49 protein-coding genes and 1 pseudogene (2 of these 50 running past the window's edge) are annotated in these 57671 nt (G+C 61.4%); 33 read left to right on the top strand and 17 right to left on the bottom strand.

Features of this window, described 5'->3' with window-relative positions; all coding sequences use genetic code 11:
- A protein-coding gene (glnE, locus tag ACXX83_RS26895; protein WP_458550051.1) for a bifunctional [glutamate--ammonia ligase]-adenylyl-L-tyrosine phosphorylase/[glutamate--ammonia-ligase] adenylyltransferase crosses the window boundary here: on the bottom strand, positions 1-721 show its start. The gene continues 2219 nt to the left of window position 1, outside the view; only the first 721 of its 2940 coding nucleotides appear in the window; the start codon lies at positions 719-721; its stop codon lies off the left edge, out of view.
- 383 nt (positions 722-1104) lie between these two features.
- Here glnE and aceE point away from each other — a divergent pair, with 383 nt between their 5' ends.
- The 5 genes from aceE (at position 1105) to msrA (ending at position 11148) form a co-directional block, all read left to right on the top strand.
- Positions 1105-3750, top strand: coding sequence for a pyruvate dehydrogenase (acetyl-transferring), homodimeric type (gene aceE, locus ACXX83_RS26890; protein ID WP_015093183.1), 2646 nt, complete (start codon positions 1105-1107; stop codon positions 3748-3750).
- An 11-nt stretch (positions 3751-3761) separates the two neighbouring features.
- Positions 3762-5723, top strand: a complete 1962-nt coding sequence (gene aceF, locus ACXX83_RS26885; RefSeq protein WP_458550050.1) for a dihydrolipoyllysine-residue acetyltransferase — start codon at positions 3762-3764, stop codon at positions 5721-5723.
- A gap of 269 nt (positions 5724-5992) precedes the next feature.
- Positions 5993-7387 (top strand): alkaline phosphatase D family protein, encoded by a 1395-nt coding sequence (locus tag ACXX83_RS26880; protein ID WP_458550234.1) that lies wholly within the window; start codon positions 5993-5995, stop codon positions 7385-7387.
- A gap of 233 nt (positions 7388-7620) precedes the next feature.
- The gene (locus tag ACXX83_RS26875) at positions 7621-10314 is read left to right on the top strand and encodes a putative bifunctional diguanylate cyclase/phosphodiesterase (RefSeq protein WP_095964659.1); all 2694 of its coding nucleotides are present in this window, start codon (positions 7621-7623) and stop codon (positions 10312-10314) included.
- A 183-nt stretch (positions 10315-10497) separates the two neighbouring features.
- The gene (gene msrA / locus ACXX83_RS26870; protein WP_015093179.1) at positions 10498-11148 is read left to right on the top strand and encodes a peptide-methionine (S)-S-oxide reductase MsrA; all 651 of its coding nucleotides are present in this window, start codon (positions 10498-10500) and stop codon (positions 11146-11148) included.
- Between the two features lie 120 nt (positions 11149-11268).
- On the opposite strand, the gene ACXX83_RS26865 is transcribed toward msrA, so the two are convergent.
- Positions 11269-12108: a 23S rRNA (adenine(2030)-N(6))-methyltransferase RlmJ gene (locus ACXX83_RS26865; protein ID WP_217836998.1), complete on the bottom strand. Its 840-nt coding sequence runs from the start codon at positions 12106-12108 to the stop codon at positions 11269-11271.
- Between the two features lie 207 nt (positions 12109-12315).
- Here ACXX83_RS26865 and ACXX83_RS26860 point away from each other — a divergent pair, with 207 nt between their 5' ends.
- Complete coding sequence (locus ACXX83_RS26860; protein WP_007971825.1) at positions 12316-12810, top strand: DUF2165 family protein; 495 nt, start codon at positions 12316-12318, stop codon at positions 12808-12810.
- An 81-nt stretch (positions 12811-12891) separates the two neighbouring features.
- Here the strand turns inward: ACXX83_RS26860 and putP are convergent, their stop codons facing one another.
- The gene (gene putP, locus ACXX83_RS26855; protein WP_458550049.1) at positions 12892-14376 is read right to left on the bottom strand and encodes a sodium/proline symporter PutP; all 1485 of its coding nucleotides are present in this window, start codon (positions 14374-14376) and stop codon (positions 12892-12894) included.
- A gap of 461 nt (positions 14377-14837) precedes the next feature.
- Here putP and putA point away from each other — a divergent pair, with 461 nt between their 5' ends.
- Positions 14838-18788 carry a trifunctional transcriptional regulator/proline dehydrogenase/L-glutamate gamma-semialdehyde dehydrogenase gene (gene putA / locus ACXX83_RS26850; RefSeq protein ID WP_458550048.1) on the top strand — a complete coding sequence of 1317 codons (3951 nt, stop codon included), beginning with the start codon at positions 14838-14840 and terminating at the stop codon, positions 18786-18788.
- A 255-nt stretch (positions 18789-19043) separates the two neighbouring features.
- On the top strand, positions 19044-20846 hold the full coding sequence (locus ACXX83_RS26845; RefSeq protein ID WP_458550047.1) for an acyl-CoA dehydrogenase: 1803 nt from the start codon (positions 19044-19046) through the stop codon (positions 20844-20846).
- Positions 20847-20963: 117 nt separating this feature from the next.
- Here ACXX83_RS26845 and ACXX83_RS26840 read toward each other — a convergent pair whose 3' ends face one another.
- The 4 genes and pseudogenes from ACXX83_RS26840 to ACXX83_RS26825 all read right to left on the bottom strand — a co-directional run bounded on the left by ACXX83_RS26840 (position 20964) and on the right by ACXX83_RS26825 (position 23531).
- Positions 20964-21695 carry a methyl-accepting chemotaxis protein gene (locus ACXX83_RS26840; RefSeq protein ID WP_458550233.1) on the bottom strand — a complete coding sequence of 244 codons (732 nt, stop codon included), beginning with the start codon at positions 21693-21695 and terminating at the stop codon, positions 20964-20966.
- Positions 21696-21827: 132 nt separating this feature from the next.
- Positions 21828-22856: pseudogene (locus ACXX83_RS26835) on the bottom strand (HAMP domain-containing protein); the annotation flags it as partial.
- Between the two features lie 145 nt (positions 22857-23001).
- Positions 23002-23304: a cell division protein ZapA gene (locus tag ACXX83_RS26830; RefSeq protein ID WP_007981180.1), complete on the bottom strand. Its 303-nt coding sequence runs from the start codon at positions 23302-23304 to the stop codon at positions 23002-23004.
- A complete protein-coding gene (locus ACXX83_RS26825; protein ID WP_007971835.1) occupies positions 23301-23531 on the bottom strand; it encodes a hypothetical protein in 231 nt (76 codons plus the stop codon). Before ACXX83_RS26825 ends, ACXX83_RS26830 begins: the two co-directional genes overlap by 4 nt.
- 383 nt (positions 23532-23914) lie before the next feature.
- Between ACXX83_RS26825 and ACXX83_RS26820 the strand changes: the two genes are divergently transcribed.
- The 4 genes from ACXX83_RS26820 (at position 23915) to trxC (ending at position 31080) form a co-directional block, all read left to right on the top strand.
- Positions 23915-25657: a potassium/proton antiporter gene (locus ACXX83_RS26820; protein WP_126048831.1), complete on the top strand. Its 1743-nt coding sequence runs from the start codon at positions 23915-23917 to the stop codon at positions 25655-25657.
- Positions 25658-25691: 34 nt separating this feature from the next.
- The gene (mscK, locus tag ACXX83_RS26815; RefSeq protein WP_458550046.1) at positions 25692-29060 is read left to right on the top strand and encodes a mechanosensitive channel MscK; all 3369 of its coding nucleotides are present in this window, start codon (positions 25692-25694) and stop codon (positions 29058-29060) included.
- A 48-nt stretch (positions 29061-29108) separates the two neighbouring features.
- Positions 29109-30572, top strand: a complete 1464-nt coding sequence (gene selO / locus ACXX83_RS26810; RefSeq protein ID WP_458550045.1) for a protein adenylyltransferase SelO — start codon at positions 29109-29111, stop codon at positions 30570-30572.
- A 73-nt stretch (positions 30573-30645) separates the two neighbouring features.
- Positions 30646-31080 (top strand): thioredoxin TrxC, encoded by a 435-nt coding sequence (trxC, locus tag ACXX83_RS26805; protein WP_217836989.1) that lies wholly within the window; start codon positions 30646-30648, stop codon positions 31078-31080.
- 126 nt (positions 31081-31206) lie between these two features.
- Here the strand turns inward: trxC and ACXX83_RS26800 are convergent, their stop codons facing one another.
- Complete coding sequence (locus ACXX83_RS26800) at positions 31207-31977, bottom strand: ParA family protein (protein ID WP_015093167.1); 771 nt, start codon at positions 31975-31977, stop codon at positions 31207-31209.
- Positions 31978-32332: 355 nt separating this feature from the next.
- Here ACXX83_RS26800 and ACXX83_RS26795 point away from each other — a divergent pair, with 355 nt between their 5' ends.
- From ACXX83_RS26795 to ACXX83_RS26700, 20 genes are all read left to right on the top strand, one after another.
- Entirely contained in the window at positions 32333-33058 is a 726-nt protein-coding gene (locus ACXX83_RS26795) for a beta-ketoacyl synthase chain length factor (RefSeq protein WP_126048825.1), read from the top strand.
- Entirely contained in the window at positions 33034-33846 is an 813-nt protein-coding gene (locus ACXX83_RS26790; protein ID WP_458550044.1) for a lysophospholipid acyltransferase family protein, read from the top strand. Before ACXX83_RS26795 ends, ACXX83_RS26790 begins: the two co-directional genes overlap by 25 nt.
- A complete protein-coding gene (locus ACXX83_RS26785; RefSeq protein ID WP_007972202.1) occupies positions 33824-34099 on the top strand; it encodes a phosphopantetheine-binding protein in 276 nt (91 codons plus the stop codon). Before ACXX83_RS26790 ends, ACXX83_RS26785 begins: the two co-directional genes overlap by 23 nt.
- Before the next feature lie 9 nt (positions 34100-34108).
- On the top strand, positions 34109-34363 hold the full coding sequence (locus tag ACXX83_RS26780) for an acyl carrier protein (RefSeq protein WP_007992314.1): 255 nt from the start codon (positions 34109-34111) through the stop codon (positions 34361-34363).
- The gene (locus ACXX83_RS26775) at positions 34360-34905 is read left to right on the top strand and encodes a COG4648 family protein (protein ID WP_015093164.1); all 546 of its coding nucleotides are present in this window, start codon (positions 34360-34362) and stop codon (positions 34903-34905) included. The genes ACXX83_RS26780 and ACXX83_RS26775 overlap by 4 nt, the downstream gene beginning before the upstream one ends.
- Positions 34902-36581 (top strand): ApeI family dehydratase, encoded by a 1680-nt coding sequence (locus ACXX83_RS26770; RefSeq protein WP_458550043.1) that lies wholly within the window; start codon positions 34902-34904, stop codon positions 36579-36581. The genes ACXX83_RS26775 and ACXX83_RS26770 overlap by 4 nt, the downstream gene beginning before the upstream one ends.
- Positions 36582-36730: 149 nt before the next feature.
- Positions 36731-37465 carry a glycosyltransferase family 2 protein gene (locus ACXX83_RS26765; RefSeq protein WP_217836986.1) on the top strand — a complete coding sequence of 245 codons (735 nt, stop codon included), beginning with the start codon at positions 36731-36733 and terminating at the stop codon, positions 37463-37465.
- The gene (locus tag ACXX83_RS26760) at positions 37462-38403 is read left to right on the top strand and encodes a lysophospholipid acyltransferase family protein (protein ID WP_217836985.1); all 942 of its coding nucleotides are present in this window, start codon (positions 37462-37464) and stop codon (positions 38401-38403) included. Before ACXX83_RS26765 ends, ACXX83_RS26760 begins: the two co-directional genes overlap by 4 nt.
- A complete protein-coding gene (locus tag ACXX83_RS26755; RefSeq protein ID WP_458550042.1) occupies positions 38384-39928 on the top strand; it encodes an HAL/PAL/TAL family ammonia-lyase in 1545 nt (514 codons plus the stop codon). Before ACXX83_RS26760 ends, ACXX83_RS26755 begins: the two co-directional genes overlap by 20 nt.
- A complete protein-coding gene (locus ACXX83_RS26750) occupies positions 39921-40346 on the top strand; it encodes an acyl-CoA thioesterase (protein ID WP_007974600.1) in 426 nt (141 codons plus the stop codon). Before ACXX83_RS26755 ends, ACXX83_RS26750 begins: the two co-directional genes overlap by 8 nt.
- Positions 40343-41047 (top strand): outer membrane lipoprotein carrier protein LolA, encoded by a 705-nt coding sequence (locus ACXX83_RS26745; RefSeq protein ID WP_458550041.1) that lies wholly within the window; start codon positions 40343-40345, stop codon positions 41045-41047. Before ACXX83_RS26750 ends, ACXX83_RS26745 begins: the two co-directional genes overlap by 4 nt.
- On the top strand, positions 41031-43370 hold the full coding sequence (locus tag ACXX83_RS26740; RefSeq protein ID WP_458550040.1) for an MMPL family transporter: 2340 nt from the start codon (positions 41031-41033) through the stop codon (positions 43368-43370). Before ACXX83_RS26745 ends, ACXX83_RS26740 begins: the two co-directional genes overlap by 17 nt.
- Positions 43370-44527 (top strand): sodium:proton antiporter, encoded by a 1158-nt coding sequence (locus ACXX83_RS26735; protein WP_458550232.1) that lies wholly within the window; start codon positions 43370-43372, stop codon positions 44525-44527. Before ACXX83_RS26740 ends, ACXX83_RS26735 begins: the two co-directional genes overlap by 1 nt.
- A complete protein-coding gene (locus ACXX83_RS26730; RefSeq protein ID WP_407799767.1) occupies positions 44514-45761 on the top strand; it encodes an NAD(P)/FAD-dependent oxidoreductase in 1248 nt (415 codons plus the stop codon). Before ACXX83_RS26735 ends, ACXX83_RS26730 begins: the two co-directional genes overlap by 14 nt.
- Positions 45758-46483 (top strand): class I SAM-dependent methyltransferase, encoded by a 726-nt coding sequence (locus ACXX83_RS26725; RefSeq protein ID WP_458550039.1) that lies wholly within the window; start codon positions 45758-45760, stop codon positions 46481-46483. Before ACXX83_RS26730 ends, ACXX83_RS26725 begins: the two co-directional genes overlap by 4 nt.
- Complete coding sequence (locus ACXX83_RS26720; RefSeq protein WP_458550038.1) at positions 46483-47100, top strand: hypothetical protein; 618 nt, start codon at positions 46483-46485, stop codon at positions 47098-47100. The genes ACXX83_RS26725 and ACXX83_RS26720 overlap by 1 nt, the downstream gene beginning before the upstream one ends.
- Positions 47097-48293 carry a beta-ketoacyl-[acyl-carrier-protein] synthase family protein gene (locus tag ACXX83_RS26715; protein ID WP_458550037.1) on the top strand — a complete coding sequence of 399 codons (1197 nt, stop codon included), beginning with the start codon at positions 47097-47099 and terminating at the stop codon, positions 48291-48293. Before ACXX83_RS26720 ends, ACXX83_RS26715 begins: the two co-directional genes overlap by 4 nt.
- Entirely contained in the window at positions 48290-48751 is a 462-nt protein-coding gene (locus ACXX83_RS26710) for a hotdog family protein (RefSeq protein ID WP_015093151.1), read from the top strand. The genes ACXX83_RS26715 and ACXX83_RS26710 overlap by 4 nt, the downstream gene beginning before the upstream one ends.
- Entirely contained in the window at positions 48748-49476 is a 729-nt protein-coding gene (gene fabG / locus ACXX83_RS26705) for a 3-oxoacyl-ACP reductase FabG (protein ID WP_458550036.1), read from the top strand. The genes ACXX83_RS26710 and fabG overlap by 4 nt, the downstream gene beginning before the upstream one ends.
- Positions 49476-50702, top strand: coding sequence for a beta-ketoacyl-ACP synthase (locus tag ACXX83_RS26700; protein ID WP_015093149.1), 1227 nt, complete (start codon positions 49476-49478; stop codon positions 50700-50702). Before fabG ends, ACXX83_RS26700 begins: the two co-directional genes overlap by 1 nt.
- Positions 50703-50841: 139 nt before the next feature.
- Here ACXX83_RS26700 and ACXX83_RS26695 read toward each other — a convergent pair whose 3' ends face one another.
- Both ACXX83_RS26695 and ACXX83_RS26690 read right to left on the bottom strand, forming a co-directional pair.
- Positions 50842-51057 (bottom strand): DUF6124 family protein, encoded by a 216-nt coding sequence (locus ACXX83_RS26695; protein WP_458550035.1) that lies wholly within the window; start codon positions 51055-51057, stop codon positions 50842-50844.
- A gap of 500 nt (positions 51058-51557) precedes the next feature.
- Positions 51558-52460, bottom strand: coding sequence for a LysR family transcriptional regulator (locus ACXX83_RS26690; RefSeq protein WP_458550034.1), 903 nt, complete (start codon positions 52458-52460; stop codon positions 51558-51560).
- A gap of 119 nt (positions 52461-52579) precedes the next feature.
- Between ACXX83_RS26690 and ACXX83_RS26685 the strand changes: the two genes are divergently transcribed.
- On the top strand, positions 52580-53860 hold the full coding sequence (locus ACXX83_RS26685) for an MFS transporter (RefSeq protein WP_458550033.1): 1281 nt from the start codon (positions 52580-52582) through the stop codon (positions 53858-53860).
- Here the strand turns inward: ACXX83_RS26685 and ACXX83_RS26680 are convergent.
- The 7 genes in view from ACXX83_RS26680 to gspG are tightly spaced (at most 3 nt apart) and all read right to left on the bottom strand, a layout consistent with a single transcriptional unit that may run on beyond the window.
- The gene (locus tag ACXX83_RS26680) at positions 53853-54284 is read right to left on the bottom strand and encodes a type II secretion system protein M (RefSeq protein ID WP_458550032.1); all 432 of its coding nucleotides are present in this window, start codon (positions 54282-54284) and stop codon (positions 53853-53855) included. The genes ACXX83_RS26685 and ACXX83_RS26680 overlap by 8 nt on opposite strands.
- Positions 54281-55387, bottom strand: coding sequence for a type II secretion system protein GspL (gspL, locus tag ACXX83_RS26675; protein ID WP_458550031.1), 1107 nt, complete (start codon positions 55385-55387; stop codon positions 54281-54283). The genes ACXX83_RS26680 and gspL overlap by 4 nt, the downstream gene beginning before the upstream one ends.
- Positions 55384-56235 carry a type II secretion system protein GspK gene (locus ACXX83_RS26670; RefSeq protein WP_458550030.1) on the bottom strand — a complete coding sequence of 284 codons (852 nt, stop codon included), beginning with the start codon at positions 56233-56235 and terminating at the stop codon, positions 55384-55386. The genes gspL and ACXX83_RS26670 overlap by 4 nt, the downstream gene beginning before the upstream one ends.
- Entirely contained in the window at positions 56232-56774 is a 543-nt protein-coding gene (locus ACXX83_RS26665; RefSeq protein WP_458550029.1) for a type II secretion system protein GspJ, read from the bottom strand. The genes ACXX83_RS26670 and ACXX83_RS26665 overlap by 4 nt, the downstream gene beginning before the upstream one ends.
- Positions 56767-57150 (bottom strand): type II secretion system minor pseudopilin GspI, encoded by a 384-nt coding sequence (gene gspI / locus ACXX83_RS26660; protein WP_217836968.1) that lies wholly within the window; start codon positions 57148-57150, stop codon positions 56767-56769. Before gspI ends, ACXX83_RS26665 begins: the two co-directional genes overlap by 8 nt.
- Complete coding sequence (gene gspH / locus ACXX83_RS26655; protein WP_458550028.1) at positions 57143-57610, bottom strand: type II secretion system minor pseudopilin GspH; 468 nt, start codon at positions 57608-57610, stop codon at positions 57143-57145. The genes gspI and gspH overlap by 8 nt, the downstream gene beginning before the upstream one ends.
- A 3-nt stretch (positions 57611-57613) precedes the next feature.
- Positions 57614-57671, bottom strand: partial view of a type II secretion system major pseudopilin GspG gene (gene gspG / locus ACXX83_RS26650; RefSeq protein ID WP_458550027.1) — the final stretch only. The gene runs 398 nt beyond the window's last position; 58 of the gene's 456 nt are visible here — the last part of the coding sequence; the start codon falls outside the window, past its right edge; its stop codon occupies positions 57614-57616.

Here is a 57671-nt window from a genome sequence, read left to right as displayed (position 1 = left end):
CGCGGAATACAAAGCCGTCGACGGTCATCGGGTCCAGGGCCTTGATCAGCCGCTGGCCCAGACGAATGAAGAACTCCTGGTTATCCAGCGCGCGCTTCACACCGACGGTTTCGCCGCCCTCGGGATAGGCGAAAATCAGGTCGATGTCCGAAGACAGGTTCAACTCCACGGCACCGAGCTTGCCCATGCCGAGGATGACCATCTGCTGCGGCTCGCCGCTGCGCCGCCCGGTCGGCACGCCGAACTGCTGGCAATGCCGCACGTACAACCACTGATAGGCCTGATCGATGCTGGCATCGGCCATGTCCGAGAGGTCGCGGCAGGTCTGGACCAAATCGGCCTGGCGGGTCAGGTCGCGCCAGATGATCCGCACCTGATGGCGCGCGCGCTGGCGGCGCAGGGCACGGCCAAGCAGATCGTCGGTCTCGGCCGTGCTCACGGCGGCCGCGATCTGCGCGCACAATTCACCGGGCGCGTAGCTGCGGTCCAGCTCACCGGACTGCACCAACTGCAGCAACATCAAAGGGTCACGTACAGACTGTTCAATCACGAAATCGCTGGCGGCGGTGACGCGGGCAAATTGTGCCCAGCGCTCTGGCGACCAGGCAGACAGCCCGTGATCATCGTCCAGCGTGGCGACGGCAGCTCGGAACGACTGCTCGGCGCGGGTGACAAACGGCAGGAGAATGGCCGGCAGTTCGGCAAGCGAAGGGAGGCTCATGGTCTATCCTTGATCGGCGTACAACGGACTGCATGTAGTGGTTTGCGAAAACCCACTACCTGAAGGAGTGTCGAACAAAAGTTAGAAATAGCTGAAATTTCTTTTATTTTGGCAGCCAGCATCAAGCTTTTACCTTTTGTAGTTGGAAAAAGACCAACCTTAACGATTATTCTCACAACGCAGCCGGGGGCCACAAGCCGCTCATCTGTAGTTTTACTACTCGTATATACATTAGACGGGCTGAAATGCCGGATGATTTGTAGTAAAACTACACGCCGCCGGAACAACCTGTCGGCAATCCAAGAATTCATAACGTCTGCCCACAAGGCCAGTCGCTAACTCAGGCAACCGATTCTGGTAGCCTTTCCGCCCTGGAGCAAGCCATGCAAGACCTCGATCCCGTCGAAACCCAGGAATGGCTGGACGCCCTGGAATCGGTTCTCGACAAAGAAGGCGAAGACCGTGCTCACTATCTGATGACCCGTATGGGTGAACTGGCGACCCGCAGCGGTTCGCAGTTGCCTTACGCCATCACCACGCCTTACCGCAACACTATCCCCGTTACCCACGAAGCACGCATGCCTGGCGACCTGTTCATGGAACGCCGCATTCGCTCGCTGGTACGCTGGAACGCGATGGCCATGGTGATGCGTACGAACCTGAAAGATTCTGACCTCGGCGGTCACATCTCCAGCTTCGCTTCCAGTGCGACCCTTTATGACATCGGCTTCAACTACTTCTTCCAGGCCCCGACCGACGAACACGGCGGCGACCTGATCTACTTCCAGGGCCACACCTCGCCAGGCGTTTACGCCCGCGCATTCATGGAAGGCCGCATCACCGAAGACCAGATGAACAACTTCCGCCAGGAAGTCGACGGTCAGGGCCTGTCGTCCTACCCGCACCCTTGGCTGATGCCTGACTTCTGGCAGTTCCCGACCGTATCCATGGGTCTGGGCCCGATCCAGGCGATCTACCAGGCACGCTTCATGAAGTACCTGGAACACCGCGGCTTCATCCAGCCAGGCAAACAAAAAGTCTGGTGCTTCCTGGGCGACGGCGAGTGCGACGAGCCGGAGTCCCTTGGCGCGATCTCCCTGGCCGGCCGCGAGAAGCTGGACAACCTGATCTTCGTCATCAACTGCAACCTGCAGCGCCTCGACGGCCCGGTTCGCGGCAACGGCAAGATCATCCAGGAACTCGAAGGCGTGTTCCGCGGTGCTCAGTGGAACGTGACCAAAGTCATCTGGGGCCGTTTCTGGGACCCACTGCTGGCCAAGGACGTCGACGGCATCCTGCAACGCCGCATGGACGAAGTCATCGACGGCGAGTACCAGAACTACAAAGCCAAAGACGGCGCGTTCGTGCGTGAACACTTCTTCAACACGCCGGAACTCAAGGCGATGGTTGAAGACCTGTCCGACGACGAGATCTGGAAGCTCAACCGTGGCGGCCACGACCCGTACAAGGTCTACGCGGCGTACCATGAAGCGGTCAACCACAAGGAACAACCGACCGTCATCCTGGCCAAGACCATCAAGGGTTATGGCACCGGTGCCGGCGAAGCGAAAAACACTGCGCACAACACCAAGAAAGTCGATGTCGACAGCCTGAAGTTGTTCCGCGATCGTTTCGACATCCCGGTCAAGGACGACGAGCTGGAAAACCTGCCGTTCTTCAAACCGGAAGAAGGCAGCGCCGAAGCCCGTTACCTGAGCGAGCGCCGTACCGCACTGGGCGGTTTCGTGCCTCAGCGTCGCGCCAAGAGCTTCAACATCCCGACTCCGCCACTGGACACCCTCAAGGCGATCCTGGACGGCTCGGGCGACCGTGAAATCTCCACCACCATGGCCTTCGTGCGGATCCTCGCGCAACTGGTCAAGGACAAGGAAATCGGCCCGCGCATCGTGCCGATCATCCCGGACGAAGCCCGTACCTTCGGTATGGAAGGCATGTTCCGTCAGTTGGGCATCTACTCCTCCGTCGGCCAGCTCTACGAGCCAGTCGATAAAGACCAGGTGATGTTCTACAAGGAAGACCAGAAGGGCCAGATCCTCGAAGAAGGCATCAACGAAGCGGGCGCCATGAGCTCCTTCATCGCTGCCGGTACTTCGTACTCCAGCCACAACCAGCCGATGCTGCCGTTCTACATCTTCTACTCGATGTTCGGCTTCCAGCGTATTGGCGACCTGGCCTGGGCCGCTGGCGACAGCCGCACCCGTGGCTTCCTGATCGGCGGCACCGCCGGCCGTACCACCCTGAACGGTGAAGGCCTGCAACACGAAGACGGTCACAGCCACCTGCTGGCTGCCACCATCCCGAACTGCCGCACCTACGATCCAACCTACGGCTACGAGCTGGCGGTGATCATTCAGGACGGCATGAAGAAGATGACCGAAGAGCAACAGGACGTCTTCTACTACATCACCGTGATGAACGAGTCGTACCAGCAGCCAGCCATGCCGGCCGGTGCCGAAGAAGGCATCAAGAAAGGCATGTACCTGCTCGAGGAAGACAACCGCGAAGCAGCGCACCACGTTCAGCTGATGGGCTCCGGCACCATCCTGCGTGAAGTCCGTGAAGCCGCGAAGATCCTGCGTGAAGAGTTCAACGTCGGCGCCGACGTGTGGAGCGTTACCAGCTTCAACGAACTGCGTCGCGACGGCCTGGCCGTTGAGCGCAGCAACCGTCTGCACCCTGGCCAGAAGCCTAAGCTGAGCTACGTCGAAGAGTGCCTGAACGGCCGTAAGGGTCCGGTCATCGCCTCGACCGACTACATGAAACTGTTCGCCGAGCAGATCCGTCAGTGGGTACCGTCCAAGGAATTCAAAGTCCTGGGCACCGACGGTTTCGGCCGCAGCGACAGCCGCAAGAAACTGCGTCATTTCTTCGAAGTCGACCGTCATTTCGTGGTGTTGGCAGCCCTGGAAGCACTGGCTGACCGTGGTGACATCGAACCCAAGGTTGTGGCCGAGGCCATCGCCAAGTTCGGTATCAACCCGGAAAAACGCAACCCACTGGACTGCTGAGGAGAGATTCTGTGAGCGAACTCATTCGCGTACCTGACATCGGCAGCGGTGAAGGTGAAGTAATTGAACTGTTTGTGAAGGTCGGCGACCGTATCGAAGCCGACCAGAGCATCCTGACACTTGAGTCGGACAAGGCGAGCATGGAAGTGCCTGCGCCGAAGGCCGGTATCATCAAGAGCCTGAAAGTGAAGCTGGGCGACCGCCTGAAAGAAGGCGACGAACTGCTGGAGCTGGAAGTCGAAGGTGCCGCTGCTGCAGCTCCTGCGGCTGCGGCTGCCGCTGCGCCGGCTGCCAAGGCTGAAGCCAAGCCGGCTGCTGCTCCTGCAGCTGCCGCCCCTGCTGCTGCGCCGGCTGCCGCCAGCGTTCAGCAAGTGCACGTGCCGGACATCGGTTCGTCGGGCAAGGCCCAGATCATCGAGATCCAGGTCAAGGTCGGCGACACCGTCGCGGCTGATCAGTCGCTGATCACCCTGGAATCCGACAAGGCGAGCATGGAAATCCCGTCGCCTGCCGCTGGCGTGGTCAAGGCCATCAGCGTCAAGCTCAACGACGAAGTCGGCACCGGCGACCTGATCCTGGATCTGGAAGTGGCAGGTGCTGCGGCACCGGCTGCTGCTCCGGCCCAGGCAGCCGCTCCAGCTGCTGCCGCTACGCCTGCACCTGCAGCAGCTCCGGCTGCACCGGTTGCCGACAGCGTCCAGGACATCCACGTTCCGGACATCGGTTCGGCGGGCAAGGCCAAGATCATCGAAGTCCTGGTCAAGGCCGGCGACACCGTCGTGGCCGACCAGTCGCTGATCACCCTGGAATCCGACAAGGCCAGCATGGAGATTCCATCGCCAGCCGCTGGCGTGGTGGAAAGCGTTTCCATCAAGCTCGATGACGAAGTCGGTACCGGCGACCTGATCCTCAAACTGAAAGTCAAAGGCGCTGCCCCGGCTGCTGCACCGGCACCTGCCGCTGCTGCTCCGAGCGCTCCTGCTCCAGCCGCTACTGCTCCTGCCGCGGCCGCACCAGTTGCTGCCCCGGTCGCTGCTCCAGCCAAGCCTGGCGCAAAAGTTCACGCCGGCCCTGCCGTGCGTCAACTGGCCCGTGAGTTCGGCGTCGAGCTGAGCGCCGTGGGCGCCAGCGGTCCGCACGGTCGCATCCTGAAAGAAGACGTGCAGGTTTACGTCAAGGCCATGATGCAGAAGGCCAAGGAAGCACCGGCCGCTGCTGGCGGCGCAACCGGTGGCGCGGGCATCCCGCCGATTCCGGTCGTGGACTTCAGCCGCTTCGGTGAAATCGAAGAAGTGCCGATGACCCGCCTGATGCAGGTCGGTGCTGCCAACCTGCACCGCAGCTGGCTGAACGTGCCGCACGTGACGCAATTCGATTCGGCGGATATCACCGAACTCGAAGCGTTCCGTGTTGCCCAGAAAGCCGTTGCAGAGAAGGCCGGCGTCAAGCTGACCGTCCTGCCGTTGCTGCTCAAGTCCTGCGCACACCTGCTCAAGGAACTGCCGGACTTCAACAGCTCGCTGGCACCAAGCGGCAAAGCGATCATCCGCAAGAAGTACGTGAACATCGGCTTCGCCGTCGACACCCCGGATGGCCTGCTGGTACCGGTCATCAAGAACGTCGACCAGAAGAGCCTGCTGCAACTGGCTGCCGAAGCCGCTTCCCTGGCTGAAAAAGCCCGGACCAAGAAGCTTTCGTCGGACGAGATGCAAGGCGCCTGCTTCACCATTTCCAGCCTCGGCCACATTGGCGGCACCGGCTTCACGCCGATCGTCAACGCGCCGGAAGTGGCAATCCTCGGTGTTTCCAAGGCCACCATCCAGCCAGTCTGGGACGGCAAAGCCTTCCAGCCGAAACTGATGCTGCCACTGTCGCTGTCCTACGATCACCGCGTGATCAACGGCGCCGCTGCTGCACGCTTCACCAAGCGTCTGAGCGACCTGCTGGGCGACATCCGCACCATGCTCCTGTAATACCGACCGGCCCTCCTTCACCGGAGGGCCGATCGCGTTCCACGTTTCCGAGCGCCACGCTCGTACCTCAACCCCGCCAATTTGGCGGGGCTTTTTTTGCCTGAAGTTATTGTTTCAACACCTTCCTACATTTGTGGCTGATATCGCCCACAACTTGAATCCATTTCTGCCGAGTATTTATTCAGGCCAAATAATTAGTCTTGGCTGAACACCCAATTACATCCGAAATAACCAACTTCCTGATTAACTGGCAGCGAATGGACTCAAGTATGCTAAAACCAACTGTCGGCCCGATTATTGGCCACACAACAACTAATCACGCGCGTATTCTTGTACGCGGCCAAGCGCAAAACAGTGCACCCGTATTTGCCGGAATTCGTTACCGGCAGTCCGGGCATGAACAATGGCTTAATAGTGTCTTTGCAAGGCTGACATACCTGCAGGACATGTCCGATGTCATTGTTCTCAATAACCTGGCAGCCGATACCGAGTACGAATACCAGGCCGGCTGGTTCAGCACCCAGAGTACCGAACACACCGCGGATTTGCTGCAGGAACTGCCGCTGCAATGGCCACCAGAGCTCTATCGCTTGCGCACCCGGTCTGGCGCCGCCGGTACACCACAAGCCTATTTCGTCGGCTCATGTCGTTACCTGCGGATGACAGCTGGCATCCCGTCGGCACCACAACAGGGTGACCGGATATTTGCCTCGATGGGACAACTGGCAGAGCAAGCCGACCCACCGGTCAGCGCAGTACTGATGACTGGCGACCAGATCTATGCCGATGACTTGAATTTTTTTGCGCCTGACCGCGAATATCAGCAAATACTCGCAAAATACCATGCGGCTTTCTCCCAGCCGCATATTTCCAGGTTAATGGCCAATGTATCGACTTACATGATCCTCGACGACCATGAAATTAAAGACAACTGGCCGGACAAGAAAAGTTCGACCGATGAGGACTTATACAAAAACGCCATCACTGCATATGAGCTATATCAAGCCAGCCACAGCCCGGCATTTGAATTACTTGACGATGGCCGGATCAGCCGGATTCCGAATCACTACTGGTATCAGTTCGCCGATGGCGATATCGAATGGTTCGTCACCGATAGTCGCACCCGGCGCAACTTGTCCGCCGATGATCGACGCATGCTTGATGTCGAACAGGAACATGCCTTGTGCCAATGGCTGATCAACAGCCCTGCCCGGGTCAAGCTGGTGGTTACCAGCGTGATGTTCTTTCCCGACGCCAAACAGGATGGGAATGACGCCTGGGCCGGATTTTCCGGGCAACGGCTGCGGTTGCTCGAGTTCATTCGTTCACACCGGCTGAAGAATGTCATTTTCGTTTCCGGTGACATCCACGCCTCCTTGACCAGTCGACTGACCCACAGCGAAGACCCGGACTTCGAAGTGCACACCATCGTGTCGTCGCCATTGTGCAACACCAAACTGCTGCCCTATGCCAGTCAATCCAGCTTTATCCTCGACCGGCCACTGGCACGGAACGCTGCTGGCGAATATCGGCAGGAATTGAACGGCAAAGTCATCAGCCAGGATAACTTCGCGCACCTGGTCATCGATGCAGAGCGCATTCAGGTGAATTACCACGATCGAGATGGCAAGTTGCTGCAATCGACAGGCATTAATTTGCGCTGATGGCAAAAAAATCACAGCCTTCGAGACGCCCCCCCCTCAAGGCTGTGGCCTGATCAATAGCCATACTTTTTTGGGAAACTGCAGAAATCTTCGAGCCTGCCGACATACTCTTATAGCACTTAGCCTTCATCTCTCTTGTCAGTCGGTGTCGCAATGATGCAACCTTGCCGCAGGCAACAGTAAAGAGGGCGTGAGCCCAGCGCGTTCAGCATATTCGAAGCGAGTTTCCCTCCATGAAAAGCCAACCCGATGCCGCCAGCCGTATGGTGGCCGAGGTAGTGACGCAGTTGCCTGTGCCCTCGCGGCTCGGCATGCTGCGTTTCGAACGGCTTAATGAACCCAGCTGGGCGCTCCTGTTTCTCGACCCCAATTGCGAGCGCCAGTTCGGCCTGCCGGCCGTGGAGCTGTGCGCACTGGTGGGTTCGCCATACGCCAGCCTGATGGAGCCGGAAGCGCGCTATCAACTTCATGATGCGGTCCAGCACCAGCTGACTCAAAGCACGCATTACCTGATCCGCTACACCCTGCACACGGCCTCCGGCTCCCTGAATCTGCTGGAACTGGGCGAAGCCTACAAACAACACAATCGCCACCTGTTGCGCGGCTACTTGCTGGTCATTGACGGCCTGTACGAGGATGACCCGCTGCAACCGGCCCTGGATCTGGAAACCCGGAACTCGCGCCTGCAAATCGCCCTGGAGCTCAATCAGCGCGCCCAGCAGGAGCAGCTGCTGCATCTGGACCGGGTGCGCGCCCAGCAGGACCTGATCCTGCTGCTTACCCGTCAGCGCTACAGCAGCAACAACTCCTTGCGCGAAGCCGCCGAGCTGATCACCCGCAGTGCCTGCGACATTTACCAAATCGACTGCGCCAGCCTGTGGAGCCTCGAAGGTTCGATGCTGGTGCCGATCTCGGCCTATCACCGCACGAATCAGGAATACCTGCTGCCGCAGCCGATCGACGTCAGCGTGTTCCCCGATTACCTCGACGCCCTGCACACCGGTCGCGCCATCGACGCCCATAACGCCATGCACGACCCGCGCACCCGGGAGATGGCCGAAAGCCTGCGCCCGCGCGACGTCAACGCAATGCTCGACGCCAGCATCCGTGTCGATGGCCAGGTGGTTGGCGTTTTGTGCCTGGAGCAAATCGGTGCCACCCGTGCCTGGCAGTCGGATGAAATCGCCTTCGCCGGCGAACTGGCCGACCAGTTCGCCCAGGTCATCAGCAACCACAACCGGCGAACCGCTACCAGCGCCCTGCACCTGTTCCAACGTGCGGTCGAGCAAAGTGCCAACGCCTTTCTGCTGGTCAACTGCGACGGCGTGGTGGAGTACGTCAATCCGAGCTTCACCGCAATCACCCAGTACTCCACCGAAGAAGTGCACGGTCAGCGCCTGTCGGAACTGCCAGCCCTGGAAAACCTCAGCGAACTGCTGTTCGACGCGCCTTCGGCACTGGCCAAGAGCAACAGCTGGCAGGGCGAATTCAAGAGCCGCCGGAAAAACCTCGAACCCTACTGGGGCCAGTTGTCGATCTCCAAGGTTTATGGTGACAACCGCGAGCTGACCCACTACATCGGCATCTACGAAGACATCACCCAGACCAAGCTCGCTCAGCAGCGTATCGAGCGCCTTGCCTACACCGACAACCTGACCAATCTCGGCAACCGCCCGGCGTTCATCCGCAACCTCGATGAACGCTTCGCCCGCGACAGCGACGCGCCGATCAGCCTGTTGCTGGTGGACATCGACAACTTCAAGCGGATCAACGACAGCCTCGGCCACCAGACTGGCGACAAATTGCTGATCAGCCTGGCCCGACGCCTGCGCAACAGCCTGATCCCGAGCGGCAGCCTGGCGCGATTCGCCAGTAACGAATTCGCCGTGTTGCTGGACAACAGCGACCTCACGATGGGTCAGCAGGTGGCCAATCAGTTGCTGGCGACCCTCGACAAACCGATGTTCGTCGACAACCAGTTGATCAGCGTCACGGGCTCCGTGGGCCTGGCCTGCGCGCCGCTGCACGGGCGCGACCCGCAAACCCTGATGCGCAACGCCGGGCTGGCGCTGCACAAGGCCAAGGCCAACGGCAAACATCAGGTGCAAGTGTTCACCGAAGCGCTGAACGCCGAGGCCAGCTACAAGCTGTTCGTCGAAAACAACCTGCGCCGCGCCCTGACACAGAACGAACTCGACGTGTTCTACCAGCCCAAGCTATGCCTGCGCAGCGGCCGCTTGCTGGGCATGGAAGCATTGCTGCGCTGGGATCATCCGGAAAAGGGCATGATCCGCCCGGATCAGTTCATCAGCGTCGCCGAAGAAACCGGGCTGATCATTCCGATCGGCAAATGGATCGCCCGCCAGGCCTGCCGCATGAGCAAAGCGCTGACCGCCGCCGGCCTGGGCAACCTGCAAGTGGCGATCAACCTGTCGCCCAAGCAATTCTCCGATCCGGACCTGGTGGCTTCCATTGCCGCCATCCTCAAGGAAGAAGCCCTGCCGGCTCATTTGCTGGAGCTGGAGCTAACGGAAGGCCTGCTGCTGGAGGCCACCGAAGACACCCACTTGCAGCTCGACCAGCTCAAGCGCCTGGGCCTGACCCTGGCCATGGACGACTTCGGCACCGGTTACTCGTCGCTCAGTTACTTGAAAAAATTCCCCATCGACATCATCAAGATCGATCGAAGCTTCATCCACGAAATCCCGGACAACCAGGACGACATGGAAATCACCTCCGCGGTGATCGCCATGGCCCACAACCTGAAAATCAAGGTCGTGGCTGAAGGCATCGAAACCGCCGAGCAGTTGTCGTTCCTGCGCCGTCACCGCTGCGACGTCGGCCAGGGCTACCTGTTCGACCGTCCGATCCCGGGCAATGAGCTGATCGAAAAGCTCAAACGCTACCCGCGTGGCCCAATCGCCTGACAGACACAGAACCTGTGGGAGCGAGCTTGCTCGCGATAGCGGTGGATCAGTCGACATTGATGCTGAAAGTTATGCCCTCATCGCGAGCAAGCTCGCTCCCACAAGAGTAGTGCGTATCTGGCCGGCATTGGGCACACTGGCAGTCTGTTTATTTACAACCCAACCTGACTGAGAGGACTGATCATGGTTCTGCGCTCGGAAATTCTGGTGAACAAAAACGTGCTCCCTACTAAAGAACAAGCTCTGCCTGGCCGCGAAACCGCGATGACCCTGCCTGAAAAGCACTTTGTGTTTAAAGACACCCCCTTGCTCGGCCCGTTCTTCGAAGATGTCGACTTCGCGATCTTTGGCCTGGGCTGTTTCTGGGGTGCGGAACGCCGCTTCTGGCAGCGTGAAGGCGTGGTCAGCACCGTGGTGGGTTACGCCGGCGGCTTCACGCCAAACCCGACCTACGAAGAAGTCTGCTCGGGCCTGACCGGCCACGCCGAAGTGGTGCTGGTGGTGTATGACAAGGCCAAGGTCAGCTACCAGGAGCTGCTGGCGATGTTCTGGGAACTGCACAACCCGACTCAGGGCATGCGTCAGGGCAACGACATCGGCACCCAGTACCGCTCGGTGATCTACGCCACCTCGCCTGAACAACTGGAAGCCGCGCTCAAGAGCAAAGAAGCGTACCAGGCTGAGCTGTCCAAGGCCGGCCTCGGTGAAATCAGCACCGAAATCGACCAAGCCCCGACCGTCTACTTTGCAGAGACGTATCACCAGCAGTACCTGGCCAAGAATCCGGAAGGCTACTGCGGGATCGGCGGTACAGGCGTGACCTGCCCGATTTGATTACTGTAGGAGCGAGCTCGCTCGCGAAAAACCAAAGGGCGCCGCTGGGCACCTGGTTTTACGCGTTAACGTTCACGAACATCGTCGGAACGCCGCCCGGAGCTAGTTCGCTCCTACAAATCAACTCTCAGCGATCAACCAATCCATCCGCCACCCACCCTGGGTCTGTCCAAGCTTCTCGGACAACCACGGCAGCAGCTCACGCAACTCCTCCTCCAGCCCCCACGGCGGATTGGCAATCGCCAACCCGGAGCCATTCAGGCTGTTCGGCGTATCCAGCGGATGCACCAGCAACTCCACCCGCAACAACTTCGGCGCACCTGTACCGGCCAGGTCCTGGTAGAAACGACGCAGCGCACGCTGATCCTTCACCGGGTACCAGATCGCCGCCACGGTCTGGCGCATCCGGCCAATCGCTTCCTTGAGCGACGCGGCACAACGCTGCATCTCGTCGAGCTTCTCGAACGGCGGATCGATCAACATCACCGCACGCTTCTCCGGCACCGGCAGCAAGGCCCGCGACACATGCCAGCCTTCGCCCAGGTGCACCTTGACCCGACGATCGCCGGCCATGTTGTCCTTGAGCAGCACGCCGTCTTCCGGGTGCTTCTCGTTGAGCAACACACGGTCCTGCGGGCGAGTCAAACGTCGCGCCAGCTCTGGCGACCCCGGGTAATAGCGCAACTGGCCATCCGGGTTCATCTCGTGCAGCACCTGCATGTAATCAGCGGTCAGGATCGGCAGATCCGGCTGCCCCCACAAACGCGCAATGCCTTCCAGGTACTCACCGGTACGGCTGGCCTGGTCACCCTGAAGGTCATACAGACCGATGCCGGCGTGGGTGTCGAGATAGGCAAACGGCTGCTCCTTGCGCGACATCAGGGCGATGAGGCGGGTCAAGGTCAGGTGTTTGAACACATCGGCGTGATTGCCGGCATGGAAGGCGTGACGATAATTCATGGTTGCTCCTGCGAAGGCCGGGAAGTTTACCTTTTACCGGCCGGCAAGTCAGGGGTTGGCGACTGAGCGGACACTTCAAGCATTCATAGCGGCAACAAGCACACACCATCACTCGACAAATTCAGAAGCGCCTCACAACAGGAAGACTCCCGAACCAGCAAACCGGTGTGATAGCGTTCTTTGTCGAAAAGAGCAAAGGACGCACAAATGACCATTCGCTACGCAAAGATTGCAATGACCCTGGCGCTCGCCGCATTCGCCTTCATGACCGTGTTCAACAACATCACCGACTACGGTTCCAACTTCAACTTCGTCCGGCATGTGCTGAGCATGGATACCACCTTCCCTGACAACGCCGCCCGGTATCGCGCAATTGATCTGCCTTGGGTGTGGCATGGGGCTTACTGGCTGATCATCCTTGGCGAAGCCATTACCTGCGGACTTCTTGGCTACGGCGCACTGCAGCTCTGGCGCTCGCGGTCAGCCGGTGGGCATGAGTTCAGACAGGCCAGGAAGTGGGCCGTAGCGGGTTTGACGACCGGGTTTTTCGTGTGGTTTTTCGGCTTCATGGTTGTTGGAGGTGAGTGGTTTCTGATGTGGCAATCCGATATCTGGAATGGTCAGGACGCAGCCTTCAGGTTCTACATGGCAATACTGGGCGTGCTGATCTTTCTGAATCAGCCCGATACCGATCTTGACTGATCCCCAATAAAAAACGGCCCGCACCATAAAGCTGCGAGCCGTTCTTTTATCAGGGATGGGAAGCACTCCCCCCATCACTCATCACTTGTTCAGACGATAATCACGCTCTGCAGCCTCAAAGCGCTGGAACATGCCGGCAGTCGGCGTGCCCATCTTGCTGACGAAGTAGATCGCCAGGCTGGCGAAGATGAAGCCCGGGATGATTTCGTACAGGCCCAGCAGTTCGAAGTGCTTCCAGACGATCACGGTGATCGCGCCGACCAGGATACCGGCCAGTGCGCCGTTGCGGGTCATGTCTTTCCAGATCACGGAAATCAGTACGACCGGACCGAATGCGGCACCGAAGCCGGCCCAGGCGTAGCTCACCAGGCCCAATACACGGTTTTCCGGGTTGGATGCCAGGGCGATCGCCACCAGGGCAACCAACAACACCATCGCACGACCGACCCAGACCAGTTCCAGCTGCGAAGCGGATTTACGCAGGAAGGTCTTGTAGAAGTCTTCGGTCAGGGCGCTCGAGCACACCAGCAACTGGCAGCTCAGGGTGCTCATCACCGCCGCCAGAATGGCCGACAGCAGGATACCCGCGATCCATGGGTTGAACAGGATCTTGGCCAGTTCAATGAACACACGCTCGTGGTTCTCGGAAACCGCGCCAGCCACTTCCGGGTGTGCCGAGAAGTAGGCGATACCGAAGAAGCCCACAGCCACGGTGCCGCCCAGGCACAGGATCATCCAGGTCATGGAGATGCGACGGGCGTTGGCAATCGATTTCACCGAATCAGCCGCCATGAAACGCGCGAGGATGTGCGGCTGACCGAAGTAGCCCAGACCCCAGCCCATCAGCGAGATGATGCCGATGAAAGTGGTGCCCTTGAGCATGTCGAAGTTGCTTGGATCTTGCGCTTCGATGGCCAGGAAGGTGGTGTCGACACCACCGGTTGCCAGCAGCACGATGATTGGCGTCAGGATCAACGCGAAGATCATCAGGGTGGCTTGTACGGTATCGGTCCAGCTTACGGCCAGGAATCCGCCGATAAAGGTGTAGGCAATCGTCGCCGCAGCACCGGCCCACAGCGCCGTCTCGTAGGACATGCCGAAGGTGCTTTCGAACAGACGGGCACCGGCCACGATGCCGGAAGCGCAGTAGATGGTGAAGAACACCAGGATCACGACCGCGGAGATGATCCGCAGCAGGCCGCTCTTGTCTTCGAAACGGCTGGCGAAGTAGTCCGGCAGGGTCAGTGCATCACCGTTGTGCTCGGTTTGCACACGCAGACGGCCGGCGACGAACAGCCAGTTCAGGTAGGCGCCGACGATCAGGCCGATGGCGATCCAGCTTTCGGAAAGACCGGACATGTAGATCGCGCCAGGCAAGCCCATCAACAACCAGCCGCTCATGTCGGAGGCACCGGCGGACAGTGCAGTCACGACGCTGCCCAGGCTGCGACCACCCAGAATGTAGTCGGAAAGGTTGTTGGTGGAGCGATAGGCCATCAAGCCGATCAGCACCATTGCTGCGATGTAGATCACGAACGTGATCAGGGTTGGATTGCTTACGCTCATTAAGTTACGCCCTGGCTTTGTTTTTATGTAGCGGCGGCTGGTGAACCGCTCGCAAACGCATACGTTTGACAGACGATTCGGATTCCCGCGCATTTATGACTGATGTTTCCCCAGGAAAGCCATCAGCCGGAGCACCCGGTTTCTGTCCGGGTTGCACCTTGGGCGCGAATGCTATTCAACAAAGTAAATATGGTGCAACCTGTTTCTTGAGATTAAGTTGCACCCTTTTCAATTTGCGACAAATCCTACGGTTTTTGCTCCCTTTTAGCGCAGTCCAGCCGCTTTGCTAGAAGAAAAAGCACCAAGCAAGCGCGGTACAGGCGTACCAGAATTTATTTCCTGACGAGCCGCGTAATATTCCGACAAAAAAAGGGTTGCACCCGGTTGCACCTCAACAGTTGCACGGCTAATCTTGGCGCCAGCTGATGCCACGCAGTCGTGGCAAACATGAGGATAAAAACATGGCTACCACCACCCTTGGGGTCAAACTTGACGACCCGACCCGCGAACGCCTCAAGGCCGCCGCGACCTCGATTGATCGCACGCCGCACTGGTTGATCAAGCAGGCAATCTTCAATTACCTGGAAAAACTCGAGGGTGGTGCAACCCTGACCGAGCTGAGCGGTTTGACCAAGGATTCCGACGACAGCGTCGACGCGCCTCTGGATCACGCCCACCAGTGCTTCCTCGAATTCGCCGAAAGCATCCTCCCGCAGTCGGTTCTGCGCGCCTCGATCACCGCCGCCTATCGCCGCCCTGAGCCGGAAGTCGTGCCGATGCTGATCGAGCAGGCTCGCCTGCCGGCACCGATGTGCGACGCCACCAACAAACTCGCCGCCTCGATTGCTGAAAAACTGCGCAATCAGAAGAGCGCCGGCGGTCGTGCCGGCATCGTTCAGGGCCTGCTGCAGGAATTTTCCCTGTCGTCCCAGGAAGGCGTGGCGCTGATGTGCCTGGCCGAAGCGCTGCTGCGTATCCCGGACAAAGGCACCCGTGACGCCCTGATCCGCGACAAGATCAGCACCGGCAACTGGCAGCCGCACCTGGGCAACAGCCCTTCGCTGTTCGTCAACGCTGCCACCTGGGGCCTGCTGCTGACCGGCAAGCTTGTATCCACGCACAACGAGGCCGGCCTGACTTCGTCCCTGAGCCGCATCATCGGCAAGAGCGGCGAACCGATGATCCGCAAGGGCGTCGACATGGCCATGCGCCTGATGGGCGAGCAGTTCGTGACCGGCGAAACCATCGCCGAAGCCCTGGCCAACGCCAGCAAGTTCGAAGCCAAGGGCTTCCGTTATTCCTACGACATGCTGGGTGAAGCTGCACTCACCGAGCACGACGCACAGAAGTACCTGGCCTCGTACGAACAAGCCATCCACTCGATCGGCAAAGCGTCCCACGGTCGCGGGATTTATGAAGGCCCGGGCATTTCCATCAAGCTGTCGGCCCTGCACCCTCGCTACAGCCGCGCCCAGTACGAGCGCGTGATGGATGAGCTGTACCCGCGCCTGCTGTCGCTGACCCTGCTGGCCAAGCAGTACGACATCGGCCTGAACATCGACGCCGAAGAAGCAGATCGCCTCGAACTGTCGCTGGATCTGCTCGAACGCCTGTGCTTCGAGCCGCAACTGACCGGCTGGAACGGCATCGGTTTCGTGATCCAGGCTTATCAGAAGCGTTGCCCGTATGTAATCGACTACGTGATCGACCTGGCTCGTCGCAGCCGTCATCGCCTGATGATCCGCCTGGTAAAAGGCGCGTACTGGGACAGCGAAATCAAGCGCGCCCAGGTCGAAGGCCTGGAAGGCTACCCGGTCTATACCCGCAAGGTGTACACCGACGTGTCCTACATCGCTTGCGCACGCAAGCTGCTGTCGGTGCCTGAAGTCATCTACCCGCAGTTCGCCACGCACAACGCCCACACCCTGTCGGCCATTTATCACATCGCCGGTCAGAACTATTACCCGGGCCAGTACGAGTTCCAGTGCCTGCATGGCATGGGTGAACCGCTGTACGAACAGGTTGTAGGTAAAGTCTCCGAAGGCAAGCTGAACCGTCCGTGCCGCGTGTACGCACCGGTCGGTACCCACGAAACCCTGCTGGCTTATCTGGTGCGTCGCCTGCTGGAAAACGGCGCGAACACCTCGTTCGTCAACCGTATCGCCGACCAGTCGATTTCGATCCAGGAACTGGTGGCCGATCCGGTGGCGAGCATCGAACAGATGGCGACCGTGGAAGGTGGTTTCGGCCTGCCGCACCCGCGCATTCCGTTGCCGCGTGACCTGTATGGCTCCGAACGCGCCAACTCCAGCGGCATCGACATGGCCAACGAACATCGCCTGGCGTCCCTGTCCTGCGCGCTTCTTGCTACCGCACACAACCACTGGAAAGCCGCACCGATACTCGGCTGCGCATCCAGCAACGAAGCCCCGGCTCCCGTGCTGAACCCGTCCGATCTGCGTGACGTGGTCGGCCATGTGCAGGAAGCCACCGTCGAAGACGTCGACAACGCGATCCAGTGCGCCCTCAACGCTGCACCGATCTGGCAGGCCACCCCGCCCGCCGAACGCGCCGCGATCCTGGAACGTGCCGCCGACCTGATGGAAGCCGAGATCCAGCCGCTGATGGGCCTGCTGGCCCGCGAAGCCGGCAAGACCTTCGCCAACGCCATCGCTGAGGTCCGCGAGGCCGTGGACTTCCTGCGTTATTACGCGGTGCAGGCACGCAACGATTTCACCAACGACGCTCACCGCCCGCTGGGTCCAGTGGTGTGCATCAGCCCGTGGAACTTCCCACTGGCAATCTTCAGTGGTCAAGTGGCTGCTGCGCTGGCCGCCGGTAACCCGGTATTGGCCAAGCCTGCGGAACAGACTCCGCTGGTCGCCGCTCAAGCCGTGCGCCTGCTGCTCGAAGCCGGCATTCCCGAGGGCGTGCTGCAACTGCTGCCGGGTCGCGGTGAAACCGTGGGTGCCGGCCTGGTCGGCGACGATCGCGTCAAAGGCGTGATGTTCACCGGCTCCACCGAAGTCGCGCGCTTGCTGCAACGCAACATTGCCGGCCGCTTGGACAGCCAAGGTCGCCCGATCCCGCTGATCGCCGAAACCGGTGGCCAGAACGCGATGATCGTCGACTCTTCGGCACTGACCGAACAGGTGGTGATCGACGTGGTTTCGTCGGCCTTCGACAGCGCCGGCCAGCGTTGCTCGGCCCTGCGCGTCCTGTGCCTGCAGGAAGATTCCGCCGACCGCGTCATCGAAATGCTCAAGGGCGCGATGGCTGAAAGCCGTCTTGGCAACCCTGAGCGTCTGTCCGTGGACATCGGCCCGGTCATCGACGCCGAAGCCAAGGCTGGCATCGAGAAGCACATCCAGACCATGCGCGACAAAGGTCGCAGCGTGTACCAGGTGGCCATCGCCGATGCTGAAGAAGTCAAACGCGGCACCTTCGTGATGCCGACCCTGATCGAGCTGGAAAGCTTCGACGAGTTGCAGCGGGAGATCTTCGGCCCGGTGCTGCACGTGGTTCGCTACAAACGCAAGGACATCGATCAACTGATCGGTCAGATCAACGCTTCCGGCTACGGCCTGACCCTGGGTGTGCACACCCGCATCGACGAGACCATCGCCAAGGTGATCGACAACGTCAATGCCGGTAACGTCTACGTCAACCGCAACATCGTCGGTGCCGTGGTCGGCGTGCAGCCGTTCGGCGGCGAAGGCCTGTCGGGTACCGGCCCGAAAGCCGGTGGCCCGCTGTACCTGTACCGCCTGCTGTCGACCCGCCCTGCGGATGCGATCGAACAATCCTTCGCTCGTGGCGATGCCGCCGCAGCACCGGACGTTCGTCTGCGCGACGCCATGAGCAAGCCGCTGACCGCCCTGAAAGCCTGGGCCGACAGCCACAAGTTCGCCGACCTGAGCACCCTGTGCGTGCAGTTCGCCGCGCAATCGCAAAGCGGCATCACCCGCGTTCTGGCCGGCCCGACCGGCGAGCGCAACAACTATGCGATCCTGCCACGGGAACACGTGCTGTGCCTGGCGGAAGTCGAAGGCGACCTGCTGACTCAACTGGCGGCGGTACTGGCTGTCGGCGGTTCGGCGGTTTGGCCGGAAGGTGAACTGAGCAAGGCACTGTTCGCACGTCTGCCGAAGGATATTCAGGCGCGCATCAAGCTGGTTTCCGACTGGAACAAGGACGAAGTGGTGTTTGACGCGGTTGTGCATCACGGCCATTCCGACCAGTTGCGTGCGGTTTGCCAGCAGGTTGCCAAGCGTGCTGGTGCGATTGTCGGGGTTCAGGGCCTGTCGCAGGGCGAGACCAGTATTGCGCTGGAGCGTTTGGTGATCGAGCGGGCGTTGAGCGTCAACACGGCGGCGGCGGGTGGTAACGCGAGCTTGATGACCATCGGCTAAACCCGATAAGCCAGGCAGCCACGATAGCTGCCTGGCAATCAAATCCCTGTGGGAGCGGGCTTGCTCGCGAAAGCGGACTGTCAGTCAACTTAAATGTTGAATGTGACGACCTCTTCGCGAGCAAGCCCGCTCCCACAATTGTTTATGGCGCCTGTTAAGTTGGCGCTCTGGCCTACCATCACGCTCATCAATCATCCTGTTCAGCCTTTATTCCCAACCTTAGACTCGGCCCATCCCAACAAAAGGTAGGCCGCCATGTCCGAGACATTGCTCAGTTCCCGCAATCTGGCTTTCGAGCTGTATGAAGTCCTCGATGCCGAGGGCCTGACCCAGCGTGAACGTTTCGCCGAGCACAATCGCGAAACCTTCGATGCGGCCATTGGCACTGCCCGCAGCATCGCCGAGAGGTTCTTCGCCCCGCACAACCGCAAGGGCGACGAGCATGAGCCGCGCTATGAGAACGGTCAGGCGATTCTGATTCCGGAAGTGAAACCGGCGGTGGATGCTTTCCTCGAAGCCGGCTTCCTCAACGCCGCGCGCAGCTTCGACGCCGGCGGCATGCAACTTCCTACGCTGCTGTCCCAAGCCTGCTTCGCACACTTCCAGTCGGCCAACGCCGCGTCGACCTCTTATCCGTTCCTGACCATGGGCGCGGCCAACCTGATCGAAAGCTTCGGCACCGATGAGCAGAAACGCCGCTTCCTGCAACCGATGATCGACGGCCGTTTCTTCGGCACCATGGCCCTGACCGAACCCCACGCGGGCTCATCGCTGTCGGATATTCGTACCCGCGCCGAGCCTGCGTCCGACGGCACTTATCGCCTCAAGGGCAACAAGATCTTCATTTCCGGTGGCGATCATCCGCTGTCGGAAAACATCGTGCACATGGTCCTGGCCAAGCTGCCGGACGCGCCCGCCGGGGTGAAGGGCATTTCGCTGTTCATCGTGCCCAAGTTCCTGGTCAACGATGACGGCAGCCTCGGCCAGCGCAACGACGTGTTGCTGGCCGGGCTGTTCCACAAGATGGGCTGGCGCGGCACCACGTCCACCGCACTGAATTTCGGCGATAACGGCGAGTGTGTCGGCTATCTGGTGGGCAAGCCGCACCAGGGCTTGAGCTACATGTTCCAGATGATGAACGAGGCGCGGATTGGCGTCGGCATGGGCGCGGTGATGCTCGGCTACGCCGGCTACCTGTACTCGCTGGAATATGCCCGCGAACGTCCGCAAGGTCGCGTGCCGGACAGCAAGGACCCGAACACTGCGCCGGTAGCGATCATCCAGCACGCCGACGTCAAACGCATGCTGCTGACACAAAAGGCCTACGTTGAAGGCTCGTTCGACCTCGGCCTGTACGCGGCGCGACTGTTCGACGACACCACTACCCTTGCAACCGAAGCCGAGCGCAAGCAGGCCCATGAACTGCTGGACCTGCTGACGCCGATCGTCAAATCCTGGCCGTCGGAGTTCTGCCTGAAGGCCAACGAACTGGCGATCCAGATCCTCGGCGGCCATGGCTACACCCGTGAATACCCAGTGGAGCAGTACTATCGCGACAACCGCCTGAACCCGATCCACGAAGGCACCCACGGCATTCAGTCGCTGGACCTGCTGGGGCGCAAACTGGCGCAGAACGGTGGCGCGGGGCTCAAGCAACTGATCCGCCTGATCGCCGACACCGCCGAGCGTGCCCAGGCGTTCGAGTCGCTGACGCCGCTGCGCGAGCCGCTAGAGAAACTGGTGGCGCGTCTGCAGGCCGTGACCATTGGCCTACTGACCGACCTGGCTCAGGGCAAGGTCAACAGCAGCCTGGCGAACTCGGCGCTGTACCTGAAAGTGTTCGGGCACACGGTGATCGGCTGGCGTTGGCTGGAACAGGCCATTCGTGCCGAGGAAGGGCTGGCCAAGGGCAGTGCGGCGGATGTGAGTTTCTATAAAGGCAAGTTGCAGGCGGCGCGCTACTTCCTGACGTGGGAAGTACCGGGGTGCCACCATGAACTGGCGATTCTTGAGGCGCGGGATGATGTTTGCCTGGGCATGCAGGATGAGTGGTTCTAGCTCCAAATACTTGTAGTGCTGCTTAGATCCATTCGCGAGCAAGCCCGCTCCCACAGGTGAATGTATTTCAAATGTGGGAGCGGGCTTGCTCGCGAAGACGTCAGCACAGACAACACATCACCCCAGCTTGAACCCACCCATCTGCCGCGCCAGATCATCAGCCAACCGCTGCAACGTCTGGCAATCCTCACGACAAGCCCTGACCTCCCCCGCCGTCGCCCGCGCCAGATCGGAAATGCCCTGCACGTTGCGATTGATTTCCTCGGTCACTGCCGATTGCTCTTCCGTCGCCGTCGCCACCTGATGGTTCATGTCGCTGATGCGCTCCACCTGTCCGGTAATCGCGGTCAACGAGGTACCGGTACGCTGGCTCGACTCGACACCCGTGCCCGTCGCGGCTTGCCCGGAATGCATCGACGACACCGCGTTCTCCGCACCTTGCTTGAGGCTGCCGATCATCTGCTGGATTTCATCGGTAGACGATTGCGTACGCCGCGCCAGGGTACGCACTTCGTCGGCCACCACGGCGAATCCACGTCCCATGTCACCCGCACGCGCCGCCTCGATAGCAGCGTTGAGCGCCAGCAGGTTGGTCTGTTCGGAAATCCCGCGAATCACCGCCAGCACTTGATCGATGGATGCCACTTGATGAGCCAGCTCGGCCACCGCCGTGGCCGCTACACCGATTTCCCGGGACATGCTTTCAATGTGGCGGATAGAACCACCCACCACCTCCCGCGCCTGCAGCGCTTCATCACGGGCAGTTTGTGACGCGAACGCCGCGTTGCCGGCGTTCTGCGCGATGTCCTGCACAGTCAGGCCCATTTCGTGAACAGCGGTAGCGACCATGTCGGTCATTTCCTGCTGACGACCAGAGCGTTCAGCCGTGTTGTCCACCACCCGCGCCACCTGGCCGACAGCGGTGCGCAGGCGCTCGCTGGTTGTCAGCACCTCGCCGATCATGTCGCGCTGGCTATCCAGGAATCGATTGAAGCCACGAGCCAGATCGCCCAGCTCATCGGCGCGACTGGAATCTAACCTGTGGGTCAAATCTCCACCACCGCTACCGATGGCAACCAGCGCCGCTGTTACCTGACGAATCGGTCGCACCAGCCCTCGGGCCAGCAACACCACCAGCAACAGGCACACCAGCGCCACCGCCAGGCCGATTCCGCTGCTCATCCACATGGCACGGCGGGCTTCGGCGTAGATCTGCGATTGCGGCACTTCGGCCACCAGGGTCCAGCCGAGATCACGCAGCGGCAAGCTCAAGGCGAGGAAGTCTTCGTCGTCGCGCTGGAAGCCGCTGCTGGTGGCGGCTTTTTGACTCATCACCGCTTGCGCCGCTGTAGCACCTATCTGCTCGGCCAAGGTGCGTTTACCGCTGAACTGCGCCTCGGGATGCACCTGGATCAAACCGTCGGAACGCACGAGATAGACCTTGCCGCGCTCACCGAAGCTGAAATTGTGAATCAGCTCCGACAGCTCTTTCATGCTCAGGCCAAGCCCCGCAACGCCCACGACTTTACCGGCCTGTTCGACCTTGAGGTCGATGAACAGCGCCAATTCTCCGGTGGCTGTGTCGTTATCGATATTGAGGGTGCGCGACTGGTTGCTGTCGAGGAACGCGTAGAACCAGGCGTCTTTGGGATTGGAGCGGCTAAGGGTCCGGTCCAGGCCTTTTTCGGTGAAGTAGTGGTTGGACGCGGTGCCGACAATCAGCGCGGTAAAGGCTTTGTGCTCGGCGCGAATGCCTTCGAGATAGGTAGTAAACGTGCCGGCCTGGGCACTGTCTTCACCCCCGGCCAACCAGTCGCGCACCATGCTGTTGCTGGCGATGTCCTTCGCGGCGGTGAGGGGCTGGACGAGGATGCGCTCGATGTCGTTGCGCATCGCTTCGATGCTCGACGGTAATGCCTGCTCGACCAGATAGCTCTGGGCGAGACGGTTGACCACGAGGGTATAAATGCCAACCACGATCAGGATACTGACCAGAAGGGCGGTGCCCATGCTCAGGATCAACTGCCATTGAATACTGCGTCGCCAGAACTGCATGGAGCACCCCCAAAGAATAAGAGGCTGAAACACTGCAACAGCCGTGCCGATTGTATACAAACCAATCGACAATCTATTCTTTGGTTGTGCGCAAAGGCGATCAGGCCTGATTGATCGTCTTGGAGATCACTTCAACCGTGGCGCTGACTTGCTCTTGGTAACGGTCGAGTTCGAGCTTGTGCTGTTTCTGCATTTCAATCTGCTGGGAGCACAGATTCATCGCCGCCAGCACCAGCAGTCGGTCTCCGATCAGTGTCGGGTACTTCCTCTTGGTTTCGGCCAGGGCTGCCTTCAACATCATCGCGGCGTCCAGCAGGGTTTGTTCTTCCCCGGCCGGTGCCTTGATCGAATAGTCCTCCCCCAGGATCGAGACGACTTTTACCCCTGCGGCGTTGTAACTCATGCGCTGACAGGACCTGCGCTGACGCGCTCAACCAGGGCCTGGATGCGAGCCGCCGTGGCGCCTTGTTTCTCTTCCTGCTCCATCAGGCTCAGTTGCAGGCTTTCGTTTTCATCCTTGGCCTGGGCCAGTTCTGCAGTCAGGGTCTGGTTGGTGCCGAGCAACGTCTGGTTCTGTTGCACCAGGTCGCTGACCAGTTGTTCCAATTGGCTTAGGGATGCTTCCAACATTTTGATATTCCGGGCTTTTTCAAAGGGCGCGTACGATAAAGAAAAGTCACCGTGGATGCCAGGGTTATACAGGCGCAAAGCCTTGATTTTGCTGACGGGCGACCTTTCTCGCGAGTTTTAAAGACTGCGGCAGGCCAATCTGGTTCCTGCACTTCGTCGCCGAGGTCTTTGCTCTGTAACAGAGTGATGCCGCAAAGATCGCAGCCTGCGGCAGCTCCTACACGCAGATCGCGCATTTCCCTAACGTAGGAGCTGCAGCAGGCTGCGATCTTTTGATCTGCAAAAGCTTTTTGACAGCATCACATTTCAACAGGTTAGAATCGCTGGCACGCAGACTGCATGGTCAGTTTGTGCCCGCCTTTCAGCTTTCTGGAGTACTGCCTTTGAATGCGACGACCATCAACAGCCTGTTCTTGATCGGCGCGTTGCTGGTAGGTGCGAGCATTCTGGTGAGCTCCCTTTCGTCGCGCCTCGGCATCCCGATTCTGGTGATCATCCTGGCTGTCGGCATGGCGGCCGGCGTCGATGGCGGCGGCATTATCTTCGACAACTACCCCACGGCCTACCTGGTCGGCAACCTCGCACTGGCGGTGATCCTGCTCGACGGTGGCTTGCGTACCCGGGTCTCGAGTTTCCGCGTGGCGTTATGGCCGGCGCTCTCATTGGCCACGGTCGGGGTGCTGATTACCACCGGGCTGACCGGCATGGCGGCCGCCTGGCTGTTCGACCTGAACCTGATCCAGGGCCTGTTGATCGGGGCCATTGTCGGCTCCACCGACGCCGCGGCGGTGTTCTCGCTGTTGGGTGGCAAAGGCCTGAACGAACGGGTAACCGCCAGCCTTGAAATCGAATCCGGCAGCAACGACCCGATGGCGGTGTTCCTCACCGTCACCCTGATCGACATGCTCGCCAGCGGCCAGACCGGCCTGCACTGGAGCCTGCTGACCCACCTGATCCGCGAGTTCGGCATCGGTGGCGTCATTGGCCTGGGCGGTGGCTGGCTCATGCTGCAACTGGTCAACCGCATCAACCTGGCCACCGGTCTTTATCCGATTCTGGTCATCGCCGGTGGTCTGTTGGTGTTTGCCCTGACAAACGCCCTGCACGGCAGCGGCTTCCTTGCCGTATACCTGTGCGGTCTGGTGATCGGCAACCGTCCGGTGCGCAGCCGCCACGGCATTTTGCACATGCTCGACGGCATGGCCTGGCTGGCGCAGATCGGCATGTTCCTGGTGCTCGGGCTGTTGGTGACACCTCACGACCTGCTGCCAATCGCCTTGCCGGCACTGGCACTGGCGCTGTGGATGATTCTGTTTGCCCGGCCACTGTCGGTGGTGGTCGGCCTGCTGCCGTTCAAGGCATTCCATGGTCGTGAGAAAGTGTTCATTTCCTGGGTCGGCCTGCGCGGCGCGGTCCCGATCATTCTGGCGGTGTTCCCGCTGATGGCCGGCCTGCCCAACGCCCAGCTGTACTTCAACCTCGCCTTCTTTATCGTGTTGGTGTCGCTGCTGGTTCAGGGCACGAGCCTGCCGTGGGTCGCCAAGCTGCTCAAGGTGACGGTGCCTCCGGAGCCTGCCCCCATCTCGCGCTCGGCCCTGGAAGTGCACGTTACCAGCGAGTGGGAGCTATTCATTTATCGCCTCGGCGCGGAAAAATGGTGCATCGGTTCGCCCCTGCGTGAGCTGAAAATGCCCGAAGGCACCCGTATCGCGGCCCTGTTTCGTGGTCAACAATTGCTCCATCCGTCGGGTAGTACGGTGCTGGAAGTCGATGATTTGCTGTGTGTTATCGGCCATGAACACAACCTGCCGGCCCTCGGAAAACTCTTCAGCCAGGCACCCCAACGGGGCCTCGATCTGCGCTTCTTCGGCGACTTCGTACTCGAAGGAGACGCCCAGCTGGCCGCGGTTGCAGCCCTGTATGGGCTGAAGGTCGAAGGCATCGATCCGGACATGTCCCTGGGCCACTTCATTGCCCAGAAAGTCGGCGGCGCGCCGGTGGTGGGCGACCAGGTGGAATGGAACAACACCATCTGGACCGTGGCGGTCATGGACGGGAACAAGATCGGCAAAGTGGGCGTCAGATTCCCCGAAGGAAGTCGCCCGGGTCCCGGACTCTTCCTCTAAACTGCTTCCACTCTCACTTGCTTGACCGGTCTTTATGCCTAACCTGCGCTCCTTTTTCGCCATTGCCCTTCTGGGCTTGAGTCTCTCTGTCGGCCCCCTTGGTTTTTCACAAGCGGCACAAGCGGCCGAACCGCCCTCCAGCGAAGCTGTGCAAGCGAGCCTGGACAAGATAGCCGACCGCAAACTGCCTGAAGCCGATCAGAAGGCTTTGCAATCCGTCCTGCAAGGCACGCTGAACCAGCTCAACAACAAGCGTGATTACGAGCAGAAGCTGATCGATCTCAAGCAAACGTTGAGTTCTGCCCCCAAGCAGACGATCGAGAACCAGCGCGAACTGACTCGCCTCAAGGCCAGCACTGTGGTGCCGGTGGCGCAGCGCTTCGCCAAAGAGTCGATCCAGCAGCTGGAGCAAATGCTCACTGAGCGCTCCACCCAGCAAAGCGACCTGCAGAAAGCCCTGGGCGATGCCAACAGCCTGATCATCACTGCCCAGACCCGCCCCGAGCGTGCCCAGGCGGAGATATCCGCCAGTCAGACGCGCATCCAGCAGATCAACAATATCCTCAAGAACGGCAAGGACGCCGGCAAGACCCTGAGCGCCGAGCAGCGCGACCAGCTCAATGCCGAACTGGCGGCACTGAACGCCCTGATCCCGCTGCGCCGCCAGGAACTGGCCGGCAATACCCAATTGCAAGACCTCGGCAACAGCCAGCATGACCTGTTGTCGGAGCGATCCGACCGCCTGGACAAGGAAATCCAGGAACTGCAAACCCTGATCAACCAGAAGCGTCTGGCGCTGTCCCAGGAAACGGTCACCCAGCAATCCATCGAAGCGCAGAAAGCAGGCGGCAGCAGCCTGCTGGCCACCGAAAGCGCGGCCAACCTGAAGCTCTCGGACTATCTGCTCAAAAGCACCGACCGTCTCAACGAAGTCACCCAGCAGAACCTGCAGACCAAGCAACAACTGGACAGCCTGACCCAGAGCGATTCGGCGCTGGACGAGCAAATCAACGTGCTCAAAGGCAGCCTGCTGCTCTCGAAGATTCTCTACAAACAGAAACAGGCGTTGCCGCGCCTGCGGCTCGACCGCAACCTGGCTGACCAGATCGCTGACATTCGCCTGTATCAGTTCGAAGTCAGCCAGCAACGGGAACTGCTGAGCAATCCGACTACCTACGTGGAAAACCTGCTGTCGACCCAGCCTCCCGAGCAAGTCACGCCGCAGTTGCGCAAAAGCCTGATGGAACTGGCCACCACCCGCGCCGACCTGCTGGAGCGGCTCAATCGCGAACTGAGCGCAGTGCTCAATGAATCCATCACCCTGCAACTGAACCAGAAGCAACTGCTCAGCACCGCGCAAAGCCTGAGGGCGACGCTCGATGAACAGATGTTCTGGATTCCCAGCAACAAGCCGCTGGACCTGGAGTGGATTCACAGCGTGCCGGATCGCCTCCAGCGTCAACTCGATTCACTGCCGGTACTTTCAAGCCTGAGCGAACTGACCGACGGCTTGACCCAACGCCCGCTGCTATTCCTGCCATTGGCGCTACTGATCGGTGCGCTGCTGTGGCGACGCAAGAGTCTGTACGCACGGCTGAACAAGGTTCACCAGGACATCGGTCACTTCAAACGCGATAGCCAGTGGCACACCCCGCAGGCGATTCTGATCAACATCCTGCTGGCGATGCCGGTTTCCCTGGGCCTCGCCTTGTGCGGGCTGGCCCTGCAAATCGACGCCCGTGGGCAGAACGCCAATATGGGCGCGGCGCTGCTGCAAATGGCCGGGGCCTGGCTGGTGTTCTACACCGCCTACCGGATCCTCGCGCCGGGTGGCGTGGCAGAACTGCATTTCCGCTGGGAAAAGCCCCAGGTGGAATTCCTGCGCAGATGGATCCGCCGCCTCGGCATCGTGGTGATGGCGCTGGTGACCGTAGTGGCCGTTGCCGAACAGCAACCGGCGGCGCTGGCCGATGACGTGCTCGGCATGCCGGTGGTGCTCACCTGCTACGCCTTGATGACCTTGCTGCTCAGCCGCTTGCTCATCAGCAGCCCGACCCACGAGAACGCCTCGCTGTTCCGCAAACTGGTGGGGATCCTGTTCACCGCCCTGCCTGTCGCGCTGTTCGTGGCGGTGTGCTTCGGCTACTACTACACCGCGCTGAAGCTCAGCGACCGCTTGATCAATACCCTGTACCTGCTGATGTTCTGGCTGGTGATCGAAGCCACCTTCGTGCGCGGCCTCAGCGTGGCGGCCCGGCGGCTGGCCTACCAGCGCGCCCTGACCAAGCGCCTGGCCGCCAAAGAGGCCGGCGATGGCGAAACGGTGATCGAAGAGCCGACCATGGACATCGAGAAGGTCAACGAACAGTCCCTGCGCCTGATCCGCCTGGCACTGCTCGGCGGTTTCATGGCGGCGCTGTATTGGGTCTGGGCCGACCTGATCACCGTGTTCTCGTACCTGGACAACATCACCCTCTACGAATACACCAGCGGTACCGGCGCCAACATGAGCATGGTGCCGATCAGCATCGGCGACATGCTCGGTGCGCTGATCATCATCGGCATCACCTTCGCCCTGGCGCGCAACTTGCCCGGCCTGCTGGAAGTTTTCGTGCTGTCCAAGCTCAACCTTGCCCAGGGCAGCGCCTACGCGACCACCACGTTGCTCTCGTACGTGATCGCCGGCGTCGGTTTCGTCTCGACGCTGTCGACCCTGGGCGTGAGCTGGGACAAGTTGCAATGGCTGGTGGCGGCGCTGTCGGTCGGCCTCGGTTTCGGCATGCAGGAAATATTCGCCAACTTCATTTCCGGCATCATGATCCTGTTCGAACGTCCGGTGCGGATCGGTGACACCATCACCATCGGCAACCTGTCGGGTACGGTGAGCAAGATCCGCATCCGTGCCACGACCATCACCGACTTCGACCGCAAGGACATCATCGTCCCGAACAAGACGTTCATCACCGGGCAACTGATCAACTGGTCGCTGACCGACACCATCACCCGGGTGACCCTCAAGCTCGGCGTCGACTACGGCTCGGACCTGGACCTGGTGAAAGAGTTGCTGCTCAAGGCTGCCCGGGAAAACCCGCGCGTCCTGAAAGATCCGGAGCCGCATGTGTACTTCCTGAATTTCGGCGAAAGCACCCTCGACCACGAGTTGCGCATGCACGTGCGCGACCTCGGCGACCGCAACCCGGTGCTCGACGAGGTCAACCGCTTCATCAACCGCGAGTTCAAGAAGCAACACATCAACATCTCGTTCCGGCAGATGGAGGTTTACCTCAAGAACCTGCACGGCCAGGAATACAAGATGGTGCCAATCGAGCCTGAAGCGAAAACCATCGTGCCGATCGTCGACGGCAGGCCGGCGCAAGAACCGCCCGCCGCCAAACTCGACTAACCGGTCTTTCCCCAGCAGAATGCTCGGACATTCTGCTGGAGCCGGTCCTTGAAAGCCCTCGACGAACTCACCTTCGATAATCGCTTCGACCGCCTGGGCGACGCGTTTTCCGCCCATGTGCTGCCAGAGCCCATCGACAATCCGCGCCTGGTCGTGGCCAGCCCCGCCGCCATGGCCCTGCTGGATCTCGACCCGGCCGTAGCCGAAACCCAGGAGTTCGCCGAACTGTTCAGCGGCCACAAGCTCTGGGCCGATGCGATTCCGAGGGCAATGGTCTATTCCGGGCATCAGTTCGGTTCCTACAACCCGCAACTGGGCGACGGTCGCGGCCTGTTGCTCGGTGAGGTGTACAACGAGGCCGGCGAACACTGGGACCTGCACCTCAAGGGCGCCGGCCAGACGCCGTTTTCACGCATGGGCGATGGCCGGGCGGTACTGCGTTCGTCGATCCGCGAGTTTCTCGCGTCAGAAGCCCTGAATGCCCTGAACATCCCGACCACCCGCGCCCTGTGCGTGATCGGCTCCGACACCCCGGTGTGGCGCGAAAAGCAGGAGCGCGCGGCCATGGTCCTGCGCCTGGCGCCAAGCCATGTGCGCTTCGGTCACTTCGAATATTTCTACTACACCAAACGCCCCGAGCAACAGAAAGTGCTGGGTGATCACGTGCTGGCCATGCACTTCCCAGAGTGCCTGGAACAACCGGAACCATACCTGGCGATGTTCCGCGAAGTGGTCGAGCGCAACGCCGAACTGATCGCCAAATGGCAGGCCTATGGTTTCTGCCACGGGGTGATGAATACCGACAACATGTCGATCCTGGGCATCACCTTTGATTTCGGCCCTTTCGCCTTCCTCGACGACTTCGACGCCAACTTCATCTGCAATCACTCCGACGACCAGGGCCGTTACTCCTTCAGCAACCAGGTGCCGATTGGCCATTGGAACCTCAGCGCCTTGGCGCAGGCTCTGACGCCGTTCATCAGCGTCGAAGCCCTGCGCGAAACCCTGGGCCTCTACCTGCCGCTGTTCCAGGCCTATTACCTGGACCTGATGCGCCGCCGTCTCGGCCTGACCACGGCGGAGGATGACGACCAGAAACTGCTGGAGAACCTGCTGCAACTGATGCAAAACAGCGGCGTCGACTACAGCCTGTTTTTCCGCCGCTTGGGTGATGAAGCACCGGAACAGGCCATCACCCGCTTGCGCGATGACTTCGTCGACCTCAAGGGCTTTGATGCCTGGGGCGAGCTTTATGTCGCCCGGGTCGCCCGTGATGGCGCACTTGATCAGGAGCAGCGCCGCCAGCGGATGCACGCGGTCAACCCGCTGTACATCCTGCGCAATTACCTGGCGCAAAAGGCCATCGATGCGGCAGAGAGCGGCGACTATTCAGAAGTTCGACGACTGCACGCAGTGCTGAGCAATCCGTTCGAGGAACAACCGGGGATGGAAAGCTACGCAGAGAGGCCGCCGGAATGGGGCAAGCATCTGGAGATCAGTTGTTCGTCGTGAGGCGCTACACAATTGAAAATCTGGAGACCTGTCTCCAGATAAGGATCATTCGCTTTCGACTGGACGACTTGTCATGACCGACCCACTCCTCATCCCCTGCCCCCACTGCAACGGCCTCAACCGCATCCCCGCCGAGCGTCTCAACGACCACCCGAAATGCGGACGCTGCAAGGCCGAAGTCCTGCTGAACAAGCCGTTTGAATTGAAACAAGGCGACTACGCCAGCCAGATCAAAGGCGATCTGCCGTTGCTGGTAGACGTGTGGGCGGACTGGTGCGGGCCGTGCAAGTCATTTGCACCGGTGTTCGAGCAGGCGGCCGGGCAACTGGAGGGCAAGTGTCGGTTGGCCAAGCTGGACAGCGAGGCGAACCAGCAGTTGTCGGCGCAGTTGGGGATTCGCTCGATCCCGAGCCTGATCCTGTTCAAGAACGGCCGGGAAATCGCCCGGCAGAGCGGGGCTTTCCCGTTGCCGCAGTTGATGGCCTGGCTGCGTAGCCAGGGTATCTGAAGCAACACAGCCCCTGTGGGAGCGAGCTTGCTCGCGATGACGATGTGTCAGTCGAAGATAATGTTGACTGTCAGTCCGCTATCGCGAGCAAGCTCGCTCCCACAGTGTTTTGTTTCGCCTGGAAGATCAGGCGTTTTCCAGCAGGTTATGCAGCTCGACAAATTGCTGGGTCAGCTTGTGCCGCGGGTCGAGATGGATCAGCGGCGTGTTGGCCTGGTGGGATTCGCGCATGCGTACCGAGCTGGCCAGGTACACCGGCAGCACCGGCAGGCCTTCGGCGATTAGTTCGTCGAGGATTTGCTGGGGCAGGCTGGCGCGGGCCTGGAACTGGTTGACGACGATGCCTTCGACTTCCAGGCCTTCGTTATGGTCGTCCTTCAACTCTTCGATTTCCGCCATCAGCCCGTAGAGTGCCTGGCGTGAAAAACTGTCGCAATCGAAGGGAATCAACACACGATCAGCGGCAATCAATGCAGAAACCGCATAAAAATTCAGCGCTGGCGGAGTATCGAGGTAAATCCGGTCGTAGTCTTCGCTAAGTTCCTCAAGCAACTTACGCAGCTTGTTGATCTTGTGCTTGGCTTCGAGTTTTGGCTGCAAGTCCGCCAGTTCGGCGGTGGCGGTAATAACGTGGAGGTTATCGAAGGGGGTTTCGTAGATGTCGACCTGATTCTTTTTGGAGAACGGCCCGGAAGACAGCGTCTGCTTGAAGAAATCGGCGATGCCCATCGGGATGTCGCTACCAGTGAGCCCCGTCAGGTACTGAGTGGAGTTGGCCTGGGCATCGAGATCCACCAATAAGGTGCGAAAACCCTCGCTGGCACTGACCGCCGCCAGATTGCAGGCAATGCTGGATTTGCCAACGCCACCTTTCTGATTGAACACCACGCGCCGCATGTCAAAACCTCCGTGTATCAAAGAATGACCGAGTGTAGTGGTGCACGGCGTTGCTTCGCTACCTTGTCGGCACAGGGACTACACAGTCAGTTGCCTTCTCTTGCTTGAAAAGCCCTGAACGGCCCGATGGTTTGACGCAGGAACCGACAGACGGAGTAGTGATTGTGTGAATAATTACCAATCGCTCAGTTTTTGCGAGCCAGTCGCTGCATCTTGTTGAGCAAAATGTAACCAGCATTTGCTACACGTTCCCGGCACCGGGATAATGCGCGCCACTCGGCGGCAAACGCCGCGCAGGGTGAGTCTCGGCTCTCGGCCACTCCCCGCGTCAAGTAAGCCTGTGAGGGCGGGATGAATGTCTGTGATCAACTTCAACATCGCCCAATGGCGCGCATGGGCCCCGGGGCTTGAGAGCGTGAACGATTGGCAGGCCTGGAGCCGGCAACCCGTCGTGCTGCCGGACAGCGATGCCGCTCCCGACGTTTCCTTTCTGCCGGCCATGCAGCGCCGCAGGCTCAGCCGCCTGGCACGGATGGCATTCAGTGTCGGCTGGCCATTGGCCGAAGGCCGGCAGGATCTGCCATTGGTCTTTGTTTCCCGTCACGGCGAAACGCCGCGCACCGTCGATATTCTCAGTGATCTGGCCACCGACCAGCCGCTGTCGCCGACCCGGTTCAGCTTGTCGGTGCATAACGCGATTATTGGTTTGTGGTCGATCATGCGCGGTGAAACAAGCGAAATGACGGCCCTGGCCGCCGCAGGCGATGGCCTGGAGCACGGCATGCTCGAAGCTGCCGCGCTGCTGGCCGAAGGCGCTGGCGCGGTACTGCTGGTGGTCACCGAAGAGCGGCCGCCGGAGGCTTACGCGACCTGGATCGACGACGTGCCGTTCCCTTATGCCGTCGGCCTGCTGATCACACCCGGTACCGACTGGCAGCTGTCCCTGAACAGCCCCTCGGATGCGTTGTCCAAATCCCGCTGGCCCCACGCGCTGAATCTGTTGCGTATGCTGCTCGGCCAGCAAACCACCTGCCAACATGCCTGGAAAAATCGTGTATGGACCTGGCAACGCAACCCGTGACCGAGAAAAACCGCGACGCCTATTACTGGCGCTTGCTGGCCACCGCCGCGAGCTTTGCCCTGTTCGGGTTGGGCGGCCTGTGCCTGCGCCTGGTGATTTTCCCTGTGCTGAACTGCCTGCCGGGCGACGCCCGGACCCATCGGCTGCGGGCCAGGCAAACGGTCAGCCGCTGTTTCTGGATTTTTGTGCGCTTCATGGCCCGTACCGGGGTGCTGACCTACGACATTCAAGGCGCGGAAAAACTCGGTCGCCCCGGGCAAATGATCCTTGCCAATCACCCCTCGCTGATCGACGTGGTGTTTCTGATCGGCCTGGTGCGTCACGCCAACTGCGTGGTCAAGCAAAGCCTGTGGGAAAACCCTTTTACCCGCGGACCGCTACGCTGCACCGAATACATCAGCAACGACGGCAGCATGGACATGCTCGACGCGGCGGCCGACGCGCTGAAAGACGGCCAGACCCTGATCATTTTCCCCGAAGGTACGCGCACCCGCCCCGACCAGGCACCGGCCTTTCATCGGGGCGGTGCGGCAATCGCCGTGCGGGGTGCGAAAATCCTCACCCCGGTCATTATCAAGGTCAACCCGACCACATTGACCAAGGCCGAGCCCTGGTACCGCATCCCCAAGCGCCGCGTGCACTTCAGTTTCCGGGTCGGGGCCGATATAGACCCACAGGCCTTCGCCGCGCTGGGGCCAGCTCCACAAGCCTCGCGCAAGCTCAACGATTATCTACATTCTTACTTCATCAAGGAGCTCGCCGAAGATGAGCGATCGGAACACCCATAGCCTGGTGCTGGAAATCAAAGAGCTGATCATCGAAGCCCTGGGCCTCGAGGACATCAGCGCCGAAGACATCGGCAACGAGCAGACACTGTTCGGCGAAGGCCTGGGCCTGGACTCGGTGGACGCCCTGGAACTGGGCCTGGCCATCCAGAAAAAGTACGGCATCAAAATCGATGCCGATGCCAAAGACACCCGTAACCACTTCAGTAACGTGGCGAGCCTTGCGGCGTTCGTCACTGCAAAACAGGCAGCTTGAGACCGGACCATGCAAACTCGTGACGACATCTTCAACACCCTGCGCGATGCCCTGGTCGAGCTATTCGAACTGGACCCCGAGCGTGTGAGCCTGGAATCCAACCTGTATCAGGACCTGGAAATCGACAGCATCGACGCGGTTGACCTGATCGATCACATCAAACGCCAGACGGGCAAGAAAATCGCCGCCGAAGAATTCAAATCGGTGCGTACCGTCAGTGACGTGGTCGAGGCGGTCTACCGTCTGGTTCAACCGGCCGCATGAGTCGACTGATCGGCCTCGGCCTGCTGCTGGCAGGCCTTTTGTATCCCTTTGCGGTGTATTTCGGCATGGAGCACTTCGCCCCCTGGCAGTTCGGCCTGCTGCTGGGCGGACTGTGGCTGGCCCGGGCGCTGACCGGCAAACGTCGGCCCGGCAGCCTGTGGATGGCGACGGTGGCCATTGTGTTCTGCCTGTTGCTGGCACTGTTCGACAGCCCGGCGCTGTTGCGCTGGTATCCGGTGTTGATCAGCGCCTTCATGTTGGTGCTGTTTGGCTCGAGCCTGACGTTCGGCCCACCGATCGTCGAACGCCTGGCCCGGGTGCGCGAACCGCAATTGCCGGCCGAGGGCATTCGCTATACCCGTCAGGTGACCGTCGCCTGGAGCGTCTTTTTTCTATGCAACGGTTTGTGTGCCGCCGCCCTGACCCTCTGGGCGCCGCTGAGCTGGTGGACGCTGTACACCGGCCTGATCTCCTACGGATTGATAGGCCTGATGTTTGCCATTGAATGGCTGATACGACTTAGGGTACGAGGCCACCCATGAATTGGATAAAACTTGAGCACCTGCTGCTCAAGGCTCAGCCGGACCGCGCCATCACGACCGATCCGGCACTGGATCACGCCCGACTCTGCGAACTGGCGCTGAGCCTGGCCGCCGGCCTGCAAGCACGGGGTGTCCGGCAGATGGCCGTGCACCTTGAGGATGCCGCCGACCTGGCGATTGCCCTGCTCGGTGCCTGGCGTGCCGGGGTCAGCGTGCTGCTGCCGTCCGACCTGCAACCGCAGACCCGCCAACGCTGGTCGAATGACGTCGATCTATGGCTGACCGATCAGCCCGGCGACACGCAGTTTGGCGATTTCCAACAGCCACCGCTCAGCGCCGCCGCGCTGGACCTGGATAACTGCCGACTCAGCCTGTGCACATCCGGCTCCAGTGGCGAGCCCAAGCGCATCGAAAAAAACCTGCGTCAACTGGCCAATGAAGTCGAAGCCCTGGAACAGCTGTGGGGTCCTGGCCTGGGCCCGGCGTGCATCATTGGCAGCGTCGCCACCCAGCACATCTACGGTTTGTTGTTTCGGGTACTGTGGCCGTTGTGCGCCGGGCGTGCGTTCGTACGCAAGCAACTGGCGTTCCCGGAAGATCTGCAACGTGCAAGCCGCGAGCACCCGGCCTTCGCCTGGGTGGCCAGCCCGGCGCTGCTCAAGCGCATGGGCGACAACCTCGACTGGCCAGCCTTGAGTTCCGTTCGCCGGGTGTTTTCCTCCGGCGGCGCATTGCCGGTCGAGGCCGCACAGAGCCTGCATGAACGTCTCGGGCAATGGCCAACGGAAATTTTCGGCAGCTCGGAAACCGGCGGCATCGCCTGGCGTCAGGGCGCTGAACTCTGGCAGCCCTTTGCCGATGTCACGCTGACTCAAGACAGTGAGGGCGCGCTGCTGATCGCTTCGCCCTACTTGCCTGACGGTCATGTCGAACAGACTGCCGATTCAGCACGCATCGCCGTCGATGGTCGCTTCGAATTGCTCGGGCGACTGGACCGGATCGTCAAACTGGAAGAAAAGCGCATCTCGCTGCCGATGCTGGAACAGGCTCTCATGGCCCATGACTGGGTCAGCGAGGCGCGGCTCGGCGTGGTTCGGGAAAACCGCGCTTCCCTGGGGGCGTTGGTGGTCCCGAGCGAAGCCGGTTTGCATGCTCTGCGTAATCTGGGCCGACGCAGCCTCACCGAGCACTTGCGCCAACACCTGAGCCAACACTGCGAAACCCTGGCCCTGCCAAGGCGCTGGCGCCTGCTGCGACAACTGCCGCTGAACGCTCAGGGCAAACTGCCTCAGGCCGACGTCGACGCACTGCTGCTGGCGCCGCGCCCCAAAGCCCCGCAGGTGCTGGAGCAAGTCGAAAGCGAGGGCGAGTGGAGCCTGCAACTGGCCGTGCCACCTGACCTGGCCTATTTCAGCGGCCATTTCCCCAAGGCGCCGGTATTGCCTGGCGTGGTGCAGGTGGACTGGGCGCTGAGCCTGGGCCGGCAACTGATGAACCTGCCGGAAAAATTCGCCGGCATGGAAGTCTTGAAGTTCCAGCAACTGGTGCGCCCGGGCGATGAAATCCAGCTGCACCTGCGCTTCGACCCGGCGCGCGGCAAACTTTATTTCGCCTACCGCAACGAAACCGCCACCTGCTCCAGCGGGCGGATCTTGCTGGAGGTGGCGCATGTGTAAGTTTGGTGAGTGCTGCGCACTCAATCGCGAGCAAGCCCGCTCCCACACTGGATTTGTGTCGAGCACAAATTTCGAGTTCGGATGCGATCCAATGTGGGAGCGGGCTTGCTCGCGAAGCAAACACCTCGGTCTTTCAGGTGTACACCAACATGCATAGCCCCTGCGCCGTCGTCCCGGTGTACAACCATGAGGGCGCCATCACCACAGTGGTCGATGCGCTGATCGCCAGCCATCTGCCGTGCATTCTGGTGGACGATGCCAGCAGCCCGCGCTGCGCCCGGGTACTGGACCGACTGGCCCAACGTGAAATGGTTTACCTGATCCGCCTCGCCGAAAACCAGGGCAAGGGCGGCGCGGTCATGACCGGCTTGCGCGAAGCTTCACGCCTGGGTTTCAGCCATGCCTTGCAGGTGGATGCCGATGGCCAGCACGACCTGCAGGACGTCAAACGCTTCATCGAACAATCACGCCGCCACCCACGGGCGGTGATCTGCGGTTATCCGCAATATGACGCCAGCGTGCCGAAAGGCCGTTTGTATGCGCGCTACCTCACCCACGTCATGGTCTGGATCAACACCCTGTCGTTGCAGATTCGCGACTCCATGTGCGGTTTCCGGGTTTACCCGTTGCCACCGGTCCTGGCGTTGATCGAGTCGGCGAAAATCGGCAAGCGCATGGACTTCGACTCGGACATCCTGGTGCGCCTGGCCTGGCGCAATCAGCCGATGTTATGGCTGCAAACCAAAGTCCGTTACCCGCTGGACGGCGTTTCGCATTTTCGGATGTTCCACGACAACGTGCTGATTTCCAGCATGCACACGCGGCTGTTCTTCGGCATGTTGCTGCGCTCACCCATGATCCTCTGGCGACGGTGGCGGACATGAGTGCCGACAAACAACACTGGGCCGACCGCGAGGAGCGCGGCAGTTTCTGGCTGATGAAGCTCACCGCATTCGGCGCCAAAGTGCTGGGCCGTCGAGTACTGAGCCCGGTGTTGTACGGCATCGTCCTGTACTTCTTCCTGTTCGGTCGCAGTGCGCGACACAGTGCCTGGCAATACCAGCAACGCCTGGCCGACTGGAGCGGTCGCAACGAACTGCGCCCGAGCCATTGGCGGGTATTCGGCCAGTTCATGGCGTTCGCCGACTCCATGCTCGACAAACTCGACGTCTGGAACGGCAGGCTGAGCATCGAGCAAATCGAAATCATCGACCCGGCGCTGCTGCGCGACCAGTTGCGCGCTGCCCGTGGCCAGATGCTGGTGGGCGCACACCTGGGCAATCTGGAAGTCTGCCGCGCACTGGCGGAAATCGGCGAAAAGGTCACGATGAACGTGCTGGTGCACACCAAGCACGCCGAACAGTTCAACCGTTTGCTGGGCGAAGCCGGGGCGACCAACTTGCGCCTGATTCAGGTCAGCGAGCTCGACCCGGGGATCATGCTGCAATTGAGCGAGCGCCTGGAGCGTGGCGAGTGGCTGGCGATTGCCGGCGACCGCGTGCCGCTGCATGGCGGACGCAGCGTGACCGTGGATTTTCTCGGCCATCCGGCCAGATTCCCTCAAGGCCCGTGGCTGCTGGCCGGCCTGCTGAAATGCCCGATCAATCTGCTGCTGTGCCTGAAAAAGCCCGACGGCGACTATCGACTGACCATTGAACCCTTCGCTGAGGCAATCACCTGGATACGCAGCGACCGCGAACAGGTCATTCATCAGTGGGCGTCCCGCTACGCCGAGCGCCTGAGTCACTATTGCCTCGAAGCGCCCCAACAATGGTTCAACTTTTACCCTTTCTGGAAGACCGATGACGACGCCAACGCTTGAGCCGGTAACCTTCGGCGAACGCCCTTTGCGCATTGAAGATGTGCTGGCTCTGGCCAACCGTAAGGTGCCGACGCAATTGCAAAGCGATCCCGCCTACCGCGAGCGCATCGCCAAGGGCGCGCGTTTTCTGGACTCGCTGCTGGACAAGGAAGGCGTGATCTACGGCGTGACCACCGGTTATGGCGATTCCTGCGTGGTCGCGGTGCCGCTGCATCACGTCGAAGCGCTGCCACAGCATCTGTACACCTTCCACGGTTGCGGGCTGGGCAAACTGCTCGACGCCCAGGCCACCCGCGCGGTATTGGCGGCGCGTCTGCAGTCGCTGTGCCACGGTGTTTCCGGGGTGCGCGTAGAGCTGCTGGAACGCCTGCAGGCGTTCCTTGAACACGACATCCTGCCGCTGATTCCGGAGGAAGGTTCGGTGGGCGCCAGCGGTGACCTGACGCCTCTTTCATACGTTGCCGCCACGCTGTCCGGCGAGCGTGAGGTAATGTTCCGCGGTGAACGTCGGCAATCCGCCGATGTGCACCGCGAACTCGGCTGGCAGCCACTGGTGCTGCGGCCGAAAGAAGCCCTGGCACTGATGAACGGCACGGCCGTAATGACCGGCCTCGCCTGCCTGGCATTCGCCCGCGCCGATTACCTGCTGCAACTGGCCACGCGCATCACCGCGCTGAACGTGGTCGCCCTGCAGGGCAATCCGGAGCACTTCGACGAGCGCCTGTTCGCCGCCAAGCCACATCCGGGGCAGATGCAGGTCGCCGCGTGGCTGCGCAAGGATCTGGCCATCGACGCACCGACCGCCCCCTTGCATCGCCTGCAAGACCGCTATTCCCTGCGCTGCGCGCCCCATGTGCTGGGCGTGCTGGCCGACAGCCTGAACTGGCTGCGCTCGTTCATCGAGATCGAACTCAACAGCGCCAACGACAACCCGATAATCGACGCCGAAGCCGAGCGCGTGCTGCACGGCGGGCACTTCTACGGCGGGCACATCGCATTCGCCATGGACAGTCTGAAAAACCTCGTGGCCAACGTCGCCGACCTGCTGGATCGGCAACTCGCGCTGCTCGTGGACGAACGCTACAACCATGGCTTGCCGAGCAACCTGTCCGGTGCCACGGCTGACCGCGCCATGCTCAACCACGGCTTCAAGGCCGTGCAGATCGGCACCAGCGCCTGGACCGCCGAAGCACTGAAAAACACCATGCCGGCCAGCGTCTTCTCGCGCTCCACCGAATGCCACAACCAGGACAAAGTGAGCATGGGCACCATCGCCGCCCGGGATGCGATCCGCGTATTGGAACTCACCGAACAAGTGGCAGCCGCCACGCTACTGGCGGCCAATCAGGGCGTCTGGCTGCGCGGCCAGGCCGAAGATGCGCGCCCACTGCCACCCGCACTGGCCGCCATGCACGAAGCCTTGGCCGGGGACTTCCCACCGGTCATCGAGGACCGCGCGCTGGAAGGCGAGTTGCGCCTGTGCCTGCAGCGCATCGCCGAACAACACTGGAGGCTGCATGCGTAGCAAGGGACTTCTGCACACCGACACGGAAATCGTCGTGCCCTTCTTTGACGTCGACAGCATGCACGTGGTCTGGCACGGCCATTACGTCAAATACCTGGAAGTTGCCCGCTGCGCGCTGCTGGACACGATCGGCCACAACTACACGGCGATGAATGAGTCAGGCTACGCATGGCCGGTGATCGACCTGCAATTGCGCTACGTGCGCGGCGCGGTGTTCGGCCAGAAACTCAACGTGCGCGCCAACCTGGTGGAGTGGGAAAACCGTTTGAAGATCAATTACCTGATCAGCGATCTGCAAACCGGTGAACGCCTGACCCGGGCCATGACGGTACAGGTCGCCGTCGACCTCGCCAGCCGCGAGATGCAACTGGCCTCGCCGAAGGTGTTCACCGACGCCGTTGAAAGGGCCCTGCCATGATGCTCTGCCACCCCCGCTCCCCTGTAGGAGCGAGCTTGCTCGCGATGGTCGTTAACGATGACACCGGGCACCTGACACCCCGCGGCTTTCTCAGGTTTTTCGCGAGCAAGCTCGCTCCTACAGTGTTCTGCGTGTTGCTGGCTATTCCCGGACTGGCCCATGCCTTCGACCTGCAACAACTCAGCGAGCAACTGGCCAAACCCGAGGTGATCCACGGCAACTTCATCCAGGAGAAACACCTGCGCGCCCTGCCCCAACCGCTGACCAGCAAGGGCTCGTTCGTGCTGGCAAAAAACCACGGCTTGTTGTGGCTGCTCAAAACGCCGTTGCAACAGGACTATCGCATCACCGCCAAAGGCATTGCCCGGCGAGACGGCAGTGTTTGGCAAATGCTGCCGGGCAAAAGCGCCGGTGCCGAGCAGAACCGTTTGTTCCTCGCCGTGCTGCAAGGCGACAGCAGCGGACTGCAAAGGGATTTCGAATTGTCCCTGAGCGGCGACGCACAGAACTGGAAGCTCACGCTAGTGCCGCGCTCGATGCTGCTCAAGCAGGTGTTCAACCAGATCAACATTACCGGCGCAGCATTGGTGCAGAGCATCGAACTGCTCGAAACCCAGGGCGACAGTACGTTGTTGCGCATGCAGGACAGCACCAGCGCCCAACCGTTGAGCGACGCGGAGCAACATGACTTTGCCGAGTGAACGGTTACTGCCACGGCTGTTTCTGATCCTGCTGCTGGCCGTACTGGCGCTCGCCGGTTGGCAATGGCGTGACGGCGCGCCACTGTCGGCGAACCTGATGGAACTGGTGCCCGGCACGGCGCCCGATGCCCTGGAGCTGCGCGCCGAACAACGCATGCAAGAACCGCTGAACCGCGAAATGCTGGTGCTGGTCGGCCACGCCGATCGCCAGCAAGCCGTGGCCATGGCGCAAACCCTCGGCGAGCAATGGCAGGCCAGCGGACTGTTCGAAAAGGTCCAGTGGACCCTGCAAGCCGACTTGCCGGCGCTGCGCACGCAATTGCTGCAAGGTCGCCTGGCGATGCTCTCGGCAGTGGACCGACAACTGCTGATCGAACACCCCGAGACCTTTATCCAGCAACGCGTGCAAGCCTTGTTCGACCCGTTCAACGGTTACAGCCTGGTGCCGAGCCAGGATGACTGGCTGGGCCTGACCGGGCGTATCCAGAACAGCCAGCCGCAACGCGGTTCGGTGCAACTGGACATCGGCAGCGGCGCCCTGGTCGCCGATGCCGATGGCAAAAGCTGGGTGCTGCTGCGTGCGCGCACCACCGGCAACGCCTTCGACATGAACCTGCCGCTGCAAGTGGCCGACCTGCTCGAGCACAGCCGCGAACAAGCTGCGCAGCACGACGTGCAACTGCTCGCCGCCAGCGGTCTGTTGTACGCAGCCAGCGGGCAACAACAGGCCGCCCGGGAGATGACCTGGGTCGGCGGCGGTGCCACCGTCGGGATATTGTTGCTGCTGCTGTTGGCCTTCCGGCGCTGGCGCGTGTTGCTGGCGTTCGTGCCGGTGCTGGTGGGCATGCTCTTCGGTGCGGTGGCCTGCGTGGCGTTGTTCGGCCATATGCATGTGATGACCCTGGTACTGGGTTCGAGCCTGATCGGTGTGGCGGTCGACTACCCGCTGCACTACCTGTCCAAAAGCTGGAGCCTGAAACCCTGGCACAGCTGGCCTGCCCTGCGCCTGACCCTGCCAGGGTTGACCCTGAGCCTGATCACCAGCGGTATCGGCTACCTGGCCCTGGCCTGGACACCCTTCCCGGCGCTGACCCAGATTGCCGTGTTCTCTGCCGCCGGTTTGCTCGGCGCCTATTTGTCCGCCGTTTGCCTGCTACCGGCATTGCTCAAGGGCGTAGAGCTGCGTCCGGCGCAGTGGCCATTGCGTGTTTGCGAGTTTTTGCTGGGCTGTCGTGAAGCACTGCTCAAACAGCTGAAAACGCCAGTCCTGCTGGCGCTGCTGATCGCCTTTTGCGTGGGCGGGCTGTTGCAGCTGAGCAGCAAAAACGACATCCGCCAGTGGATCAGCGCACCGCAACAATTGACCGACGAAGCCCGGACCATTGCACGGATCACCGGCTATCAACCCACCAGCCAGTTTTTCCTGATACGCGCCGCTAACCAGCAGCAACTGCTTGAACGCCAGACCGCCCTGAGCGAACGACTGGACCAATTGATTGGCCTGGAAAAGCTCCAGGGTTATCTGTCGCTCAATCAGCTGATCAGCCCGCCGAACGCACAGCAGCAGGTGCGCGAAGCGTTGAGCAAACTGCCGGCGTTCTGGCAACCGTTGCTCGACATCGGTGTACCGGCCGAGGCGCTGCAAGCCGAGCTGACGAGGCTACAGGCATTGCCGGCCGTGGACATAGACGCAGCGCTCAGCGGCCCGCTGGCAGAACCCTACCGGCCCCTGTGGCTGGGGCCTACCGAAGACGGCGTGGCGGCGATGGTCAGCCTGCAAGGCATCAACAACCCGGCCCTGCTGCGGCTCCAGGGCGAGGACCTACCCGGCGTGACACTGGTGGATCGACTGGGTGAATTGAACACTGTCTTCGCCGCCACCCAAATCAGTGCCGCCGAACTGAAACTCGCCTCCTGCGTGCTGATCGTGCTGGTGCTGATCCTGCCGTTCGGCCTCGGCGGTGCGTTGCGCATCGTCTCCCTGCCGCTGCTGGCGGCGTTGTGCAGCCTGGCCAGCCTCGGTTGGCTGGGGCAGCCGCTGACCCTGTTCAGCCTGTTCGGCCTGCTGCTGGTGACGGCGATCAGCGTCGATTACGCGATCCTGATGCGCGAACAGGTCGGCGGCGCGGCCGTGAGCCTGCTGGGCACCCTGCTGGCGGCGTTGACCACCTGGTTGTCGTTCGGTCTGCTGGCGGTGTCGAGCACCCCGGCGGTGAGCAACTTCGGATTGTCGGTGAGTCTCGGCCTGGTCTTCAGCTTCCTGCTGGCACCCTGGGCCGGTCGACAGGTGCATGAGTCCACGGCCGCGGAGCGTGCAGCGTGATGATCGTTGTGTTCTGGGCGATGGCCCTCGCGTTGTTCGCACTGGCGACCCTTGTCGGCCGGCATTTTGGCCTGATTCCCATCGTCAGCCAGTTGTTGCTGGCAACCCTCGGTTTGCCGCTGCTGATGTATTTCTGGATCGAGCCGCAATGGCAGCTGAGCGGTGCGCAGCTGGTGTCGCCGGGCTGGCTGAAGAACCTCTACAGCCTGAGCTTTGCCCTGTTGCTGGGGTACATCCTCAGCGATGTGATCGACCTGCAACTGGATCGCCAGAGCCTGAAAATCGCCCTGCCGAGCTTTTGCATTCCGTTTGCCTGTGGCCTGGCCACGGCCGTCTGGCTGTTGCCGGCGCAACCCTGGATCAGCTCGCTGGCCGTCGGCCTGTTGTTCGCCATCACCGCGATTCCGGTGCTGTACCTGTACCTGCGGCACATCGATTACCCGCCCGCTGCCACCCGGCGTCTGGTGCAAACCGCGATCCTCATCGACCTCGCCTGCTGGACTTTGTTCGGCCTCGCCCAGGGCAGCCTGCACCTGAGCAGCCTGTTGCTGCCGCTGGCCGGCGCCTGCCTGCCGGTGCTGTTGCGGCTGCTTGGTTTGCGCCAGACGTGGCTTTACAGCCTGGGTTTTTTCGCCCTGCTGGTCGTCGCCGAGCACTACAAGCTCAATGCGCTGATTTTCGGCATCGGCTATGTGCTGATCATGGCCGCGTTGAAAGCGCCCCTGGTGCTGCCGTTGCCGGCCATCTGGATGAGCCGTTTGCAGACGTACATCGCCATCCCGTTGATCCTCACGTTCGGCATCGTGCAGATCAACGTGCACAGCGCGATGGACAGCCTCGGCTGGGTGCAACTGGTGGCACTGCTGCTGTTGCCGATGCTGAGCAAACTGCTGGGCAACTGGCTCGGCCTCGGCTGGGCCGGGGCTTCGTTCAAGGGCGCCAGCCGCTGGCGGGAAAGTGTGCTGTTGAACATCCGCGGCTTGAGCGAGATCGTCTTTCTCAACCTGTTGCTGCAACAGCAACTCATCAGCCCGCCGCTGTACTTTGCGCTGATGCTGATGGGCCTGATCGCTACACTGCTGCCAGCCCTGACCGGTATGCACCGAATCCCCCTGAAAGCCGCTGTCCCGGCAAGGAGCCCTCATGCCAACCGTTGAAATGGAATGCCGCCAGGTCGTGGTCATCGGTGCCGGTCCTTCGGGTGCCATCGCCGCCGCGTTGCTCAAGCGCAAGGGACACGATGTGCTGGTGATCGAGCGTCAGCATTTTCCACGTTTTTCCATTGGTGAAAGCCTGTTGGCCCATTGCCTGGATTTCGTCGAAGAAGCGGGCATGCTCGACGCCGTCAACGCGGCCGGCTTCCAGGTGAAAACCGGCGCTGCCTTTGCGTGGGGTGAGCGTTACAGCGCGTTCGATTTCAGCGAGACGTTCAGCCACGGCAAATCAACGACATTTCAGGTCCAGCGCGCCGATTTCGACAAGCTGCTGGCCGATCAGGCCACGCTGCAAGGCGTGGAGATCCGCTATGGCGAAACCATCGTCAGCGTCGACATCGACCCGGAAAAACCGCAGCTCGGCGTGCGCCGCGAAGACGGCAGCGAGTACCGCATCGAGGCCGGCTTCCTGCTCGATGCCAGTGGCTACGGCCGTGTGCTGCCGCGCTTGCTCGACCTCGAGGCGCCATCGAACTTCCCGGTGCGCCAAGCCGTGTTCACCCACGTCGAAGACCGTATCGACCACCCGGCCTTCGACCGCAGCAAGATTCTGGTGACCACTCATCCGACCCAACGCGACGTGTGGTTCTGGACCATTCCGTTCAGCAACGGGCGCTGCTCGGTCGGCGTGGTCGCCGCCGAGGAACGTTTCGCCGGCCGCAGCGACAATCTGGACGAGTGCCTGCACGGCTTTATCGGCGAGACGCCAAGCCTGGCCAGCGTGTTGACCAACGCGCGCTGGGATACCGCAGCCCGAACCATCGGCGGTTACTCGGCCAACGTCAAAACCCTGCACGGCCCGGGCTTCGCATTGTTGGGCAATGCCGCGGAATTCCTCGACCCGGTGTTTTCCTCCGGAGTGACCATCGCCATGCGTTCGGCGAGCATGGCGGCCGGGGTGTTGCACCGCCAGTTGCAAGGCGAAGCCGTCGACTGGCAAACCGAGTTCGCCGAGCCGCTCAAGCGCGGCGTCGACACCTTCCGTTGCTACGTCGAAGGCTGGTACGCCGGGACCTTCCAGGACGTGATCTTCCATGAGAGCAGTTCGCCGGAAATTCGCGGAATGATCAGCTCCATCCTTGCAGGCTATGCCTGGGACCCACTCAACCCGTTCGTCAGCGAAGCCCGGCGCCGGTTGAAGGTGATATCGGAGTTCTGTGCAAGGGATGCGTCATGAACTACTTGAGCGACCACTACGTCGAAGAGACCCGTTTCGGTTTGTGGTTCCTGCGCAGCCGGATCTGGCAACACTATGTGCTGCGGCTGGCGGTCAACGATTTGCGCGGCCTGTTCAGTGACGCGCCGCCTGCCGACCCGGTCCTGCTGGATGCCGGCTGTGGTCAGGGCAAGTCATTCGCGCTGCTGCGCCAGGCCTTTGCGCCCGCTCGCCTGATCGGCATCGATGCCGACCCGCAGAGCCTCACCCAGAGCGCCGAGGAAGCGGCCCGCCAGGGCATGGACGTGGAGCTGATCGGCAGCGACTGCGCGAGCCTCAAGCTGGCGGACGCCAGTATCGACCTGCTGTTCTGTCACCAGACGTTCCATCACCTGGTGCAGCAGGAACAGGCCCTGGCCGAGTTCTACCGCGTGCTCAAGCCGGGCGGTTATCTGCTGTTCGCCGAGTCCACCGAGGCCTACATTGATACTTGGGTGATCCGCTGGTTGTTCTGCCACCCCATGCACGTGCAGAAAAGCGCGGCGCAGTATCTGCACATGATCCGACAACAGGGTTTCGAATTTACCGCGCAAAACGTGTCTTATCCGTACCTGTGGTGGAGTCGCGCCAAGGATTTCGGCCTGCTCGAACACTTGGGTGTGTGCAAGCCAAAACCCTTTGGCCAACGGGAAGAAACCCTGGTCAATGTGGTGGCGCGCAAACCTTTTAAAGGAACTGTGTGATGTCGATTACCCGTCGCCTGGAATACTCAACCTGTGGGAGCGAGCTTGCTCGCGATAGCGGTGGGTCAGCCAATATCAATGCTGAATGTATCGCCGCCATCGCGAGCAAGCTCGCTCCCACAGGGGTAGTCGGTGTGTTGCGATTTCTGCTACTTGCCGCGGCCCTGCTGCTAAGCGCCTGCACCAGCCGGGCGCCATTGCCCGCGCAAAATCCGGATCTGCCGTTGCCGCTGCAATTGCATATTCAGCTATTGAAGCCCGACGACCGCCTGGACTGGGTGCTGGTGATCCAGCGCGAAGAAGCGGGCATTCGCTGGTCAATGATGGACCTGCTGGGCATTCCCCAGGCCCGCCAGCTATTGAACGATAAAACCTGGCACGCCGACGGCCTGTTGCCACCCAACCCGCAAGCCCGGGAGCTGTTCGCGGCGCTGCTGTTTGCGCTGACGCCAAATGATGAACTGGCGGCCAATTATCCCGGCGCCTGGCAGCACGGCAGACAACGGTCCCTGCCCGAGCGCTGGGACGTCCGCTACGCACAACCGCAGAATTTTGAATTGATGATTACGAAAGGTGCGACCTATCAAGTCACGCCCCTGAGCGGTGAAACACCATGACGGCTTACCTCAATGCCCTCGGACTGGTCTGTTCGCTGGGCCGCGACAAGCAGGAGGTTGCCCGCCACCTGTTTGCCGGCGACTGTGGCGGCATGCGCGAACAAGCCGGGTGGGTGCCGCAACGCGCGCTGCCGGTCGGCGCGGTCCAGGGCAACCTGGCAACCCTTCCAGCCGACATGTCGCGCCATCACAGCCGCAACAATCAGCTGTTGCTGGAAGCCACACTGCAAATCCGCCCGGACATCGACAGCGCCATCCGGACTTACGGCCGCGATCGCATCGGTGTCGTGCTCGGCACCAGTACTTCGGGCATCGACGAGGCCAGCCAGGGCCTGGCGCACTACCTGCGCGAAAAGCAGTTCCCGCCTGAATACGACTACCAGCAACAGGAGCTCGGGGCGCCGGCAAACTTCCTCGCCGAATGGCTGCAATTGAGCGGGCCGGCCTATGTCATTTCCACGGCTTGCACCTCCAGTGCCCGAGCCCTAATGAGCGCCCAGCGTCTGTTGGACCTGGGCGTCTGCGACGCGGTGCTATGTGGCGGTGTCGATACCCTGTGCAAACTGACCCTCAACGGTTTCTCGGCGTTGGAAGCGGTCTCGGACCAGCGTTGCAATCCGTTCTCGCTGAACCGCAACGGCATCAATATTGGCGAAGCGGCGGTGCTGTTCCTGATGACCAGGCACGCAGGCGACAGCCCGCCGATTGCCTTGCTCGGCAGCGGCGCCAGCTCCGATGCACATCACATTTCCGCCCCCGAGCCGACGGGTCGAGGCGCCCTGCAAGCCATGCGCAAAGCCTTGAGCCGCGCCAACCTGCAACCGGAGCAGATCGCTTATCTGAACCTGCACGGGACTGCCACCCAGCACAACGACGCCATGGAAAGCCTGGCCGTGGCAACGCTGTTCCCGGCCGGTGTGCCCTGCTCGTCGAGCAAACCCATGACCGGCCACACCCTCGGTGCAGCCGGGGCGCTGGAAGCGGCGTTCTGCTGGTTGAGCCTGAGCGCCGACAATCGCGAGCATGCCCTGCCGCCGCACGTCTGGGACGGGCAGCCCGACCCAGAACTGCCGCCACTGCAATGGGTGACCCCGGCCACTCGCCTGACGTCCATTGCACCCCGTTACCTGATGAGCAATTCCTTTGCCTTCGGTGGCAACAACGTCAGCCTGATTATCGGAGACGCCCCATGATTGACTGGCCGCTCGCCGAACTGCTGCCCCACGCTGGCGACATGATCCTGATCGATCAGGTCCTGGCGTTCGATGAAGAGCAGATTCACACCCGCCTGACCGTCAAGCCCGATGGCCTGTTCAATCTCCCCGACGGCAGCCTCCCGGCCTGGGTCGGCATCGAACTAATGGCGCAAAGTGTTGCCGCCTTCGCCGGTTGCCATGCGCGTCAGCGCGGCGATGCAGTGGAATTGGGCTTCCTGCTCGGCAGCCGCAAATTCGAATGCAACGTTGAAAGCTTCCCGGCGGGCACCGAGTTGACCCTCCACGGGATTCGCTCCCTGGAGGACGACAACGGCATGGGCGTGTTCGAGTGCCACATCAACGGCCACGGGATCCATGCCACTGCCCGCCTGAACGTGTTCCGCCCACCCCAGGCCGCTCAATATCTTCATGAACCCGAAGGAGTCCAGTCATGACTGAATCCGTACTGGTCACCGGTTCCAGCCGTGGCATCGGCCGCGCCATCGCCTTGCGCCTGGCCCGGGCCGGGCACGACATCGTGCTGCATTGCCGTAGCGGCCTGGCCGACGCCGAAGCCGTCAAGGCCGAAGTCGAGGCCTTGGGCCGCCGTGCGCGCATCCTGCAGTTCGACGTGGCCGACCGCGCCCGCTGCAAGGAAGTTCTCGAAGCCGACGTGGAAACCCACGGCGCCTATTACGGCGTGGTGCTCAATGCCGGCCTGACCCGCGACGGTGCCTTTCCGGCCCTGAGCGAGGACGATTGGGATGTGGTGATGCGCACCAATCTCGATGGTTTCTACAACGTGCTGCACCCGGTAATGATGCCGATGATCCGGCGTCGCGCCGCCGGGCGGATTGTCTGCATCACCTCGGTGTCCGGGCTGATCGGCAACCGTGGCCAGGTCAACTACAGCGCTTCCAAGGCCGGGCTGATCGGTGCGGCCAAGGCATTGGCGATCGAGCTGGGCAAGCGCAAAATCACCGTTAACTGTGTCGCACCCGGCCTGATCGACACAGCCATGCTCGACGAAAACGTGCCGGTGGAAGAACTGATGAAAATGATCCCCGCACAACGCATGGGCACCCCTGAAGAGGTGGCCGGCGCGGTAAATTTCCTGATGTCGGCGGAAGCCTCGTACATCACCCGGCAGGTTCTGGCCGTCAACGGAGGCCTGTGCTGATGAAGCGCGTCGTCGTCACCGGCATGGCCGGCATCACCTCACTGGGCAGCGACTGGGACACCATCGCCGGCAACTTCGCGGCCAACCGCAGCGGCATCCGCCGGATGGACGAGTGGGATCGTTTTACCGAACTCAATACACGCCTGGCAGCCCCCATCGATGACTTCAAGGTGCCAAGCCACTGGACCCGCAAGCAACTGCGCAGCATGGGCCGGGTCTCGCGGCTGGCTGTGGGCGCGGCGGAGATGGCGCTGGCCGATGCCGGCCTGTTGGGCGACGAATCGATCAAGGACGGGCGCATGGGCGTCGCCTGCGGTTCCTCGACCGGCAGCACCGACGAGATCAAGGCGTTCGGCAACATGCTGCTCAACTCGGTGGCCGAAGGCCTGAACGCCAATTCCTACGTACGGATGATGCCGCACACCACCGCGGCGAACATCAGCATCTTCTTCGGCCTCACCGGCCGCCTGATTCCCACCTCCAGCGCCTGCACCAGCGGCAGCCAGGGCATCGGCTATGCCTACGAGGCGATCAAGTTCGGGCGCCTGCCGCTGATGCTCGCCGGCGGCGCCGAGGAACTGTGCCCGACCGAAGCCATGGTCTTCGATGCGCTCTACGCCACCAGCCTGAAAAACGACACCCCACAACGCAGCCCGCGCCCTTACGACACCGCACGCGACGGCCTGGTGATCGGCGAAGGCGGCGGCATGCTGGTGCTCGAAGAACTGGAACACGCCCTGGCCCGTGGCGCCCGCATCCACGCCGAGATCGTCGGGTTCGGCAGTAATGCCGACGGCCAGCACACCACCCGTCCGGAGCAAGTCACCATGCGCAGGGCCATGGAACTGGCCCTGGAAGACGCCGGGCTGACACCTTCGGACATCGGCTATGTCAACGGCCACGGCACCGCCACCGAGCAGGGCGACATCGCCGAAACCCTGGCCACCAGCAGCCTGTTCGGCGAACACATGCCGATCAGCTCGCAGAAGAGCTTCCTCGGCCACACCCTCGGCGCCTGCGGTGCACTGGAATCCTGGTTCAGCATCGAAATGATGAACCGCGACCTCTACGCCCACACCTTCAACCTCGACGAAGTCGACCCGCATTGCGGCAAGCTCGACTACCTGCGCGGCGAGTTTCGGCAGATGAGTAACCGGTACGTGATGAACAACAACTTTGCGTTTGGCGGGGTGAATACTTCGCTGATTTTCAAGCGCTGGTCGTAACCTAAAATATTTTCCCTGTGGGAGCGAGCTTGCTCGCGATGGACGTCAACGATAACGCGCGGTGCCTGAATGACCGCGTTGTCTGGACGTTTTTCGCGAGCAGGCTCGCTCCCACAAGGGTACTCGCCTCCCCGGACGATCATGGCGGATCGAGGTTATCCAGCACCCGATTGACGGCCAGCTCACCCAGCATGATCGACTGCTGAATGCCAAGCAGGGTGTGGCCCTGCGATCCCTTCAGGTCTCTGGCGAAATCACTCACCATGACGTTTGCCGAGGCCAGCGACACGCAGGCGTATTCCAGCAGGGTGCGGTTGTCGATGTCGGGGGCGATGAGGAAGATTGTACTGGTCATGATTCAGCGTCCTGAAAATGGGCGGCCACGCCGAATCGTTGCTGATCATAAGGGTGGCAGCTGTACGCAGGTTAGCAGACCGGGTTACGTGAACCGGCGCACCCGAAGGCGCCCTGCGCACAGCGGCCGTCAAGAGCAGGTATGGAAATACCTGCCTTTCAGGAGCGCTAATACGCTTCATGTAACTACGGGCTGCTAAACCCGATCACTGACAATCAGTGACCCGGATCAAGCTACCGATGGCCCTCAAAGCGCACAAGCCGGCGGATTCTGGAGTAGTTGTAGGCAGCGCCGCAAGGCGCTGTAGCCTGTCCGAGGGATTTCGGAAATGTCCCACGGCCGGCGGTAAAGCTTCCTGCTGGCTTGGGATATTGTTGGTGTTCTTGCGGACGCCTTCGCGGGCAAGCCCGCTCCCACAGGGTTTCCCGGCGCTACCAAGATTGTGTTCACTGCGCTGAACCCTGTGGGAGCGAGCTTGCTCGCGATTGACGGCGCAGCCGTCACGGCTTCAGAGGCTCAACCTTCCTCGTCAGCAGCTCAACAAACGCTTTGGCCATCGCCGACTTCTGATCCTTGCGCTGCACCAGCCACACCGCCGACACAGCCGCCGGATCGAGCAACGGGCGATAGACCACGCCATCAATTCGCATCCGCTGATAAGACGCCGGCAGCACCGAAACGCCGAGACCTGCAGCAACCAGCCCAATGATGGTCATCGCCTCCCCAGCCTCCTGGGCGAAGTGCGGGCTGAAGCCGGAATCCCGAGCCAGGCTGAGCAGCTGCGCATACAGACCACTGCCATAGCTGCGCGGAAAAAACACAAAGGGCTCAAGGGCCAGGGCTGACAGAAACAGTCCCTCCTCGCTCCCCTCTACCAACGGATGCTTGGAGCTGAGCACCGCAACCAGCGGCTCACGCATCAGCTCGACCACGTTGAGGCAGTCCGGCAGCCCGAGCGGGCGCATGATGCCGACCTCAATCGACTCATCCACCAGCGCATCGGCCACCTGGGTGCTGCTCATTTCCCGCAGATTCAGGTGCACCGCCGGGAAGCGCTGGCGAAAAGAGAAAATCGCCTGGGGAATGGTCGAGTTGAACGGGGCGGATGAGGTGAAGCCAATCTTCAGTTCACCCAACTCACCCAGTTGCGCCCGTCGCGCGACATCCGCCGCTTTGTCGACCTGCGCCAGCACCAGCCGCGCCTCTTCCAGGAACAGCCGACCGGCCTCGCTCAGCTCGACCCGACGATTGGTACGCTCAAACAGCCGCGCGCCGACTTCCTGTTCCAGTGCCTGGATTTGCTGGCTCAGCGGCGGCTGGGAGATGCCCAGCACCTGTGCGGCGCGGCCGAAGTGCAGTTCTTCGGCGACGGCGATGAAGTAGCGCAGATGACGCAATTCCATGGAAACCCCATTAGGTCGTAAAAGCTATCAAACAGGTCGAACAATATATTGGATTGAATCATTAGCCAGCTATATGCTTTTTTCATTGCCTGACCGGCTGCGTCCTCCGAGGTCCCCCCGTGAAAACTGCTGTCGCCCCACTCGCCCATGAAGTTCCTCCCGCCGCAAAGGACGCTATCGCCGTTGAGCTGGCAGAGATCTACATCGAAAAAGGCACGCCAGCGTTCATGCGCACGGTGCTGGCACTGTTCTGCGGCGGCTTCGCGACCTTCGCCCTGCTGTACTGCGTGCAACCGATGATGCCGCTGCTGTCCGACGAATATTCCATCAACGCGGCGCAAAGTAGCCTGATCCTCTCTGTCGCCACCGGCATGCTCGCTTTCGGCTTGCTGATCACGGGGCCAATCTCCGACCGCGTCGGGCGCAAACCGGTGATGGTCGCCGCGCTGTTCGCCGCCGCCCTGTGCACCCTTGCCAGCGCGATGCTGCCGAGCTGGCACGCGGTGCTGGCGATGCGGGCGTTGGTGGGCCTGTCATTGAGCGGGCTGGCGGCGGTCGCCATGACCTACCTGAGCGAAGAGATCCATCCGCAGCACATCGGCCTGGCGATGGGCCTGTACATCGGCGGCAACGCGATTGGCGGGATGAGCGGGCGCTTGATCACCGGGGTACTGATCGACTTCGTCAGTTGGCACACGGCAATGCTGGTGATCGGCGGCCTGGCCCTGATTGCGGCGGCGGTGTTCTGGAAAATCCTCCCCGAATCGCGCAACTTCCGTTCCCGCTCGCTGCACCCGCGCAGCCTGCTCGACGGCTTCACCATGCACTTTCGCGATGCCGGCTTGCCGCTGCTGTTCCTCGAGGCCTTTGTGCTGATGGGGGCGTTCGTCACGCTGTTCAACTACATCGGCTATCGCCTGCTGGCCGAGCCGTATCACATGGAACAGGCGTTCGTCGGGATGCTCTCGGTGGTGTACCTGTCGGGTATCTACAGCTCGGCGAAAATCGGTGCCCTGGCCGACAAGCTCGGTCGACGCAAAATGCTCTGGAGCACCATTGCGCTGATGATCGCCGGCCTGGCGCTGACGATGTTCACACCGCTGTCGCTGGTGATCATCGGCATGCTGGTGTTCACCTTCGGCTTCTTCGGTGCCCATTCGGTGGCCAGCAGCTGGATCGGCCGCCGCGCCACCAAGGCCAAGGGCCAGGCGTCGTCGCTCTACCTGTTCAGCTACTACGCCGGGTCGAGCATTGCCGGTACGGCGGGTGGCGTGTTCTGGCATCTGGGTGGCTGGAACGGGATCGGGCTGTTCATCGGCACGCTGCTGGTGATTGCGCTGCTGATCGCGCTGAAGCTGGCGAAGCTGCCGCTGTTGCCACAACACACCTCGGCTACCTGAGTACCAGCTGCGCCTCCAAAACATCGTCACGTTTTTCCAGGGTCAGCGACTGCAACGCGACACCGTTACGCTCCATAGCGTCGAGCCACTGTATCAACGGTTGCGCGTTGCCATTGAGGGTCAGGCGCAGCAGGTCGCTGTCGCTGTCCATCTGACGGATTTCCAGCCCCGCTGCCGCTGCGCTTTCACTGATGCGCAGCGACAGGGGCTGACCGGAGTCGGCGGGGACATGGCCGCGCGGTGACGCCCGCTGCATTTGCGCGGCCAGCCCCGCCTGCCGTTGATACTGGCGCTCGACAGTTTCCAGGCGCTGCCGGTTCGGTTGCCAGATCAGGCTGAAAGCCACAACCGCCAACAAGAAAGCCCCCAATACCTGCAACAGCCGTTGTTCGCGCACAGAAAGGCGCCGCCATGCCTGGATCATGCTTCGTCCTCCACGCTGAGGGTGGCGTGCACCCGCTCTGCAGCTTTGTTCGCACTATCGAGCCGGATGGGTATGCCTTGTTGGCGTCCGCGCTCACGCAATTGTTCCAGTTCGGCAAAGCCGCTGGCGGTCAGCTGGATTTTCCAGCCTTCACCGGCCCTGAATTCGATGCGCCGGACCTCGACCGGGCTGGCGCCGATTACCTGCTCAATCAATCGGACCAGCCCCGCAATGCGGGTGTTTTGCGATTCGACAGGCTGGCTTTGCAGGGCCTTGAGTTGCGCTGCCATGTCGACGATGCGGCCTTGCTCCGGGTAAAGCGCCTTGAATCGCAGCTCATTTTGGCTGGCGAGGCGGCGGGCTTCGCTGTCGATGAAGCGAATCCGCGTCTCGCTGGCCCCCCAGGTCAACAGCGCCAGTATCAACATCACCCATCCACCTGTACGCCAGGGCAGACGTTTGCCGCGCAGGGCGAATGCGCCTTGCAGCAGGTTGATGGCCAGGATCGGGCGATGGGTCAGGCATTGGTCGATGACAGCGGGGTCCTCACGTTCGTCCAGCCATTGCATGTCGTGGGGTAACAAAGGGGTGAGCAGCGCCAGGTGGTCTTGCGACAACGCCATGCGTGCCGAAAGGCTTCCACCCAACAGCCAGCGACCGAACCACCACGCACCGCACGGTTGAGTGCCGGACAACAGATCGGCATCAACGAACACCCCACGCACCGCGATACCCGTCTCGCGCAGCAGGGCGAGCACGGCGGCCAACCGTTCCCGGCCGATGACCATGGCCGGGTAGCAGCCGTCGCGATCACGAGCGCCAACACCCAGATGCACAACGTCCAGCGCCTCGCTCAGTTGATCTTCCACGGCGAAGGCGATGGCCTGGGCCTCGGGTTGACGCCGCGCCGGCCATGGCTCGCTGCGTACCCAACTGCACATTTCCATGGGCAACAGCACATCGACCGACTTCCCCTGCAATGCCGAGGTCGCCTGACTCAGTGGCATCGGCTCGCGTTGGCCGGTGGGGGACCACAGTATGCAAGGCCAGAGTGCGGATGGCGCATCCCGGCCCTCGGCGGTCAGGTAAAGCCAAGTATTCATCGCGGTCTCTCGTGGCTACTGATGGGAAGAAAACGTCGTTGCAGCACCGTCAGCTGTTGAGTCTTGGGGTCGTACCCGACATCCGTGGCCAGATGCAATTGGCGCCCGTCCCGGATCACCTGCACGCCGATCCGATACCAGCGGCTATGGGTGCCAAGGCCGTGACTGCTCAAGCCCTGCCCGGAGAGCAATGGGTCCTGCGTAAACGCCTGGACACTCGCCCAGGGCGCTGTTGCGGCCTGAAGCACCAGCGCATCAGCGGTCGCGGCGTCCACCTCGCCGAGCGTTCTCAACACCAGCGCCGGTGCGGTGTTGACGTTCAAGGCGACGTCGGTGGGCAGCAGTGCCACCCAGGGCTCCAGCCGTTGCAGCAGGCGAGCGTCAATGCCGGGAAGCAAGCGCAACTGGCTCAGCTCCCGCAGCGGCCCGACCTGGCTCAGCTGCACAGGAGGAAGCTCGAGCAGCTCAAGCAGGCGCGCCCAACGGTTGAGGGTGACCTGATCCACCTGGCCCTGGCGTAACAAAGCGTTGAGATTGAAACGCCCGGCGAGGTCATCGATATCGATGCGGATCTGCGCATCCTCAACCTCGAAACCCGGTGCCATGGCCGTCCAGCCCTGAATCCGCTCGACGGGTTTTTCCGTGTCCTGTAGCGCGTCGCGCAACAGCAGCAGCGCCCAGCTTTCCCCGCCCGATGCGAGTTGGCGCAGGTGTATCTGCTGCAACTGTTGCCCGCTGCTTTGCAGCGACAGGTGATGGCTGCGCAACAAGCCACCGGTGATCAGCAGTGCCAGGCTCAGGACCAGCAAAACACTGATCAACGCCATGCCGCGTTGATGCCCGTTCATGGCAATGCACCCGGCATCGGCAACACCCGACGAATCGATTCGAAGCGACCAACCGAGACCTGCACCTCCATCGCCAGGGGCGCCTTCGCGTCCTGCCCGGACGCCCCCTGAGCGACCCAGCCGGACTGGCTGTCGAACAGGCGCCAGTTCAACTCGCGAACGTCCTCCAGCAGTTTTTGCCGCTGCACGAGCTCTGTGCCTTCGCCTTGGCTTTCGCGCCACAGCACGCCACCGTCGAGTCGATAGGTCAGCGCCTGAAGTTCGCTGCGCGGCTGATCCAGAGGGTTGCGCCAGTGACTGCGCTGGAACTGCAAAAGCGGCGGTGCGAGCACCATCGGCTGCGCAGTGACATGCAGCAGATCCCGCTCGATTACCGCCACCGCGCGCTGCAGGCTCCTGAGTTCTCGCTCGTGGGTCGTCACCCCCCGTTGCACCCGCACCACGCTATCGAACAAGCCCCAACTGGCCAGCCCCAACACGGCGAAGATCGCCAGGGCGATGACCAGTTCCAGCAGGGTGAACCCGCGCTGCTTATTCATGAAGCGCGAGTATCCAACCGCTGGCACGATGCAAGGCGTGCGTACTGTTTGCGGGGCTGACTTGAATGTCGACCTGGAGCAAACGTGGATCACCGGTGGCGCTGATGTGTTGATGCAACACCCAGTCGCGCTGATCCATGGAAACCACCTGTTGTTGCTGCCCGGTCGCCAAACCGGGTTGCAGGCGCAATTCGTTCAACCGGTTGTCCGCCAGCCACGCCGCAAACAGTCGCGCCTCAACGGCGCCACGCTGTTTGACCACGTATTGACTGGCCGAAAGCACGGCAGCCGCCAGTGTCGCGAAGACCGCCATGGCCACCATGATTTCCAGCAGCGTGAAACCGCCCATGGCGGATCGGGTTCGCGGGCTAGCCATCGATCTCCACCTCGCCAAGGCCATCGCCGGACAACCTCAGCCAGGTCCGGTTGGTGGACTCGAATGTCAGGGTGAAGACGCTGGTCTCATCGTTGCTGAACATCAACAACTGCGGCGGTCCTTCATCGGCGTCCAGGTCTACCGCATAGCCGTCATGCCGAAAACGCACCCGCATACTCAGGGGCCAATCAGTAAGCTCCGCCACCGGTTCCCATCCGTGAACACCCTGGCGCATCGGCCGGTGGCCATCGGTACTCAGCCGCAAGCCATAGTCCTGCCCCTCGAATACCGCTCGCTCGCGCAATTGATGGATCACCTGCACCATCGCCTCGGCTTCCTGCCTGACCTGGCGCGCGGGGTTGCCCCCACCGGCAAAGCTCACCATTCCCAGCAAAACGCCGACCACGACAATCACGATCATCAATTCCAGCAAGGTAAACCCTCGGCAGCGATAGCCCACGGATCAATTGCTCCAATTGCCGATTTCCGCTGCAAACCCTTCACCGCCGGCTACGCCATCG

Source organism: Pseudomonas sp. GNP012 (genome assembly GCF_054343835.1).
Note: the sequence above shows the minus strand (reverse complement) of the source record. Positions and strands in the feature narration are given on the sequence as shown.

What these genes read in the sequence shown, in the direction of transcription:
- aceE (WP_015093183.1), top strand. Translation starts at nt 1,105, where the DNA reads ATGCAAGACCTCGATCCCGTCGAAACCCAGGAATGGCTGGACGCCCTG.
- ACXX83_RS26880 (WP_458550234.1), top strand. Translation starts at nt 5,993, where the DNA reads ATGCTAAAACCAACTGTCGGCCCGATTATTGGCCACACAACAACTAAT.
- ACXX83_RS26875 (WP_095964659.1), top strand. Translation starts at nt 7,621, where the DNA reads ATGAAAAGCCAACCCGATGCCGCCAGCCGTATGGTGGCCGAGGTAGTG.
- msrA (WP_015093179.1), top strand. Translation starts at nt 10,498, where the DNA reads ATGGTTCTGCGCTCGGAAATTCTGGTGAACAAAAACGTGCTCCCTACT.
- ACXX83_RS26865 (WP_217836998.1), bottom strand. Translation starts at nt 12,108, where the DNA reads ATGAATTATCGTCACGCCTTCCATGCCGGCAATCACGCCGATGTGTTC.
- ACXX83_RS26860 (WP_007971825.1), top strand. Translation starts at nt 12,316, where the DNA reads ATGACCATTCGCTACGCAAAGATTGCAATGACCCTGGCGCTCGCCGCA.
- putP (WP_458550049.1), bottom strand. Translation starts at nt 14,376, where the DNA reads ATGAGCGTAAGCAATCCAACCCTGATCACGTTCGTGATCTACATCGCA.
- putA (WP_458550048.1), top strand. Translation starts at nt 14,838, where the DNA reads ATGGCTACCACCACCCTTGGGGTCAAACTTGACGACCCGACCCGCGAA.
- ACXX83_RS26845 (WP_458550047.1), top strand. Translation starts at nt 19,044, where the DNA reads ATGTCCGAGACATTGCTCAGTTCCCGCAATCTGGCTTTCGAGCTGTAT.
- ACXX83_RS26840 (WP_458550233.1), bottom strand. Translation starts at nt 21,695, where the DNA reads ATGGTCGCTACCGCTGTTCACGAAATGGGCCTGACTGTGCAGGACATC.
- ACXX83_RS26830 (WP_007981180.1), bottom strand. Translation starts at nt 23,304, where the DNA reads ATGAGTTACAACGCCGCAGGGGTAAAAGTCGTCTCGATCCTGGGGGAG.
- ACXX83_RS26825 (WP_007971835.1), bottom strand. Translation starts at nt 23,531, where the DNA reads ATGTTGGAAGCATCCCTAAGCCAATTGGAACAACTGGTCAGCGACCTG.
- mscK (WP_458550046.1), top strand. Translation starts at nt 25,692, where the DNA reads ATGCCTAACCTGCGCTCCTTTTTCGCCATTGCCCTTCTGGGCTTGAGT.
- trxC (WP_217836989.1), top strand. Translation starts at nt 30,646, where the DNA reads ATGACCGACCCACTCCTCATCCCCTGCCCCCACTGCAACGGCCTCAAC.
- ACXX83_RS26800 (WP_015093167.1), bottom strand. Translation starts at nt 31,977, where the DNA reads ATGCGGCGCGTGGTGTTCAATCAGAAAGGTGGCGTTGGCAAATCCAGC.
- ACXX83_RS26795 (WP_126048825.1), top strand. Translation starts at nt 32,333, where the DNA reads ATGTCTGTGATCAACTTCAACATCGCCCAATGGCGCGCATGGGCCCCG.
- ACXX83_RS26790 (WP_458550044.1), top strand. Translation starts at nt 33,034, where the DNA reads ATGGACCTGGCAACGCAACCCGTGACCGAGAAAAACCGCGACGCCTAT.
- ACXX83_RS26785 (WP_007972202.1), top strand. Translation starts at nt 33,824, where the DNA reads ATGAGCGATCGGAACACCCATAGCCTGGTGCTGGAAATCAAAGAGCTG.
- ACXX83_RS26780 (WP_007992314.1), top strand. Translation starts at nt 34,109, where the DNA reads ATGCAAACTCGTGACGACATCTTCAACACCCTGCGCGATGCCCTGGTC.
- ACXX83_RS26775 (WP_015093164.1), top strand. Translation starts at nt 34,360, where the DNA reads ATGAGTCGACTGATCGGCCTCGGCCTGCTGCTGGCAGGCCTTTTGTAT.
- ACXX83_RS26770 (WP_458550043.1), top strand. Translation starts at nt 34,902, where the DNA reads ATGAATTGGATAAAACTTGAGCACCTGCTGCTCAAGGCTCAGCCGGAC.
- ACXX83_RS26765 (WP_217836986.1), top strand. Translation starts at nt 36,731, where the DNA reads ATGCATAGCCCCTGCGCCGTCGTCCCGGTGTACAACCATGAGGGCGCC.
- ACXX83_RS26760 (WP_217836985.1), top strand. Translation starts at nt 37,462, where the DNA reads ATGAGTGCCGACAAACAACACTGGGCCGACCGCGAGGAGCGCGGCAGT.
- ACXX83_RS26755 (WP_458550042.1), top strand. Translation starts at nt 38,384, where the DNA reads ATGACGACGCCAACGCTTGAGCCGGTAACCTTCGGCGAACGCCCTTTG.
- ACXX83_RS26750 (WP_007974600.1), top strand. Translation starts at nt 39,921, where the DNA reads ATGCGTAGCAAGGGACTTCTGCACACCGACACGGAAATCGTCGTGCCC.
- ACXX83_RS26745 (WP_458550041.1), top strand. Translation starts at nt 40,343, where the DNA reads ATGATGCTCTGCCACCCCCGCTCCCCTGTAGGAGCGAGCTTGCTCGCG.
- ACXX83_RS26740 (WP_458550040.1), top strand. Translation starts at nt 41,031, where the DNA reads ATGACTTTGCCGAGTGAACGGTTACTGCCACGGCTGTTTCTGATCCTG.
- ACXX83_RS26735 (WP_458550232.1), top strand. Translation starts at nt 43,370, where the DNA reads ATGATCGTTGTGTTCTGGGCGATGGCCCTCGCGTTGTTCGCACTGGCG.
- ACXX83_RS26730 (WP_407799767.1), top strand. Translation starts at nt 44,514, where the DNA reads ATGCCAACCGTTGAAATGGAATGCCGCCAGGTCGTGGTCATCGGTGCC.
- ACXX83_RS26725 (WP_458550039.1), top strand. Translation starts at nt 45,758, where the DNA reads ATGAACTACTTGAGCGACCACTACGTCGAAGAGACCCGTTTCGGTTTG.
- ACXX83_RS26720 (WP_458550038.1), top strand. Translation starts at nt 46,483, where the DNA reads ATGTCGATTACCCGTCGCCTGGAATACTCAACCTGTGGGAGCGAGCTT.
- ACXX83_RS26715 (WP_458550037.1), top strand. Translation starts at nt 47,097, where the DNA reads ATGACGGCTTACCTCAATGCCCTCGGACTGGTCTGTTCGCTGGGCCGC.
- ACXX83_RS26710 (WP_015093151.1), top strand. Translation starts at nt 48,290, where the DNA reads ATGATTGACTGGCCGCTCGCCGAACTGCTGCCCCACGCTGGCGACATG.
- fabG (WP_458550036.1), top strand. Translation starts at nt 48,748, where the DNA reads ATGACTGAATCCGTACTGGTCACCGGTTCCAGCCGTGGCATCGGCCGC.
- ACXX83_RS26700 (WP_015093149.1), top strand. Translation starts at nt 49,476, where the DNA reads ATGAAGCGCGTCGTCGTCACCGGCATGGCCGGCATCACCTCACTGGGC.
- ACXX83_RS26695 (WP_458550035.1), bottom strand. Translation starts at nt 51,057, where the DNA reads ATGACCAGTACAATCTTCCTCATCGCCCCCGACATCGACAACCGCACC.
- ACXX83_RS26690 (WP_458550034.1), bottom strand. Translation starts at nt 52,460, where the DNA reads ATGGAATTGCGTCATCTGCGCTACTTCATCGCCGTCGCCGAAGAACTG.
- ACXX83_RS26680 (WP_458550032.1), bottom strand. Translation starts at nt 54,284, where the DNA reads ATGATCCAGGCATGGCGGCGCCTTTCTGTGCGCGAACAACGGCTGTTG.
- gspL (WP_458550031.1), bottom strand. Translation starts at nt 55,387, where the DNA reads ATGAATACTTGGCTTTACCTGACCGCCGAGGGCCGGGATGCGCCATCC.
- ACXX83_RS26670 (WP_458550030.1), bottom strand. Translation starts at nt 56,235, where the DNA reads ATGAACGGGCATCAACGCGGCATGGCGTTGATCAGTGTTTTGCTGGTC.
- ACXX83_RS26665 (WP_458550029.1), bottom strand. Translation starts at nt 56,774, where the DNA reads ATGAATAAGCAGCGCGGGTTCACCCTGCTGGAACTGGTCATCGCCCTG.
- gspI (WP_217836968.1), bottom strand. Translation starts at nt 57,150, where the DNA reads ATGGCTAGCCCGCGAACCCGATCCGCCATGGGCGGTTTCACGCTGCTG.